Here is a 55,059-nt window from a genome sequence, read left to right on the forward strand (position 1 = left end):
TACGTCAACGGCGACAGCTGGTCCGACCTGCTGGCGGCGTACGACCTGACGAAGGGGCGGCTGTGGCTGCTCGACGTGGTGGGGATCGCCGCGGCGCCGGCGATCGCGCGCTGGTGGAACCGTCGCGCCCCGGGGCCAGCGTCCGCCGTCTCCTAGAGGCGGACCAGCATCTTCCCGGTGTTGCCGCCCCGGAGCAGGTCGAGGAACGCGTCCACCGCGTGGTCGAGCCCGTCGACGACGGTCTCGCGGGAGGTGAGCCGGCCGTCGGCCACCCACGCGCCGGCGCGCTGGTAGAACTCCGCGGCGGCGTCCGCGTGGTCGGAGACGATGAAGCCGCGCAGGGTGAGCCGCTTGCTGACGAACATCATCATGTTGCGGGGGCCGGGGGTGGGCTCGGTGTCGTTGTACTGCGCGATCGCCCCGCACGCCGCGATCCGGCCGAAGTCCGCGAGGTGGGAGATCGCCGCCTCGAGGTGGTCCCCGCCGACGTTGTCGAAGTAGACGTCGAAGGGGCCGTGCTCCTTCAGCTGTCGGGCGATCGGGGCGTCCTTGTAGTTCACCGCGGCGTCGAACCCGAGGTCGTCGGTCAGCCAGGACACCTTCTCGGCCGACCCCGCCGAGCCGACCACCCGGGAGGCGCCGAGCAGGCGCGCCATCTGACCCGCTGCCGAGCCGACCGCCCCGGCTGCGCCGGAGACCAGCACCGCGTCGCCCTCACGCAGGCCGGCGACCCGGGTGAGCCCGACGTACGCCGTGAGGCCGGGCATGCCGAGCACGCCGAGGTAGGCGGACGCCGGCACCTGCGAGACGTCGACCGGCCGGACCGACGACGCCGGGAGCAGTGCGTGCTCGCGCCAGCCGGCCTGGTGCAGCACCGTCGCGCCCACGGGCACGGACTCGTCCCCGGACGCGACCACCTCGCCGACGGCGCCGCCGTCGAGCGGCGCGTCGAGCCGGAAGGGCGGGACGTAGGACTTCACGTCGTTCATCCGCCCGCGCATGTACGGGTCGACCGACATGAACGTGTTGCGGACCAGCACCTCGCCCGGTCCGGGATCGGCCAGCTCGACCTCGACGAGCCGGAAGTCGTCGGGGGTCGGCCAGCCGGACGGGCGGGCGGCGAGCTGGATCTCACGGGTCTTCTGGGCCATGCGCTCGATCCTGCCAGCGCGTTCGGCGCGGCTCCGGCCGGGTGCGCGCACCCCGCCCCGCTGGTGGCCGACATCACGTCGCCGCCGAATCCGGGAGGCGCGCCCAGGGGCCCTACGATGTAAGAGCCGCAGAGGCGACGTAAGTCATTACACGAACGGGGCCCGTCGGACCGGGCCGAAGGGGATGAGCACACCATGACCACGCAGCTGCACCAGGCATTCGGGATCGTCGCGGCGCGGGCCCACCAGGCCCAGGACCCCGCGCTCCTGCGCGACCTGGAGCTCGCCCGGCAGGCCGACCGGCGGGCGCGTCGCGTGCTGCGCCGTCGCACCCGCTGAGTCGCGGCGCACGCGCGTCCTGACATGCAACAGACCCCCGGGCCGTCGGCCCGGGGGTCTGTTGCATGCGGGGGAGTCAGGCCTGGATGCCCAGGGCGAACTCCACCTTGCCGGCCGAGTCGACGGCGGCGTCGAGGATCTTGTCGTCGAGCATCGCCGCGGCGGTCTGGTCGAGGTAGACGGTGGCGCCGTCCTGCTCGACGGTCTGGTCGCCCGGCTCCGGGGCCTCCGCTGCGCTGACCGCGAAGGTCGGCTCGGGGGCGTCCTCGGAGGTGATGCGCAGTCCGGCGGTGTCCGCGAGACCCGGCTGGGCGGTGATGTCCTTGACGATGGTGCTGGCGTTCTCGGTCAGGGTGAGCATGACGTGCCTTCCGATCGGCGTGCAGGTCCCTTCCACCCTCACCCTGCAGATCGCGAGGACGCAAGTTCCGCGGCGAATTCCGGCGTGTTCGTCGGACTGTCAGACGATCCGGTGGGGGGCGGGTCCCTCAGGACCTCTCGACGATGTCCTCGGGGCGGTTCGGCCGGGCGACCGACACGACGGCCGGCGGCAGTCCCCACTCGTCGCGGCCGAGCCTGGAGACGGGGCGCAGGTGCTCCATCGCGGGGTGGCCGTCGACCAGCGCCTCGTCCAGCACGGTGATCGCCACCACCCGGCCGAGGACGAGCGTGGTGTCGCCGAGCTCGTGGGTGGAGTGCAGCGTGCACTCCAGGGACGCGGGGGAGTCCACGACCCGCGCGGGTGCGACGAGGCTGCTCGGTTCGAGCCCGATGCCCAGGGCCGCGGCCTCGTCGATGTCTGGACCGAACCTGGCGCTGGTGTCGTTGACCTTCTCGAGCAGCGGCTCGGTCGCCAGGTTGACGACGAACTCGCCGGTGGCCACCACGTTGGCCAGCGTGTCCTTGTCGCCGACCGAGGCGAAGGACACGATCGGGGGCCGGGCGCAGGCGACGTTGAAGAACGAGTGCGGCGCGAGGTTGCCGACCCCGTGGTCGTCCAGCGTCGAGATCCAGGCGATCGGTCGTGGCACGACCAGGGCCGTCAGGAGCCGGTAGGGGTTGACGTCGGGATCCTCGCAGCGGAAGACGGTGCGCATGTCCGGGAGGGTACGACGCGACCGCGTTCGGCGGGGGCGCAGGTCTGGCAGGCTGAGGCCCATGAGTGACGAGACGGCCGATTCCACCCTGCGCAGCATCGATCTCACGCGCATCGGTGAGCGCCGCTACAAGGCCACCAACAGCCGCGGGGGCGTGCTCCCGATCGGGTCCGGCGACGACCCCGACTTCACCCCTGTCGAGCTGCTTCTCGCCGCGCTCGCGGGGTGCGGCGCCATCGACGTGGACATCATCACGGGCAGGCGCTCCGACGCGGAGACCTTCGACGCCCGCGCCACCGGTCACAAGGTCCGGGACGAGCAGGGCAGCCACGTGGTCGGGCTCACCGTCACCTACGACGTCACCTTCCCCGAGGGCGAGGCCGGCGACCGCGCCCGCGAGGTCCTGCCCCAGACCCTGCAGCGGGTCCGTGACCGGCTCTGCACCGTCGGCCGCACGGTGGCCATCGGGGAGCCGGTCGAGTACGTCGAGGGCGACCTGTGAGTCATCGTGTCGACGTCTGCGTCGAGACGCGGATCCGCCGCCCGCTCGCGGAGGTGGCGGCGTACGCCGGCGACCCGGGCAACGCCCCCCGGTGGTACGCCAACATCAAGCAGGTCGAGTGGCGGACCCCGCCACCGGTATCGGTCGGATCACGGATGGACTTCGTCGCGACGTTCCTCGGCCGCCGGCTGTCCTACACCTACGAGGTGACCGAGCTGGTGCCGGGCGAGCGGCTGGTCATGGAGACGGCCCAGGGGCCGTTCCCGATGCGCACGACGTACACCTGGACCGCTGACGCCGACGGCACCGTGATGGCGCTGCGCAACGACGGGCGACCCGCGGGGTTCTCCCGGGCCCTGGCTCCGGTGCTCGAGATCGCGATGCGCCGGGCGATGACCAAGGACCTGGCCGCCCTGCGGCGCATCCTCGAGGGGACGTGAACAAGGCGCGCACCGGTCCCTGGACCAGGGTGCCGGAGCAGCGGGGCCGCCGCTTCGTGGTGACGGGCGCGACCAGCGGCATCGGGCTGGAGACCGCCCGGCGGCTGGCTTCGGTCGGCGCCGAGGTCGTCCTGGCCGTCCGCGACGAGGCCAAGGGAGAAGCGGTCGCCGCGACCATGGCTGGGGCCGTGGAGGTGCGCCGGCTCGACGTCGCCGACCTCTCCTCGGTGCGCGACTTCGCCGCCGGGGTCGGGCCGGTCGACGTCCTCGTGAACAACGCCGGGGTGATGGGGGTGCCCTACGCCCGCACCGTCGACGGCTTCGAGACCCAGATCGCGACCAACCACCTGGGCCACTTCGCGCTGGCCAACCTGCTGCTGCCGCGGCTGACCGACCGGGTCGTCGTGGTGGGCTCGGCGTCACACCGCTCCGGTGACCTCGACGTCGACGACCTGGGCTGGGAGCGGCGCGGCTATCGCGCGTACGCCGCGTACGCCGCCTCCAAGCTGGCGAACCTGCTCTTCCTCGCGGAGCTGCAGCGCCGGCTGACCGCCGCCGGGTCGACCCTGCGCGCGACCGGCGCCCATCCCGGCTACACCGCGACCGCCATCCAGGCCGGCACCGGCAACCGCGCCTTCACGCGGCTGTCCGGGGTCGGGAACCGGCTACTCGGGATGCCCGCCTGGCGGGGCGCGCTCCCGACGCTCTACGCCGCGACGATGGACGTCGCGGGCAACAGCTACCTCGGCCCGCACCGGGCCCGCGAGCTCAACGGCTGGCCCACGATGGTGGGCCGGTCCCGAACGGCCAGCGACCCCGACCTCGCCCGGCTGCTGTGGACACGGTCGGAGTCTCTGACGGGGGTGTCGTTCCCGCTCTGAGCCGGGACGCGCCAGCTGCAGGTCACTCCGCGGTGACGGACTCGATCTTGACCTGCTCCTTGGGCGCGCCGTCGGGGCCGCCGTCCGCGGTGCCCTTGTCGGCGATGTCCTTGACGACCTGCAGGCCGGCGTCGTCGATCTGGCCGAAGACGGTGTAGTTGGGGTCCAGCGTGCTGTCGCCGTAGACGATGAAGAACTGCGAGCCGTTGGTGTCCACCCCGGCGTTGGCCATCGCCAGGGTGCCGGCCCCGTAGGTCTCCTTGCCGGACAGCTCGTCCTCGAAGGAGTAGCCGGGACCGCCGGCGCCCGAGCCGGTCGGGTCGCCACACTGCAGGACGTAGATGCCCTGGGTCGTGAGCCGGTGGCAGGTGGTGGAGTCGAAGTAGCCCTGGTCGGCCAGCGACACGAACGAGTTGACCGTGCAGGGGGTGGTGTCCGCGTCGAGGGTCGCCTTGATGTCGCCGGCGTTGGTCTTGATCGTGACGGCCTCGTCGCCGCTGACGGCCGCGTGGTCCGGCGGGAGGTCGACGTCCTTGGCCGCCTGGCCGTCCTCGGTGTAGGTGCAGGCCGGGCCGCTCGCGTCGCGGCTGGGGGCGGCGCCCGCGGAGTCGTCGGACGAGTCGTCGCCGCATCCGGCGAGGGCGAAGAGGGCCGCCGTGGCGACCAGGGCGGTGAGGGGGCGCTTGAGCATGGGCATGATGGTAGGGGCAGGGCTCAGGAGTTCAGGCCACGGGCGGTGACCGACCAGGGCCGCAGCTCGCCGGACTCCTCGGCGTACACCGTGTCGACGAGGTTCACCGCGTTGCACACGTGGTTGGGCACCACGTCGACCCGGCTGCCCAGCGGCGGCAGGGACGCCCCGGCGAGGTCGACGACCGCGTGGTGCTCCGACAGCATCACGATCCGCGCATCGGGGTGCTCCGGCAGCCGCCCGAAACCGGAGGCGTACGCCGGCCGGTCGGCCCCGAGCACCTTGCTGCCCGCATCGAGGACCAGCCGGCCACCGGCGTGGCTCACCACGCTCGCGCTGCAGGTCAGGGCGAGGCTGTCCGGAGGCATCGCGCCCAGCTCCCACTGCTGCGCGTCGCCGAAGACGTAGACCCCCGGCCGGAGCTCGGTGAGCACCGAGGGATCGGAGTGGGCGAGGCTCGGGGTGGAACCGCCACTGACCACGTGCGGCTCCACGCCGGCCTCGCGCAGGGACGCGGCTGCCTCACGCAGCGCCGCGGCCTCGTCGGCGGCGGCGCTCGCGAGTGCCCCGGCGGCATAGCTGTGCCCCGGGAACGTGAACACGCCCCGGACCTGCAGGCCGGTGCGGACCGCGGCCAGGGCAACCTTCCCGGCATCGCGGGGGAGGACCCCGCTGCGGTGGTGGCCGCAGTCGATCTCGACGAGGGCCTCGACCGTCGTGGCGCCCAGGAGCCGGCCGGCGTTGGCGGCTCCCTCGACCGAGTCCACGCCGATGGCCACCGCCGCGTCGCCGGTCAGGTCGGTGAGCCGTCCGGCGGCGGTGTCGTCCAGCCACAGCGGATAGGCGACGAACACGTCCCCGATGCCGTTGCGGGCGAAGGTCTCGGCCTCCCCGATCGTGGCCACCGAGATGCCCACCGCGCCGGCCGCGAGCTGCAGCCGCGCGATCTCGACCGTCTTGTGCGTCTTGACGTGCGGCCGCAGGGCGAGCCCTGCGCCGTCCGCGAACTCGGCCACCCGAGCGATGTTGCGGCGCAGGCGGGCGAGGTCGACCCGCAGGTACGGCGTCGCCGGCATCACTGCTCCTCGTGGGTGTCCGGGTCACCCCCGAAGAGCCGGCCGTCCGGCCGCCCCAGACCCGTGATCGCCGCCACCTCGTCGTCGGTGAGCTCGAAGCCGAACACGTCGAGGTTCTGGCGCTGCCGCTCGGGGGTGACCGACTTGGGGATCGGGATCGCGCCCAGCTGCACCTGCCAGCGCAGGATCACCTGCCCGGGCGTGACGCCGTACCTCTCGGCCGCCGCGGCGACCGGGGTCTCGGTGAACGGCGCCTGGCGCTTGCCCAGCGGGCTCCAGGACTCGGTGCGGATGCCGAGCCGCTCGTGCACGGCGCGCATCTCGGCCTGCGGGAAGTACGGGTGCAGCTCGACCTGGTTGACCGACGGGGTGACCCCGCTGTCGTCGATGATCCGCTGCAGGTGTGCCTCGGTGAAGTTGGAGACGCCGATCGAGCGGACCAGCCCCTCCTTGCGCAGGTCGACCAGCGCACGCCAGGCCTCGGCGTACTTCCCGACGCTCGGGTTCGGCCAGTGGACCAGCTGGAGGTCGAGGTGGTCGAGCCCGAGGCGCTCCAGCGACCCGCGCACGCTGGCGACCGCGTCGTCGTACCCGTGGTGCCGGCCGGGGATCTTGCTCGCGACACGGAACTCGTCCCGCGGCAGGCCCGACCGGCGGATCGCCTCGCCGACCTCACGCTCGTTCCCGTAGTTCACCGCGGTGTCCAGCAGCCGGTAGCCGTTCTCCAGGGCACTGGTGATCGCGGTGATCCCGTCGTCCCCCCTCAGGGGATAGGTGCCGAAGCCGATCGCCGGGAGCGTTGTGCCGTCGTTGAGGGTGTACGCCGGGATGCCCATGGCGCCAACGTAGCGGCTCGGCCGAGCCCCGGAGCGGGTGGCGTCAGAGGGCGACCCGGCCGCCGTGACGCAACCACCACGCGGCCGGCTGCTGGAGCGGGTGGGTCGGGTCCGCGGCCAGCCGGGCGAGCACCGGTTGGCCCGTCATCCCGGCGTACAGCAGCGCTCGCCGGTTCAGGGGGTCCGGCAGGGCCAACAGGCGCTCGAGCCGGTCCTCGTCCAGCGGTGCCCCCGAGTGCGCCAGCGCGAAGATCGCCGACGTGACGACGACGGGGTCATCGCTGTCCAGCAGCTCCACGGCCGGGCCTCGGGACTCCTCGTCCCCCAGGAGCAGGAACAGGGTGGCGGCAGCCCGGCGGACGACGAGGTCCTGGTGGCTCCGGATGGCGGCCGCCAGCTCCAGCGCGAGCGGGCCGCGGAACGGGGAGGCCATCAGCAGCAGCGTCGAGGTGGTGCGGCGCGCGTCGCGGGAGTCGAAGGCCGCCTCGAACACCAGCCGGTCGAGCAACGGCTGGCCGCGCAGCCCCAGCACGTCGGTGGCCCGCTCGGCGACGCGGGAGCAGAAGGCGAGCTTGTCGCGGTGGGCGACGGGTGCGCCGGGGCGCATGACCCGCTCCGGGTCCGTCTGGCCGGGGAGGCGTGCGGCGATCGCGGCCCGCGTCGGTGCCGGCAGCGCCCCCCAGAGCGTCGCGAGCTGGCGGTTCCGCTGCTCGTCGTCGGCGAGCACCTCCCACGCGTGCGCGAACGGGGCCACCACCGGCCGCCACTGTGACGGGCCCAGGTCCCCGTCGGCGGCCACGTGCTCCAGGCCCACCACACCGGCCCGCAGCCGCAGGACGTCGTCGCTGCCGAGCAGCGGCGACAGCACGCGCACGGTCACGGGGTCCGGCCGCTCCGCGAGAAGGCGCGCGGCATCACCGAGCACCGCCGTGCCGGGTTCCTCGAGGAACTCGGCCACGGCGTCCTCCACGACCTCGGCGTACTTGCCGCAGCGCAGCAACGCCAGCGCCTCGTACCGTGTGGTGTAGCCGGTGAAGGCGGCACGGCTCATCTCGCTGACCAGCTGCGACACGAGCGGGCGCAGGAACGCCGTCGAGATCCCGGGACGCACGGCCAGCGCCGTCTCGCTCAGGTGCAGCCACGCCAGCCCGGTCGGCTCCGGAGTCCCGACCACGCGATCCACGGCGTCGTTGAGGTCGACCAGGGTCGGCAGGTTCCGCACCGACCGAGGTCGTCCGTCACCGAACCTGCGGCGGACCAGGTCGACGGATCCGCGCAGGGATCCGGGCTCGCAGCCCAGGACGGCTTCGTACGCCTCGACCACAGCGCCTCCGGGGGCGACTCGGCCGGTCTCCCAGCCCGAGACCGACGGCGCCGAGGCGGCGATGCCCTGCTCCTTGAGGAGGCCGGCCATCTCGGTCACCGAGACCGACGCCCCGTCGATGCCGAAGTCCCGCCAGCTGCGGAGCAGCCAGGCGATGCGGACCCGGACGTCGACGTGGGGCGCCTCGAAGGGCGTGGGGTCGTCGAGCACGTCCGGCGACCTGGCCATCGAAGCTCCCCGAGTCCTTCCCCCTTGGCGTTGCTGCACCGTTCCCCCTGATGCAGGGGCAACCATAGGGTCCCGATCCGTCAGCCGGGGCCATTTCCGCCCTGTGGGCCAGAGTCGTCGGGGACTGACGCGTGGTGCGGGGCCCCGTGCGTGCGCCGGTCCTCCTTCATCTCGGCCTCGAAGAGGTGGCGGCGGCCGCCCACGAGCTGGTCCCGCGCCAGCCTTTCCAGCGACCTGAAGGTGTCGTAGTAGGTGTCGTCGTACTCCTCGACGATCTGGAAGCTCCACCGGCCGTGGATCACGTTGCGGCCGACGAGCTCGCGCTCGATCCGGTCGGCCAGCTCCGCGTGCCCGGCGTCGCGCAGCTGGTCGACGGCCTCGCCGAGGGTCAGGTCGCCGGTGCCGCAGAGCCGGTGGAAGGCGTACAGGTGGCCCCGGGCGTGCTCGACGGCCTCGAGCGCCTCCGACAGCTTGCCGAGCGCCTCGACGGTGGCGTCGCTGACACCGTCGGGGCGGACGTGCTCCGGCCGGGGACGGTCGGTGCTGTTCGCGGGGTCGGCCATCGTTCCTCCGGTCATCGTTCCTCCAGGGCGGCGAGCAGGGCGGGCGGGTCGGCCACGGTGAAGGTGGCGCCGGGGTGCCGGATCCGGCCGGTCGGGTCGATCGCCCGGACCGGGCTGTGGAACTGCACGCAGACGGCCCGGGCGCCGTTCGTCGCGAAGGTCACCCCGCGGTCGGTGAACGAGAGGTGGGCCGGTCCGGCCGTCTTCACGAAGCTGAACCCACCGGTCTCGGTGGCCGAGGAGATGTTGCTGCGCGGTGTCCGCAGCGACCACGGTCCGAACCTGGCCCGAAGCTCCTGGTCGTCGACCTCGACCCACGCCGTCGCGGGCACGATCCCGAACACGAGCGCGGGCAACCGGTAGGTCGGGTCGAAGCGGAACGGGAACCGTGTCATCCCGGCAGGCTAGCGGCGACCGGACCCGCGGGCGTCCTCCACACGGGTGAGCCGGGGCTTGCGGCGGCCTCCTGCGGTGGCGAGTAGCAACGAGAACCTCGAAGCCGTCCAGGCCGTCGTCGAGCGGGTCTCCGCCGGCACCGTGCTCGCCCGAGGACGACCCACCCGGCCCGACCGCCCACTGGGGTGCGGCAGGCTGGGCGCGTGCACCTCACCGACGCCCTCGCCCGCATCGGCGACGAGGTGGTCGGCACCCAGCCCCGGCCCGAGCCGGCGACCGTGCTGGTGGTGGGGCTTGTCGTCCTCGCTGTCGTGGCCCTGCCGGCCACGTGGCGGGTCAGTCGCCACGTCGTGACCATCGCCCACGAGGGCGCCCACGGCGTCGCCGCGCTGCTGAGCGGCCGCCGCCTCGCGGGCATCCGGTTGCACTCGGACACCTCGGGGCTCACGTTGTCGCGGGGGAGGAGCGCCGGCCCCGGGATGGTGGCCACCGCGCTCGCCGGGTACGTCGGGCCGTCCCTGCTCGGCCTCGGCGCGGCGTACCTCCTGCGTGAGCGGCACGCGCTGGCGGTGCTGTGGCTGGCCGTGGTCCTGCTCGGTCTGCTGCTGCTCCAGATCCGCAACTTCTACGGCCTGTACGCCGTGCTGGTCGCCGGCCTCGGTGTGTTCGCCGTGTCCTGGTGGGGGAGCGAGCCGGTGCAGTCGGTGGCCGCGTACGCCGGCACCTGGTTCCTGCTGCTCGCGGCACCACGTCCGGTGCTCGAGCTCCAGCGGCAGCGTCGTCGCGGCCGGGCGCGGGACTCCGACGCCGACCTGCTGGCCCGGCTGACACCGCTCCCGGGCCTGGCCTGGGTGGGGCTCTTCCTGCTCGTCACCGTGGCCGCGCTCGGCCTGGGCGCGAGCTGGCTGCTGGGTCTCCTGTGGGGCCGCTAGGGTCGCCCCGTGAACCCGGCCCGCACGCTCGACCGCATCGCCCTCATCTCGGACGTCCACGGCAACCTGACGGCGCTCGAGGCGGTGCTCGCGGACATCGACGCGCGCGGCATCACCCGGATCTTCAACCTGGGCGACTACGTCGGCAAGGGTCCGCGCGGTCGTGAGGTCGTCGACCTGTGCCGCGAGCGGTGCGAGGTCAACATCCTCGGGAACTGGGACGACTTCCTCCCCGACCCGGACCGCGTGTTCGACACCGACGCGCTGAAGTGGTGGCTGCACCAGCTCGGCCCGGGGCAGGGGGAGTGGCTCCGGTCGCTGCCGTTCTGCCACGACTTCGTGATGAGCGGGCGCCGGATCCGGCTCTTCCACGCCTCGCAGGAGACCGTGCACCGCCGGGTGCGGTTCGACCACGACGAGGCCGAGTTCCTCGGGCTGTTCACCAACACCGCCGCGACCGGCGACGGGCCGGTGCCGTCGGTGGTGGGCTACGCCGACACCCACGACCCCTACTACGAGACCGACCGGGAACGCCGCACCGTGTTCAACACCGGCAGTGTCGGCAATTGCATGGGTGACCCCACACCCGTCTACGTCATCCTCGAGGGCGTCATGGACGGCGAGGCCGAGGCGCCGTTCTCGATCCAGTTCGTGCGGGTGCCCTACGACTGGGAGGCCGAGCTCGAGGTCGCCGCCGCGATGGGGATGCCGGAGCTGGAGGGCTACACCGTCGAGATCCGCGACGGGGTCTACCGCGGGAACCTGAAGGCGGGGGAGAGCCCCGACTACCACCGAAGCCCGGCGGTGTGAGTCCCCGGATGACGGAGCCGCAGGACGTCATCGACACCCGGACGTCGTACGCCGCCTTCGCGACCGAGTACACCGAGCACGTGCGGCACGAGCTCGACCGTTTCCCGCTCGCGAGAGCACTGCTCGCACACTTCGCCGAGCTGGTGCACGCCGACGGCGGGGGACCGGTGGCCGACCTCGGCTGCGGACCCGGGCGCGTCGCCGCACACCTGGCCGGCCTCGGGCTCGACGTCCTCGGGATCGACCTCACGCCGAGGATGGTCGAGATCGCGCGACGCGAGCACCCGTCGCTCCGGTTCGAGGTCGGCACCATGGCGGCGCTGGAGCTGCCGGACGACGGACTGGCGGGTGCCTTGGCGTGGTACTCGATCATCCACACGCCGCATGCCCGGCTTCCGGTGGTCTTCGCGGAGCTCCATCGGGTGCTGGTGCCCGGTGGACACCTGCTGCTCGCCTTCCAGGTGGGTGACGAGCCGGTGCGCCCAGCCGAGATGGCGGGGCACCCCGTGACCCTGACGTTCCACCGCCACCAGGTCGACGCCGTGGCCGAGCTGGCACGGGGCGCCGGCCTGGAGGTCGTCGTGCGCACTCGTCAGGAGCGGCAGGAGCACGAGCCCACCGCGCAGGGCTTCGTGCTGGCACGCAAGCCGGTCCGACCGGGCGTCGCCACGGTGCCGTAGCCCGTTCGCGCTATCGACAGGCGCGCCGGACCGGCGTACCACGGAAGTGAAGAGCCCCGGACGGACGGGGGAAGCTCATGCGTTCATCGGCGGTACAACGGCTCTCGGTCCTGTGTGCTCGGCACCCGTGGCGCACGCTCGCGGCCTGGCTGGTCGTGCTGTGCCTAGCGGTCGCTGCCTCGGCGGCACTGCTCGGATCCGCGCTGACCACCGAGGGCGGGATCAAGAGCGAGCCGGAGTCCTTGAAGGGGCAGAACCTGCTCGACGACCGTTTCCCGGCACGGGACGAGGTGAGCGAGCTGGTGGTCGTGCGGTCGGAGACCGGCAGCACGAACGACCCGGGCTTCCAGGAGTCGGTGGCCCGCCTGCGCGGCGACATCGCCGCCGCGGAAGGGGTCCAGGACGTGGGCAACCCCTTCGACGGGCGGGCGAAGGGCCTGGTGTCCGCGGACGGCAGCGCGGTGCTGGTGCCGGTGGTGATGAACGACGACGACGGGGCCGATCCGACGGCAGGCATCGTCGACGTGGTGGATGCGGTCGAGCGGGCCGACGACGAGGCGGGCGTCGCGGCGACGATCACGGGACAGTGGACCCTGGGCTACGACTTCACCGTGGTCTCGCAGCACGACCTGGAGAAGGGCGAGATGCAGTTCGGGCTGCCGGCCGCCCTGGTGGTGCTGCTCCTGGTGTTCGGAGCCGTGGTCGCCGCGTTCGTGCCGCTGACGATGGCGGTGGCCTCGATCATCGTGGCGGTGGGCGTCGCAGCAGTCGTCGGGCAGGCCGCCGACCTGTCCTTCTTCATCGTCAACATGGTGATCGCGATGGGGCTCGCCCTGGGCATCGACTACTCCCTGTTCATCACCTCCCGCTTCCGCGAGGAGCGCCACGCCGGCCTGACGAAGATGGAGGCGATCGCGGTCTCCGGGGCCACGGCCAGCAAGGCGGTGCTCTTCTCCGGGATGTCCTTCGTCGTGGCCCTGCTCGGGATGCTGCTCGTGCCGGACACGGTCCTGCGCAGTCTTGCCTTCGGCGCGGTCGTGGTCGGCCTCGTCACCGTGGCGGCGGCACTGACCCTGCTGCCGGCGACGCTGTCGCTGATGGGGGACCGCATCGAGCGCGGACGGATCCCGTTCCTGCCGGCGCAGCACGGCGGCGAGAGCCCCTTCTGGGGGCGCGTCGTGCGTGCCGTCACCCGGCGCCCGGCGTTGACGGTGATCGCGACCAGCAGCGTGCTGGTGGCCCTGGCGCTGCCCGTGCTCGGACTGCAGACCGGGTCCGCGGGACTCACCACGCTGCCCGACGACACGCTCACCCAGCGCGGCTTCGTCGCCCTGAACACCTACTTCCCGCAGGGGTCCCGCACCAGCCCGGCACAGGTCGTGGTCGACGGTGCGGCCACGCCGCAGGTGACCGCGGCCGTCGAGCGGCTGCGCGACCTGGTGGCCACCGACGACGCCTTCGGCCCGTCCACGGTCACCACGGCGCCCGGGGACGACCTGACGCTGGTCGAGGTGGCGCTGGCGGGGGACCCGGCCGGAGCCCGGGCGACCGCGGCGATCACGCGGCTGCGCAGCGACTACGTCCCGCGGGCCTTCGACGGGGTCGACGCCGGCGTCTACGTGACGGGGGAGACCGCGTTGAACGTGGACTACGCGCACCTGATCGACACCTGGCTGCCGATCGTGATCACGTTCGTGCTCACCCTGAGCTTCCTGCTGCTCCTGCTGGTCTTCCGCTCCATCGTCCTGCCGTTGAAGGCGGTGGTCCTGAACCTGCTCTCGGTGGGCGCCGCCTACGGGCTGATGGTGCTGGTCTTCCAGGAGGGGATCGGGGCCGACCTGCTCGGGCTGCAGCAGATCGACCGGGTGGAGCCCTGGGTGCCGGTCTTCCTGTTCTCGGTGCTGTTCGCCCTGTCGATGGACTACCACGTCTTCCTGCTGACCCGGATCAAGGAGCGGTACCTGGCCACGGGGCACACCGTGGACGCCGTCGCCCACGGCGTCGGCGCGACCGGGCGGATCATCACCGGCGCCGCGCTGATCATCGTGGTGGTGTTCGTGGGTTTCGCCTCCGGCGACCTGGTCGGCTTCCAGCAGATGGGTTTCGGGGTCGCGGTGGCGTTGCTGATCGACGCCACGGTGATCCGGACGGTGCTGGTGCCGGCGAGCATGGTGCTGCTCGGCCGGTGGAACTGGTACCTGCCCGGCTGGCTCGAGTGGTTGCCCGAGCTGCACGTCGAGGGTGGTGCCGAGGGCGAGGCGGAGCGCGAGGTGACGAGGGAACCCGCGAGGACAACCGGAGGAGGGCGTGGTGAATGACAACGATGTAGGGCCCGGGGAGGGGTGGTCCCGCCACGATCTGCACGGTAGTTGACATAATGTCGGTTATCGGCGACATTGCCAGGACTGGATCTCAGAGTGGAAAGCGGCGGCGATCCCGAATTCTGCGGTCCTGCATCACGCCCCGGTCACCAGCGTCTGCCCACCGACGCCCGAGTCGCTGGCTCGAGCCGCAGGCTCACCACGACGTCACGTTCAGCACGACGACGCACGACGACGACACACACGTCGGCGACGACGAACCATTGACGTGGCCGGGTCGACGTTTCCTTGGGCTGTACGGCGTCGTCCGGCGGCGCCTGGGCGCCAGCTGCCCACCGCAACGGGCCGCGCTCCCCGGCACATCATGGGGGTCGGCCACGTGGTGCAGACGGCAAATTCGACCTGTGAGGCCCACGGCTGCACGACCCGGGCTCCTCCGCTCTCCATGGATAACTGCTGGATACCGGCGATTATGCAGCAAATGACACCGGTGTGATTCGGGCTGGGGGTGGTCACGGTTAGCGTCCCGCCCCGTGAAGGGTGACTTGTTGGTGCGCGAAGCCGTCGACGGATGGTTCCTGGCGCGGGCGCCGCGCAAGGACTCCCCGCACACGCGGGCGGCGTACACCCGGGACCTCCAGGCGATCATCGCCGCCGCCGCGACCCACCTCGGCCGGCCCGCCGCCGAGCTGCGCCTCGGCGACCTGACCCTGTCGGTGCTGCGGCACGCCTTCGGCACCTGGTCCGAGGGCCGGGCGGCGGCCAGCGTCCGGCGGGCGCACTCCACCTGGAGCGGCTTCTTCGAGCACCTCGTCTCCGAGGAGCACCTCGACGGCTCCCCCATGCCCGGCGTCGGCAAGCCGCGTTCACCGCAACGCCTGCCCAAGCCGTTCGCCGAGGACGACGCCGCCCGCATCGTGCGGACGCTCACCGACGCAGCGGTACGCCGCCGGCAGCCGTGGCCCGAGCTCGACGCCGCGGTCGTGCTGACCGCGATGGTGACGGGTGTGCGGTCCGCCGAGCTGCTCGCGGTCGACGTCGGCGACGTCACCCGCACTCCCGGCAACGAACGGATCAAGGTGCTCGGCAAGGGTGATGCCGAGCGCGCGATCCCGATCGAGCAGGTGCTGCTCGGCATCCTGGCCACCTACCTCGACAGCCGCCGCGCCCGGTTCCCCGGCACCGCGCGGCAACGCGGCGTCACGGGCGGGGACGATCCCTGGGCATGGTGGCGGCCCACCGACCCGCTGTTCGTCGACCGGACCGGCCAGCGGATGCGCACCGGCGCGCTGCAGTACCTCGTCGAGCTCGTCTACCGCGACGCCGGGGTCAACGCTGCCCGGGCCCGCGGTGCGCTGGTGCACGCGCTGCGGCACACGGCCGCGACCCGGCTGGTCGAGCGGGGCGCGACCGCGGTCGAGCTGATGGACTTCCTGGGCCACCGGTCCCTGGCCACCTCCCAGGGCTACCTGGCGTCGACGGCCTCCGGCGTGCGCGCGGCGGCAGCGCGCTCCCCCGTCTACGGGCTCCTGGCGGCTCCCGACCACGGCAGCGAGGAGCCGGCCGCTCCTGAGCCGGGCTCCTCCTGAACGTGGGGTCTTCGGCGCACCTGGCGTGCGCCAACGCCTCCACAGTGCTCACCGGCCGGCGGCAGCTCCGGCCGCCTCGATGAGGACGTCGACCAGGCGCTGTGCGGCGTCGGGCCGCCCGTGAGCGCCGGCAGCCCGGGCCATGGCCTGACGCCGCTCCCCGCTGCCGAGCAGCGGGCCGAGTGCGGACTCCAGCTGCGCCGATGAGACCTCACCCTCCAGGACGGCTGCCGCACCGACGTCGCGGAGCCGGCGCGCGTTGTGCGCCTGCTCGTCGCCCGCCGACGAGGCGAGCGGGACCAGCACGGACGCCCTGCCGAGCGCTGTCAGCTCCGCGATCGTGCCGGCCCCGCTGCGGGACACCACGAGGTCGGCCAGCGCCAGGACGTCGGGCAACGCATCAGTGAGGAAGCCGAGGGCGCGGTACCGGGCCGCGAGGTGCGCGGGCAGGCCTGCGGCTCGCTCGGCCAGTGCGTCGACGTCGCTCGCCCCGCACTGGTGGATGACGTTCGCGCGGTCCAGCAGCCACGGCAGGGACTCGGAGACGAGGCGATTGATCTGGACGGCTCCCTGCGCCCCGCCCGTCACGTACACGACCGGTTTGCCCGGGTCGAACGCGTGCAGCCCGAGCGCGGCGATGGCCCGGGACGGCTCGCCGGCCAGCAGCTCCGGCCGGATCGGGTTGCCGGTGACCACGGTCCGCTCCCGGACCCTGGGGGGCAACAGGTCCAGGGTCGAGGACTCGGAGACCGCGACGCGTGCGGCACCGCGGACGAGGACCCGGTTCGCGAGCCCGAGGCGCACCGTCTGCTCGTGGACCACCAGGGGCAGGCGCAGCTGCCGGGCGGCGAGTCCGATCGGCACCGCGGCGTACCCGCCGGTCGACAGGACCACGTCAGGCCGGAAGTGGCGGACGACCGACCTGGCCTGGACGACCCCACGCGCGACCCGCGCCATGTCCCCGGCGTTCCGGGCGGTCAGCATGCCCCACCGGGTCCGCGCCCGACGCACCTTGCCGGTGGCGAGCGGCTGGAAGGCGATCCCCGCCGACGCCGCGACCGTGGCCTCGAGCCCGTCGGGATCCCCGGCCCAGAGGACCCGCGTGGCGACGCCGTATGCCGCGAGCCGGGCCGTGAGCGCAGGCACGATGGTCAGGGCCGGGTAGGTGTGGCCGCCGGTTCCGCCCCCGGTGACCAGGAGACGGAGCTCCGCAGGGTGCTGGCTCGACATCACGAGGACCCTAGGCCCTGTCGGGTGCCGCCGGGCGGGCGCCACGCTCGGGGGTCGCAGTCACCCCCCGACGTACGCCGCCAGGTGCTGGCCGGTGAGTGTCGAACGCGCCGCGACGAGGTCGGCGGGCGTGCCCTCGAAGACGATCCGGCCGCCGTCGTGGCCGGCGCCCGGGCCCAGGTCGATGATCCAGTCCGCGTGCGCCATGACCGCCTGGTGGTGCTCGATGACGATGACCGACTTGCCGGAGTCCACGAGCCGGTCCAGCAGGCCGAGCAGGTTCTCGACGTCGGCGAGGTGCAGGCCGGTGGTCGGCTCGTCGAGGACGTAGACACCGCCCTTCTCCCCCAGGTGCGTGGCCAGCTTGATCCGCTGCCGCTCGCCGCCGGACAGCGTGGTGAGCGGCTGGCCCAGGCTGACATAACCGAGCCCCACGTCCGCGAGCCGCTGGAGGATCCGGTGCGCGGCCGGGACGGCCGCCTCGCCGCCGGCGAAGAACTCCACGGCCTCCGCCACGGGCATCGCGAGCACCTCGCTGATGTCCTTGCCGCCAAGCCGGTGCTCGAGCACGTCGGCCTGGAACCGCTTCCCGTCGCACACCTCGCAGGGGGCAGCGACGCCGGCCATCATCGCGAGGTCGGTGTAGATGACCCCGGCCCCGTTGCAGTTGGGGCAGGCGCCCTCGGAGTTGGCGCTGAACAGCGCCGGCTTCACGCCGTTCTCCTTGGCGAACGCCTTGCGGATCGGGTCGAGCAGCCCGGTGTACGTCGCGGGGTTGCTGCGGCGCGAGCCGCGGATCGTCCCCTGGTCGACCGTCACGACCCCGTCCCGGCCCGCCACCGAGCCCTGGACCAGGGAGCTCTTGCCCGAGCCGGCCACGCCGGTCAGCACCACGAGCACGCCGAGCGGGATGTCCACGTCGACGCCCCGGAGGTTGTGCCGGTCGGCCCCGCGCACCTCCAGGACACTGCGGGAGCTCCGGGTCCCGCTCTTGAGCCGGGCCCGGTCGTCGAGGTGCCGTCCGGTGATCGTGTCGCTGGCTCGCAGGCCCTCGACCCGGCCCTCGAAGCAGATGGTGCCGCCCGCCGCGCCGGCGCCGGGGCCGAGGTCGACGACGTGGTCGGCGATCGCGATCGTCTCCGGCTTGTGCTCCACGACGAGCACGGTGTTGCCCTTGTCGCGCAGCTGCAGCAGCAGCTCGTTCATCCGCTGGATGTCGTGCGGGTGCAGCCCGATCGTCGGCTCGTCGAAGACGTAGGTGACGTCGGTGAGCGAGGACCCGAGATGGCGGATCATCTTGGTGCGCTGGGCCTCGCCGCCGGACAGGGTGCCGGCCGGCCGGTCGAGCGAGAGGTAGCCCAGGCCGATGTCGACGAACGAGTCGAGGGTCTCCCCCAGTGCCTCGAGCAGTGGCGCGACCGACGGCTCCTCGAGCGCGCGGACCCAACCGGCCAGGTCGCTGATCTGCATCGCGCAGAGGTCGGCGATGTTCCGGTCCCCGATCCTCGACGACCGGGCCTCCTTGCTCAGCCGGGTGCCCTCGCAGTCGGGGCAGGTGGTGAAGGTGATCGCCCGGTCCACGAAGGCCCGGATGTGCGGCTGCATCGACTCCCGGTCCTTGGCCAGGAACGACTTCCGGATCGCCGGGATCAGCCCGGCGTACGTCAGGTTGATCCCGTCGACCTTGATCTTGGTCGGCTCCTTGTGCAGGAGGGCGTCGAGCTCCTTCCTGGTGTACTTGCTGATCGGCTTGTCGGGGTCGAAATACCCGCAGCCCCGGTAGATGCGGCCGTACCAGCCCTCCATGCTGTAGCCGGGGATCGTGAGCGCGCCCTCGTTGAGCGACAGGCTGTCGTCGTACAGCGCCGAGAGGTCGAAGTCGGAGACCGAGCCCCGGCCCTCGCAGCGCGGGCACATGCCGCCGAGGATGCTGAAGCTTCGCCGCTCCTTCGTCGTGCGCCCACCCTTCTCGAGGGTGACCGCGCCGGCGCCACTGATCGAGGCGACGTTGAAGGAGAACGCCTGCGGCGGGCCGATGTGCGGCTGCCCGAGCCGGCTGAAGAGGATGCGCAGCATCGCGTAGGCGTCGGTGGCGGTCCCGACGGTGGAGCGCGGGTCGGTGCCCATCCGCTCCTGGTCGACGATGATCGCGGTCGTCAGGCCGTCCAGCACGTCGACCTCGGGCCGGGCCAGCGTGGGCATGAACCCCTGCACGAACGCGCTGTAGGTCTCGTTGATCAGCCGCTGCGACTCCGCTGCGATGGTGCCGAACACCAGGGAGCTCTTGCCCGAGCCCGAGACACCGGTGAACGCCGTCAGTCGCCGCTTGGGGATCTCGACGTGGACGTCCCTGAGGTTGTTGACCCGGGCGCCGTGGACGCGGATCAGGTCATGGCTGTCCGCCGCGCGAGACGCCGCCGACGTGCCGCCGCTCGTGGCCGTGCCGTTCGCGTCCCTGCCCGGGTGAGGCCGCACCTCAGCGCAGCTCCTGGATGCGGACCAGGTTCCCGGCCGGGTCGCGGAACGCGCAGTCGCGGATGCCGTAGGGCTGGTCGACCGGCTCCTGGACGACCTCGGCGTCGCCGGCCTGCACGCGCTCGAAGGTGTCGTCGAGGTCCTTGGTGGCCAGCAGGATCCAGCCGTAGGTGCCCTTGGCCATCATCTCGGCGATGGTGCGGCGCTCGTCGTCGGTGATGCCGGGGTCGACGGCCGGCGGCGCGAGCAGGAGGGACGTGTCGGGCTGGTCCGCGGGGCCGAGCGTGATCCACCGCATGGTGCCGCTGCCGACGTCGGTGCGGACCTCGAAGCCGAGGGTGTCGCGGTAGAACGCGACGGAGGCGTCCGGGTCGACGTGCGGGAGAACGGTCGTGTGAATGGTGATGTCCATGACGGCCACGCTAGGTGCGGCTCCGGCTCGTCGCTTCTCGATTCCTGACCGGTCTGGTCACCTGCTTCGCCACGCACGCCGGCACCCCTGCGGTCGCCCGTGCCGCCTCGGCGCGGTAGGTGCTCGGCGGCATGCCGACAAGCTCGGTGAAGCGGGTGCTGAAGGTGCCCAGCGAGGCACAGCCCACCGCGAAGCAGACCTCGGTGACGCTGAGGTCGCCACGACGCAGCAACGCCATCGCGCGCTCGATGCGGCGTGTCATCAGGTAGCTGTACGGCGACTCGCCGTAGGCGAGCCGGAACTGGCGGCTGAGGTGCCCGGCCGACATGTGTACGCCGCGGGCGAGCGCCTCGACGTCGAGCGGCTCGGCGTACTCCCGGTCGATCCGGTCGCGGACTCGCCGCAGCAGCGCGAGGTCCCGTAGCCGCTGCGCCGGGACAGGACTGCTGGTCACACCCGGATGGTACGTCGCGGGGTGGCCGCCGCGCCGCGTCACGGACCGCGCGGTCTGCGAGGATCACGCCCCGTGACGATCGTGGTGGTGCCGTACTCCGACGACTGGCCGCAGCAGTTCGAACGCGTCGCCGCGGACCTGAGGCGAGCCGTCGCCGGGCTGCCGGGCGCCGTCGTGGAGCACGTGGGCTCGACCTCCGTGCCCGGGCTCGCCGCCAAGCCGGTCCTCGACATCGACGTCATCGTCGCTCCCGACGACGTGCCCGCCGCCGTGCGTGCCGTCGGGGGCCTCGGGTACGCGCACCGGGGCGATCTCGGGGTGCCCGGGCGCGAAGCCTTCCGCGCGCCGGACGAGGGGCCTCCGCGCCACGTGTACGTCTGCGCCGCGGGCACGCTGCACGTGCGCAACCACCTGGCGGTGCGTGACGTGCTGCGCCGGCGGCGGGACCTCCGGGACGAGTACGCCGCGGTCAAGCTGGCCCTCGCCGCGGATCCCGGCATGGACATCGACACCTACATCGCGCGGAAGTCGGGGGTGCTGCAGGAGGTGCTCGCCGAGTCCGACCTCACCAACGCCGAGAAGCGGGAGATCCTCGAGCTCAACGAACCGCCCGTCTGAGGCAGTGGGGACTGGGTCGAACGCCCGTCCCACCATGGTCCGAACGGGTCATTCTGCTCCCCCACCTGCGGCATGTGCGGCGTGTTCGCGCCCCGGCGCCAGAGGCCGTCCCTATGGTCGAAGCGACGAGTGGGGGTCGAGGTCCGGGGCGTCGAGCAGACGCCGGAGGGCCGACTCGCCCGCGCGTCCTGGGGGACCGACGATCGCGCGAGGGCAGGTAAGAGCCATGTGGGACACCGCTGAGAGCCAGGGGCACACGAGCGTGCACCTGTCGCACGACATGCCGTGCCCGCAGTGCGGGCACGCCCTCCACACCTACCTCGCGTGTGGGGACGCCTGCGACTGCGAACCGGTCACGATGCCCGGGCTGGTCGCGATGGCGCGCGCCTGAGCGTCACACCGCGACTATCAGCCGTCGATCTCCACCGTGGCGACCCGGCGCAGCACCGGCCGGTCCTGGCGTCCGTCGACGACCTCGCCGGCCGTCCACCACATCCGGATCCCGGCCGGACGCAGCTCCAGGACCGCCAAGTTGTTGTCGTACCAGGGCCCGTGGGTGACCTCCCAGGCCAGCGGCGGCCGTGGCACCCGGCCGGCCCGCGACAGGCCCCGCCCCACGACACCCAGCGAGCGCCGGGCAGCACCGGCCGTGACCGCGTGCATGAACCGCGGCAGCGGGTTCCGGATGGGTGAGCACACCGCCTGCAGGATCCGGCTCGCCACCTGTCGACGCTCGTGCGGGTCGGGGCCGGCCTCCGCGACGTAGCTGTGGTGCACGTCGCCGGAGAGGTAGGTGATCGTCGAGGGCGCCCTGCCCCGGTTGCCGGCGGCCACGTCGAGGGTAAGCTCGGCGACCCGCCGGAACCCCTGCTCGAACGCCGCCCAGTGCTCGAGGTCCGCGGCCTGGCGCACCACCTCGCCGAACCGGGCCACGGTCTTCCCCCAGGCCCCCTGGGCGATGGCCTCGCTGAAGGCCTCGGCGTGGTGCAGCCCCGGTGCCATCAGGAACGGCAGCGAGGTGCCGATCAGCAGGTGGTCGAAGCCGCCCTGCATCTGGTCGTCGAGCCAGGACATCTCCTCCTCGTCCAGGATGGAGCGGGCGTCGGGCCTGAGCACCCGCGCGGCCCGCGAGTCGACGACGATGAGACGCGCCTGGGTGTCGAAGTCGCGGGCGAAGCTCCAGCGGTAGCTCTCGGGCTCCTGGTCGGCCCGGTCGGCCAGCTCGTCCAGGGCGTCGCTGATGTCGAGCTCGCCGTCGCCGTCGTACGACGCGATCCGCTGCCAGAGCGCGTCCTCGGCGCGTGCCCGGGGCCCGAGGTTCCCGAGGTGCTGGTAGACCCAGTACGACGCGAGGCCGCCGACGATCCGGTCGTGCCACCAGTCGGTGGCCTCCATCTTCCGGCGCCACGACCAGCTGGTGTTCCAGTCGTCGCGGACGTCGTGGTCGTCGAAGATCATCGCGCTCGGCAGCGTCGCGAGCAGCCAGCGGTTGGCCGGGTCGCTCCAGGCGAGCTTGTAGAGGTGGGCGTACTCCTCGTAGTCCTTCAGCTCCTCGCCCGGCGGCTCGTCGAGCGAGCGGCGCGCGGCGATGAACTCCTGCATCGCCTCGCTGGTCTCGTCGGCGTAGACCTGGTCGCCCAGGAACAGCACCAGGTCGGGCCAGCGCTCGTCCTCGTCGGCGGCCCTGTCGGTGAGCCCGGCCATCCGCAGCGCGTAGCTGCGCAGCGCGTCGATCCCGAAGGACTTGTTGCCCGCCTCGTCGTGGCTGACGCTGACGCGGCAGGAGCCGAAGGCCAGGCGCAGGGGCTTGCCGGGCTCCAGCGTGGCGATCACCGACGGCGGGAAGGCCGCGCCCTCCCCCTCGGTCGGCGGCCACACCCGCTGCGCCCCGACGTCCACGGTGTACGGCGTGTGGGTGCCGGGCTCGAGGCCGGTCACCTCGACGAGGGCGTAGTGGTGCCCGTGCACGCCGAAGGTGTGTGCCGTCGCGGTCCGCTCCCCCGCAGCCACCGTCACCCGGGCCGCCTCGGCGGTCTCGACCCAGATGGTGGCGGAGGTGTCGTCGACGTACCGCACGAGCGGTCCCAGGACCAGTGAGCTGCTGATGACGCCCTCCTCGCAAGATCCCGGCGCCGGGGTGTGGCGCCGCGTCCGCAACCTACTCGCTCGGCACCCACGCCGACGAGGGAACGGTCGGCCCCGGGGCCGGGAACGCGCGCGACCCCGGGGCCGGTGCCGTCAGGGCTGGATCAGCACCTTGATGGCCTCGCGCTCGTCCATGGCCCGGTAGCCCTCGGCGACCTGGTCGAGCGGCAGCGTCTTGTCGAAGACCAGGCCCGGGTTGATCGCGCCGTCCTGGACCAGCTTCAGCAGCTCCGGCAGGTACTGGCGCACCGGCGCCATGCCGCCCGCGAGACCGATGTTCTTCTGGAACATGCGGCGGATCGGCAGCTCGACGCCGTGCGGGACCCCGACGAAGCCGACCGTGGAACCGGGGCGCGCGACCGCGAACGCCTGCTGCATCGCGGCGTCGTTCCCGACGCACTCCAGGACCGCGTCGCCGCCCACTCCCCCGGTGATCTCCTTGACCAGCTCGGCGCCCTCCTTGCCACGCTCGGCGACGACGTGGGTCGCGCCGAACTGCCTGGCGATCGCCTGGCGGGGCTCGTGGCGGGACATCGCGATGACCTTCTCGGCGCCCATGGTGGCCGCGGCGAGGACACCGCACAGCCCGACGGCGCCGTCGCCCACGACCACGGCGGTGCCGCCCTCACGCACGCCGGCGGCGACCGCCGCGTGCCAGCCGGTGGCCATCACGTCGGACAGCGTCAGCAGCGACGGGACCAGCGACGCGTCGGGCACCCCGTCGGTCTTGACGAGGCTGCCCTCGGCCTGGGTGACCAGGGCGTACTCGGCCTGACCGCTGACGGTGAAGCCGAGGTTCTCGCAGGCCGCCTGCATGCCGGCACGGCAGTGGGCGCAGGTGTTGTCGCAGTGGTCGAACGGCACGATGACGAAGTCGCCGGGCTTGAACGAGGTCACCTCGGAGCCGACCTCCTCGACCACGCCGACGCACTCGTGCCCGATCGTCGCGCCCGCGTCGATGTCGTTCTCGCCGCGGTACGGCCACAGGTCCGAGCCGCAGATGCAGCCGGCCGTCACCTTGATGACGGCGTCGGTGGGGGCGGTGATCGTGGGTTCGGGGACGTCGGAGACGCGGATGTCACGGGGGGCATGGATGGTCGTTGCACGCATGGGCCCGATCCTTGCACCAGACCGGTGACGTGCTGCATGGTGGTGGATCGACGCGTTCGCGGCCCCCGGCATGGCGATGTTGCGGTATCTCATATATGAGTTACCTTGTTTGGCATGACTGAGGGCTACAAGGGCCGGATCGGCAATCTCATCCGCGACGCACGCAAGCACCGCGGCCTGACCCAGCACCAGCTGGCCGAGCTGCTGGCCACCAGCCAGAGCGCGATCAACCGGATCGAGAAGGGGCACCAGAACCTCTCGCTCGAGATGCTGGCGCGGATCGGTGCCGCGCTCGACTCCGAGATCGTGGCGCTCGGCGCGGGACCCACGCACCTGCGGGTGTCCGGCCCCACGACGCTCTCCGGGAGCATCGACGTCAAGACGTCGAAGAACGCCGGAGTCGCGCTGCTGTGCGCCTCGCTGCTCAACCGCGGACGCACCACGCTGCGCAAGGTCGCGCGCATCGAGGAGGTCAACCGCCTGCTCGAGGTGCTCGGCAGCCTGGGCGTCCACACCAAGTGGCTCAACGACGACAACGACCTGGAGATCATCCCGCCCAAGGACCTCGACCTGGGCAACATCGACGAGGCCGCGGCCCGTCGTACCCGCTCGGTGATCATGTTCCTCGGCCCGCTGCTGCACCGCGCCGACACCTTCGAGCTCCCCTACGCCGGTGGCTGCAACCTCGGCACCCGCACCGTCGAGCCGCACATGTCCGCGCTGAGGCCCTTCGGCCTCGAGGTCAAGGCGACCGACGGCAGCTACCACGCCAACGTCAACCGGGCCATCGAGCCCGGGCGGCCGATCGTGCTGACCGAGCGCGGCGACTCCGTCACCGAGAACGCGCTGATGGCCGCGGCGCTGCACCCGGGCACCACCGTGATCCGCAACGCGTCCTCGAACTACATGGTCCAGGACCTGTGCTTCTTCCTGCGCAAGCTCGGCGTCGAGGTCGAGGGCGTCGGGACGACCACGCTGACGGTCACCGGCCGGTCCACGATCGACGTGGACGTCGACTACGCCCCCAGCGAGGACCCGATCGAGGCGATGTCGCTGCTGGCCGCCGCGATCGTGACCAAGTCCGAGATCACCATCCGCCGGGCGCCCATCGAGTTCCTCGAGCTCGAGCTGGCGCTGCTGGAGGAGATGGGCTTCCAGTACCACCGCTCCGAGGAGTACGCCGCCCGCAACGGCTGCACCCGCCTCGTCGACCTCACCACGAAGCCTTCGGAGCTGCACGCTCCGCTGGACAAGATCCACCCGATGCCCTTCCCGGGGCTCAACATCGACAACCTGCCGTTCTTCGCGGTCATCGCGGCGGTGGCCGAAGGTCAGACCCTGCTGCACGACTGGGTCTACGAGAACCGCGCGATCTACTTCACCGACCTCAACAAGCTCGGCGCCCAGGTCAAGCTGCTGGACCCGCACCGGGTGATGATCGAGGGCCCGACCTCCTTCACCGGCACCGAGATCGTCTGCCCGCCGGCGCTGCGGCCGGCCGTGGTCATCCTGCTGGCCATGCTTGCTGCAAAGGGCACCTCGGTGCTGCGCTCGACGTACGTCATCCACCGTGGCTACGAGGACCTGGCCGAGCGCCTCAACCTGCTCGGCGCCAACATCGAGCCCTTCCGGGACATCTGACCCCGGGAGCGTGGCCAGCGGCCTCGGTGGTCGAGCTTGTCGAGACCACGGGTTGGTCGGTGGTCGAGCTTGTCGAGACCACGGGTTGGTCGGTGGTCGAGCTTGTCGAGACCACGGGGGTTGTCCACAGGTCGGCCCAGGGCCGGTTGTCGAGGGGCTCGCCGTAGATCACGCTGCAGGCATGGCCTTCACCTACATCCTCGAGTGTGCTGACGGCACGCTCTATGTGGGCAGCACCCGGAGCCTCGAGCTTCGGGTGGCACAGCATGTCGCTGGGCAGGGATCGGCGTACACGCGATGCCGTCTTCCCGTCCGCCTTGTCTGGAGTCATCAATTCGAGAACATCGGCGAGGCCTTCTGGTTCGAGAAGAAAGTCCAGAACTGGAGCCGCGCCAAGTGCAGGGCCCTGATCGAAGGCCGTTATGAGGACCTGCCTGCACTGGCACGCGGACGGACCGGCCGGCCCGCATCGGGGTGAGTGGTCTCGACAGGCTCGACCACCGGGGCGTGAGCTCGACCACCGGGGTGTGGTCTCGACAAGCTCGACCACCGAGTTCGACCAGCGAGGGACGTGTCAGCCGAAGAGGGTCTCCACCCACGCGCGCGCAGGCGTGCGGGAGGCCGGCGGCGCGGTCATGTCGGCGGTGATGCGCGGCAGCGGTGCGGTGTGCTGGCTGGCGTTGCGGTGCCAGTCGGTCTCCGCCTCGATCAGGCTGCCGAGGTCGGCGCGGGCCAGGAACACGCCGTGGCCCTCGGGGCACTGGCTGACCTCGCCGTCGCCGGCGGAGCCGCCCAGGGTCCGCGTGACCATCTCGGTGCCGCATCGCGGGCAGTTCAGGGTCTCCATGGTCGCGACGGTACCCCTCTCCCCCGGTGACCGGCGGGGACCCGCGCCGAGGTCGGCGAAGGTCGTGGGCCGGGAGCCGCAATACTTCAGCAGGTGAGCTCTCCCCCGACCGGCTACCCCTACCTCGACGAGGCGCTGCGCCGCCCCGACGGGGTGCTGGCCTTCGCCCACCGCGGCGGCGCCTACCACCCCGACATCGAGGGGCTGGAGAACACGATGGCCGCCTTCCAGCACGCGGTCGACCTCGGGTTCGAGTACCTCGAGACCGACGTGCACGTGACGCAGGACGGGGTGCTGCTGGCCTTCCACGACCAGGTGCTCGACCGGGTCAGCGACCGTCGGGGCGCGATCGTCGAGCTGACCCACGCCGAGGTGGCCGAGGCGCTCATCGGAGGGCAGGAGCGGGTGCCGACGATGCGCGAGCTGCTCGACGCCTTCCCGCGGTCCCGCTTCAACATCGACCTGAAGTCCGACGGCGCCGTGGCGCCGCTGGCCGAGCTGGTCGCCGCACGTGGCCTCTGGGACCGGGTCCTCGTCGGGAGCTTCTCGCCGCGCCGGCTGAACGCCTTCCGCACCCTGACCCGGGGCCGGGTCCCCACGTCCGCGCACCCGCTGGAGGTGCTCGCGTTCCGCGTGCTGCCGAGCGGGCCCCTGGCCGACCGGCTCACCCGGCGCCGGGTCGCGGCGCTGCAGGTCCCCCACCGGCGCGGGCGGTGGACGGTGGTCACGCCCGGGCTGGTACGACGCGCGCACGCCGCCGGCAAGCCGGTGCACGTGTGGACCATCGACGATCCCGATGAGATGCACGAGCTCCTCGACCGTGGTGTCGACGGCCTGTTCACCGATCGCACCGACATACTCAGGGACGTGCTGACCGAGCGTGGCCAGTGGAGGGAGGAGCCGTGACGGCACCGTCGGGCTTCGCCGACCTGACCCCGCTCGCGCGGGCCCGGGAGCAGAAGGCGTGGTACTGGTACGACTGGGCCAACAGCGCCTACGTGACCACCATCGCCACGGTGCTGTTCGCGCCGTACCTCACCTCGGTGGCCGAGCAGGCGGCCTGCGGCTTCGTCACCGACGAGGACAAGGGTCTCAAGTGCGAGGCGAACCTCCACGTCCTCGGGCTGGCCGTCTCCCCCGGCTCGCTGGTCTTCTACGTGATCACGCTGGCGACGATCGTGTCTGCGCTGCTGCTCCCGGTGGTGGGTGCGGCCGCCGACCGCTCGGCGCGCAAGAAGGCCATCATGGCCGGGTTCGCCTGGGCCGGGAGCATCGCCGCGGGACTGATGTTCTTCGTCACCGGCTCCGACTGGCAGCTCGGTGTGGTGCTGCTGCTCGTCGCCAACATCTGCCTCGGCTCCTCGCTGGTGGTGTACGACGCGATCCTGTGCGAGATCGCGCTCCCCGACGAGCGGGACCGGGTCTCCTCGCGGGGCTGGGCGCTGGGCTACCTCGGCGGCGGGCTGCTGCTCGCGGTCAACCTGGCGGTGGTGACGCTGCACGACTCGCTGGGCATCGACACGGGCCTGGCCGTGCGGCTCAGCATGCTCTCCGCGGCCGTGTGGTGGGCGGCGTTCACGGTCATCCCCTACCGCGGCATCCGCAACCGGCAGCCGACCGCGGTCGAGCGGGAGCCCGGAGGACTGGTCCGCCAGAGCTTCGGCCAGCTCGCCGCCACGCTCCGGGACATGCGCAACTACCCGATGACGCTGACCTTCCTGCTCGCCTACCTGTTCTACAACGACGGCATCCAGACCGTGATCGCGTCCGCCTCGGTCTACGGCGACAAGCAGCTCGGCTTCGACACCTCGGTGCTGATCGCCACGATTCTGCTGGTCCAGTTCGTGGCGTTCTTCGGGGCACTGCTGTTCGGCAGGCTGGCCGCCTCCCGTGGCAGTCGCCGGGTGATCCTGGGCGGGCTGGTGATGTGGATGCTGGTGGTCACGGTCGGCTACTTCATCCCCGAGAAGAACCTGCCCCTCTTCCTCGCCCTCGCCGTGGGGATCGGCCTCGTGCTGGGCGGCACCCAGGCGCTGTCCCGGTCGTTCTTCAGCCAGCTGATCCCGCGCGGCCGGGAGGCGGAGTACTTCTCGCTCTACCAGGCGTGCGAGCGCGGGACGAGCTGGTTGGGGACCCTGGTCTTCGGCCTGGTGCACCAGTGGACGGACTCCTACCGTCCGGCGATCTTCGCGCTGGTCGTGTTCTTCGTCGTGGGTGGCCTGCTGCTCCATCGGGTCGACCCTCGTCGCGGCATCGCCGAGGCCGGCAACGAGGTGCCGCGCGTGGTCTGAGTGACGGGTGGGACGGTGTGAGTGCGGCCATACCGCGCGATTGTCGGAATCATCTCACTCCCACTACCGTTGAACGGATTGAGGCACCACACCTCGGGTACGTGTCCGTAGGGCGTCACGGCTCGGGCTGAGGACCGTCTCAGTCATGTCAACGGGGGTTACAAGGATTTGGGAGGTGGCTCAATGGCAGAGCGCACACTTCGTGGGGCGCGTCTGGGGGGCCAGAGCTTCGAGGACGAGCGCGGCATCGAGTTCGCGGCTCGTCAGCAGGTTGGCTACCGCTGTCCGCAAGCACACGAGTTCGAGATCACGATGTCGGTCGAGGCCGAGATCCCGGCAGTCTGGGAGTGCCCGCGCTGCGGCGCCGAGGCGCTGAGCGTCGCCGGCATCCAGCCGGAGGCCAAGAACGAGAAGCCGGCGCGCACGCACTGGGACATGCTCCTGGAGCGGCGTTCCGAGAAGGAGCTTGAGGACATCCTCAAGGAGCGCCTCGAGCTGCTGCGCGGCGGCGAGATCGGCCCCGCGCACCTGCACCGGGCCAACGCCAAGAAGCGCAAGGCGTCCGCCTAGAACGTCCGGGCGGGTGACGCCCGGTCACTCGTCGACGACTTCGCCCCGGACCACGGATCCCCCGGATCCAGGTCCGGGGCGTCGTGCGTTCGGGGCCAGGAGCCGGTGGGTGACGATCCGGGTCAGCAGCCGTCGTGCGGCCGGCCGGGTGAACGGCAGGATGAGCAGGATCCCGAAGACGTCGGTCACGAAGCCCGGGCTGAGCATCAGGGTCCCGCCGACGAGGATGAGCGCCGCGTCGGCCAGCTCCCGGGCCGGCATCCGGCCGCTCTCGAGCGCGGTGCGGAGGCCCTGCCAGGCGCGGCCGCCCTCGCGCTTGATCAGCCAGCTGCCGAAGATGCTGTCGAGGACCAGCAGCAGGATCGTCCACCACGGGCCGATGACCTGCCCCACCTGGATGAGGACGTAGATCTCGGCGATGGGCACGATCACGAAGGCGACGAACAGCACCCAGGTGAGGGTGCTGCGCCGCCGGGTCACGGTCGCCTCCGCCGCAGCGCCCGGCGCGCCTGCGCCGTACGCTCGCTCAGCCCCCACACCGTGATCCGCTTCAGCGACTCGGCGGCCACGGCGCCGCTCATCTTCGAGTCGCCCCGGACCCGCTCCACGAACTCGATGGGCACCTCGCGGACCGTGAGGCCGGCGGCGAGCGTCCGGGCCACCAGGTCGGTCTGGAATACGTACCCGGTCGACCGCACCGAGGCGAGGTCGATCTTCTCCAGCGTCGTGCGGCGGAACAGCCGGAACCCGGCCGTGGCGTCGCGGACGCTGATGCCGAGCAGGAGCCGCACGTAGAGGTTGCCGCCCCGCGAGAGCAGCTCCCGCGAGGCCGGCCAGTTGACCACCGAGCCGCCGGGGACCCAGCGCGAGCCGATGACCAGGTCGGCGTGGAGCAGCGCCTCGAGCAGCCGGACCAGCTGCTCGGGCTGGTGGGAGCCGTCGGCGTCCATCTCGCCGATCACGTCGTAGCCGGCGTCCAGCGCGTGCGCGAAGCCGTGCAGGTACGCCGCGCCGAGACCGCCCTTGGCGGTGCGGTGCAGCACGTCGACCTGGGGGTCGGCGGCCGCCAGCTCGTCGGCGATCCGGCCGGTGCCGTCCGGCGAGTCGTCGTCGACCACCAGCACGTCGATCCCCGGCTGCGCACGCCGGAGCCGGTCCACGATCCAGGCCAGGTTCGACGCCTCGTCGTAGGTCGGGATGACCACGACGACGCGTCCGAGACCCTCGATGCTCACGGGCTTTGCCTCATTCATTCCGGGGACATGGCACGCAGCGGACGCCGCGGCGCCCGCTCGGAGCGGACAGAGTGCCGGTTACGACGATACGGCAGCAGGCCCAGCGCGAGACCCAGAATCGTCACCCCGACGAACACCCGACCCGGCCACGCGCCGAGCCGCACCGCCGGGGTGGTGCCGGTGCCCAGGCCGACGCTGTGCACCAGCACGTCCTGGGTGCGGACACCCGCGCGGTCGGTCACGCTGCCGTCGGGGGCGATGATCCCGGAGATGCCGTTGGTGGCCGCCACCACCACCCAGCGGCCGGTCTCGATGGCGCGGAGCCGGCTGATCGCGAACTGCTGGTCGATCTGGGAGGTGTGGATGAAGGTGGCGTTGCTGGTCTGCACCGTGAGCAGCTGGGCGTCGTTGCCGACCTGGGCGTAGAGGCCGTCGTCGTAGGCGACGTCGAAGCAGATCGCGTCGGCGACGCGGATCCCGGCGATGCGCAGCGGGTCGGTGCGGGTGCCGCTGAGCATGTCCCGCGGGATCAGCGCGAGCCGCCCGAAGTTCTTGCCGTCGAAGAAGCGGCGGAACGGGATGTACTCGCCGTAGGGCACCGGGTGCCACTTGGTGTAGCGGTCGGCGGCGCCGGTTCCCGGGTCCCAGACGATGCCCTGGTTGAGCACGTTGCGCGGCCCGGCGTCGACGATGGCGCCGACCAGGATCGGCACCCCGATGGCGCTGGAGGCGGTGCGGATGCCCGCGTCGGTCTGTGCGTCGGTGAACGGGTCGACGGCCGTGGAGTTCTCCGGCCAGACCACGAAGTCGGGCCGCGGCACCCGGCCGGCGGCCACGTCGGCGGCGAGGTCGACGGTGGCGTCCACGTGGTTCTGGGTGACCTGGCGGAAGTCGAGCAGGATGTCGTCGCCGTTCCCGGGCACGTCACCCTGGACCGCGGCCACGGTCGTCCGGCCGTCCATCTGCGGCTCGTACGGCGCCAGCGCCGGGACCACCGCCACCAGGCAGGTCGCGGCGAGCACGGCCGCCGCGACCCAGCGGTTCCTCCCCCGGACCAGCACCAGCTGGGCCAGCAGGGCGCCGAGCAGCGCGAGCAGGAAGCTGACGCCGGTCGACCCGACGTACGCCAGCGCGTCGGCGACCGGGGTGTCCACGGTGGCGAAGGCCAGCCGCCCCCAGGGCATGCCGCTGAACGGCCAGGAGCTGCGGATCACCTCCATCGACACCCAGGCTGCGGCGAACCACAGCGGCCAGGCGCGCCGACGGGTCAGCACGGCGGTCGCGGAGCCCAGCAGGCCGTAGAACAGCGCCTCGATCCCGGCCAGGGCGATCCACGCGTCGGTGCCGACGGCGCGCATCCAGAAGATCAGCACGAAGTAGAAGCCGACCCCGAACGCGAGCCCCGGGATCCACGCCCGTCCCGCCGGGAGGCCGCGGGTCGTGAGCACGAAGCCGGCGACCGCGACCGGGACGAGGAAGGCGGCAGCGACCGGCTCGAAGGCCAGCGCCAGCACGACGCCCGCCACCAGCGCGAGGGACGTCCGGAGGAGCACGGTGGCAAAGGTACCTGCAGATCTGCGGAGGGGGCCCGGACCCTTCGGACCAACCCGAGACCGACAGGCTGCCGGGGTCGGGCTGTTGTCTAGGGGGTCCGGATCCCCTCCGTGTCCACCCTCGTGGAGCGGACCGTCCTCCGCGAACCAGGTCGGAAGGGTGATTGGCACCCCACCCTCCGACTCGGCCACTCGGACGACGGTCCACCGGCCACGATCTGCACGAGCGGACGGGACACAGTGGATCGTCAGACGGGTGGCTGTCAACCACCCGTTGACCAGCGGAAACACTAGAAGGCGCAGGTCAGCGGCGGGGGCGGAATCCAAGGATTTTGCCAAGTTTTCCGGTGTTGCTCCGGCGTGTCGCGCGCAACGCGCCGACGGGGTGTGGTCATCCCGGGACGACGACGGTGCCGGTCGCGCTCGTGGCCAGGATCGGCTCCTCCAGCAGGTCCGCCGCCCCGGGCCGCGCGTCCGTGGCGGCGCCGCGTGCGACGACGTGGACCGCGAACTCCATCACCCGGGACCGGGTGCCGACCTTGACGAGCGTGGCCGTGATCTCGAGGACGTCGCCGGCCCGGACGGGCGCGCGGAACTGCACGTCGGAGTACGACGCGAACAGGCCCTCGTCGCCGTCGGTGCGGATGCACATCTCCGTGGCCACGTCACCGAACAGGCCGAGGCTGTAGGCCCCGTCGACGAGGTTGCCGGCGTAGTGGGCGTGGGAGTAGGGCACGTAGCGACGGTGCACCACGCGCGCGCCGACGGTTGCTCCGGACATCAGGACGCCTTCCGCTCTGGCTGCTGGTCCGGCCGGGGGGTGAGCCGGTGCACCAGGTAGCTGGCCACCTCGCCGGGCGTCGTACCCCGCCCGAAGACGCGGTCGACGCCGAGCTCGGCGGCCATCGTCTCGTCGAAGCGCGGGCCGCCCACGATCAGCAGCGGTCGCTTGTCCGCCGGGTAGGCCTCGCGGAAGGCGGCCGACATCTCGCGGGTGTTCAGCAGGTGCGCGTCGCGCTGGGTCACCACCTGGGAGACCAGGACCGCGTCGGCCTTCTCGGCGCGGGCCCGCTCGACGAGCTGGGGCACGGACACCTGCGCGCCGAGGTTCACGACCTTGAGCTCGCGGTAGTACTCCAGGCCCTTCTCCCCCGCGAACCCCTTGATGTTGAGGATCGCGTCGATGCCGACGGTGTGCGCGTCGGTGCCGATGCAGGCCCCCACGATCGTCAGCCGTCGCCGCATCGAGCGCTTGACGGCCGCGTTGGCCTCCTTGGGGGTCAGCAGCGGGTAGTCGCGCTCGACCACCTCCACCTTGCCGGTGTCGACGAGGTGGTGGACGCGGCCGTAGACCACGAAGAACGTGAAGTCGGGGCCCATCGGCCTGGCGTGCACCACCAGCGCCGGGTCCATGCCCATCTTGTTGGCCAGCTGGGCCGCGGCCCCCTCGGCGACCTTCTTGTCCGCCCCGAGCGAGCTGAGTGGGAGCGTGAAGCTCAGCTGCACCATGCCGTCGCCGGTGGTGTCGCCGTACGGCCTGACGATGCGGCCCTCGGCGGTCGAGCCTGTCGAGACCATCACTTCTCCTCCAGCATCTCGGTGGCGGGGTTGTAGTAGGCGCCGGACTTCCGCGCGACGCCGTCGAGCCCGCGTCCGCCGTCGGCGGGACGCTTCATCAGGCCGAAGGTGCCGTCGGCGATCGCGGCCAGCAGCGGCGGGTCGCCGGCGGCGTCGGAGTCGGAGACGATCCGGTCCAGCAGGTCGATCGTCTCGGCCAGCACCTGCCGGGCCCGGTTGGCGATGTAGCCGTCGGGGGCGGGCCGGAAGTCCTCGTGCAGGTTGCCGGCCGCGTTCATCACGTAGCGGACGTTCTGCAGTGCCAGGTCCCGGTCGGAGAGCCAGGGCGTGACCACGGCCTCCGTCATCATCCCGACGAGCAGGATCCCCTGCCCGGTCAGCGCACCGGCCAGGTTGAAGAAGCCGTCCAGCAGGTTGCCGCGGAACACGTCGCCGGTCATGTGCCGGGTGGGCGGCATCCACTTGAGCGGCGCATCCGGGAACAGCTCGCGGGCGAGCAGCGCGTGCGCGAGCTCCATGCGGAACGAGTCGGGGATGTCCGGGTCGATCTCGAAGGCGTGGCCCAGTCCGAGCTGCCCGTCCTCGAGACCGGCCTCCTTGCCGAAGTACTCGTTGAGCAGCTGGCTGGTGGTGACCGTGTGCGCGGCCTCGACGGCGTCGGCGGTGGTGAGGTAGTTGTCCTCACCGGTGTTGATGATGATCCCCGCCCGGGCGTGGACCTGGCGACTGAAACGCTGGTCGACGAAGGTGCGGACCGGGTTGATGTCGCGGAAGAGGATGCCGTACATCGAGTCGTTGAGCATCATGTCGAGGCGCTCCATGCCGGCCAGCGCCGCGATCTCCGGCATGCACAGCCCGGAGGCGTAGTTGGTCAGCCGCACGTAGCGGCCGAGCTCCTTGCTCGACTCGTCCAGCGCCGCCCGCATCAGGCGGAAGTTCTCCTGGGTGGCGTAGGTGCCGGCGAAGCCCTCACGGGTCGCGCCCTCGGGCACGTAGTCGAGGAGGCTCTGCCCGGTCGAGCGGATCACCGCGATGATGTCGGCGCCCTCGCGGGCGGCCTGCTGGGCCTGCGGGATGTCCTCGTAGATGTCGCCGGTCGCGACGATGAGGTAGATCCACGGCTTGCGGGGCGCGTCGCCCCACTTCCGGATCAGCCGGTCCCGTTCCTTGCGGCGCGCGTCGATCCGCCGGATGCCGACGCCGACCTGCTTGCGGCTGGCCGTGGTCGCGCGGGTGGCGTCCCGGCCCTCCGGGAGCCGGAAGGTCACCGAGCCCGCGGAGGCCTTCTGCGCGAGCGTCGCCAGGTCGTCCGCCTCGCCGCGCAGCAACGCGTCCCACACCGGCAGCGCGACGCCGTGCTCGAGGCCGACGTCGGCGCGGACGACGTCGAGGAGCCGGTTGACCCAGGGGGTCCCCTCGGGGTCGGCTCCCTCGAGCCCGGCCAGGCGCAGCGTGGCGCGCTCGACGGCGACGGTGGTGTGCTTCTTGGCCATCGTCACGATCGGCCGCCCCGCCTTGCGGGCCAGCGACCGGGCCTGCTTGACGGTGGTGGGGTCGAGATCGAGCTTGCCCTGCTTGTTGCGACTCATGCGGCGTCCTCGTCGAGGTGGATGGTCCGGCCCGCGGAGACCGTGCGCCGCAGCCGTGGCAGCTCGGTCCCGGGGTCCAGGTGGGGAAGGTGGTCGTCGCCCAGGCCGCCGGGGACGTCCCAGACCGCCAGGTCGGCGCGTGCGCCGAGGTGCAGCGAGCCGCCCTCGTCGTCGTGGGCGGCGAACGCGCCGCCCCGGGTGTGGGCGCGGAAGGCGAGGCCGACGGGCAGGCGCTGCTGGTCGTGGCGGTGGTACGCCGCCGCCTGCACCGCCGCCCACGGGCCCAGCGGCGTGACCGGCGAGTCGGAGCCGAAGGCCAGCCGGACCGACGCCGACTCCAGGGTCAGGAACGGGTTGGTGGCCCGCCAGCGCTCGCCCAGCCGCGCGGCGTACATGCCGTCCGGTCCGCCCCACAGGCCGTCGAACATCGGCTGGACGCTCGCGACGACCCCGAGGCGCGACATCGCCTGCACCATCGCGGGGGCGGGCATCTCGACGTGCTCCAGCCGGTGGCGGGCGCGGGCGATCCGCTCGGTGCCGAGCAGCCGCTCCGCGGCCTCGAAGCCCTCCCGGATCGCCTCGAGGGCGGCGTCGCCGATGCAGTGGAAGCCGGCCTGGATCCCCGCCTCGGTGCAGGCGACCACGTGGTCGCGGACCTGCTCGGCGTCCACGTAGGCGTGCCCGCAGCTTTCCGGGCGGTCGGCGTACGGCGCGGACAGTGCGGCGGTGCGGGAGCCGAAGGCGCCGTCGGCGATCAGGTCCCCGGCCAGGCCGGCGACCCCGAGCCGCTTGGCGGTGTCGACGGCGAGCAGCTCTCCCCAGTAGACGGTGGCGCGCAGGCCCACCTCCGCCGCGGCCCGGCGGACCATCTCGATCTCGTGCTCGGGCCCGATGTGCGGCGCGGCGTTCTCGTGGAAGCCAACGATGCCCCGGGCGGCCATCCGTCGGCACGCGGCGCGGGCGGCGTCGAGGCGCTCCTCCGGTCCGATCAGGCTCTCCAGCGTCGCCCGGACCGCGTGGTGGGCGTCCCGCTCGACCCGACCGTCGGGGGTCCAGCCGTCGAGCTGGTCCAGGCCCGGGACCAGCGTCGCCAGCGCCGGGGAGACCACCGAGGAGTGGCCGTCGACGCGGGTGAGGTAGGTCCGTCGCCCCGGGGCGGCCCGCTCGAGCTCGTCGCCGGTGGGCGGCCGTCGCTCGGGCCAGTCGGTCTCGTCCCAGCCCTGGCCGACCAGCACGCCGGCGTCGTCGTTCCCGACGGCGTGGGTGGCGAGCGCGTCCAGCGTGCCGGTCAGGCTGCTCGTCCCCGCCAGGTCGAGGCCGGTCAGCGCGAAGCCGGTGCGGACGGTGTGCACGTGCGAGTCCACGAACGCCGGGGTGACCAGGGCGCCGGCGAGGTCGACGACCTCGTCGGCGCCCTCGTAGGCGTTCGCCGCGGCGTCGTCACCGGTGAACACGATCCGGCCGTCCTCGACAGCCAGGGCCGTGGCGCGGCGGCCCGGCCGGCCGTCGTGGACGATCCCGTTGCGCAGCAGCAGGCGGGTCACGCCGGCGCCTCGTGCGCCAGGCGCGCCTCGAAGAGCCGGCGCACCCCGGCGTTGTCGCGGAGCAGCTCCAGCGCGTGCGCCGCGTGGCCGGGCGTGTAGCCGGTGCCGACGAGCATGGTGACGTCGGCGGCCAGGCCCTCGGCGCCGAGCGCGGCGGCCGAGAACGAGGTGGCCATCGAGAAGAAGATGACGGTGCCGCGGTCGGCGGTGGCGAGGATCGCGCCGCCCTCGCAGCCAGGGACGTCGACGCACACGACCGTGACGTCGGCGGGGCCGCCGGCGGCCGTGACCGCGTCGCGGAGGCCGATCGGGTTGCGGGCGTCGGCGATGACGACCTCGTCGGCGAGGCCGGCCTCGCGCAGCCGCGCGGCCTCGCGCTCGTGCGGCACGACGCCGATGGTCCGGCCCGCGCCGGCGCGACGGGCGGCGGCCAGGCTGAGGGAGCCCGACTTCCCTCCCCCGCCGATCACCGCGACCGTGGGCGCGTCGTACCCCTCGACCACGCGGGCGGTGAGCGCGGGCGCGCCGCAGACGTCCATCACCGAGAGGGACAGGTCGGCCGGCAGGTCGTCGGGGAGGACCGCGGCGATCGAGCGGCCGAACAGCACGGCGTACCCCTCGCAGGGCACCTGCTCGCCGCGACCGTCCCAGTCGCGGAGGCCGTCCTCGATGACCAGCGGGGTCAGCGTCAGGGAGACGAGCGTGGCCACGCGGTCGCCGGGCCGCAGCCCGAGCGGCGAGTCGGGGCCGACCTCCTCGACGGTGCCGACGAGCATGCCGCCCGAGCCCGTCTCCGGGTTCTGCATCTTCCCCCGGGTGGCGACGATGTCGAGGACCTCGGCCCGGATGGCGCCGTGGTCGACGGAGCCGTCGCCGGCGGTGTGCTTGCGCTCGAGTTGGCGGTAGGACGCGGCGTCGAGGTTGAGCTTCTCCACCCGGATCCGGACCTCGTCGGGCCAGAGCTCGTGGCGGGTGTCGAGCCGCCGTGCCGCCTGAGGCAGCACCACGGTCTCGTCCAGGACCCGGTGCAGGCCGGTGGGATCGCTGTTTCGGGCCGTCATGACCGTGAGTCCTCCGTCTTCAAGGGCCGCTGGCAGGAAGTCTTGCGGCGCGCTATTGGACGTGCCGCACATTCTCCTCGTACTCTGGCAGAGGAGGCGTGGCTCACACAAACACGCCCGCAACTGACACGCCGCACCACACGACGTACCCCCTCATCGGAGGAGCCTCATGAGCATCGAGACCAGCATCGGCCTGGAGACCGGCCAGCCCTACCCCTACCAGCGGGTCGAGCTCGTCGAGCCCGACTGGACCCGGTTCCCGGGGTGGAAGGACGTCACCGCTGAGGAGTGGGAGTCGGTGCAGTGGCAGCGCGCCCACTGCGTCAAGAACGTGCGCCAGCTGCGGGAGCTGCTCGGCGACCTCCTCGACGAGAGGTTCTACGCCGACCTCGAGCGCGACCAGGCCGAGCGGGCCACGATGTCGATGCTGGTGCCGCCGCAGATGATGAACACGATGGTGCCGCACGAGGTGCCGGCCGGGCCCGGGTCGCTGACCGAGGCGTTCTACGCCGACCCGATCCGGCACTACATGATCCCGGTGTTCTCGGACCGGCGCACGGACTGGTCCTCGCACCCGCACGCCACCCGCGACTCCCTGCACGAGCACGACATGTGGGTGGCCGAGGGCCTCACCCACCGCTACCCCACCAAGGTGCTGGCCGAGCTGCTGCCGACCTGTCCGCAGTACTGCGGCCACTGCACCCGCATGGACCTCGTGGGCAACTCCACGCCGGTGATCGACAAGCTGAAGTTCGCCGGCAAGCCCAACGACCGGCTCGGCGAGATGATGGACTACCTGCGGCGTACGCCGTCCGTGCGCGACGTGGTGGTCTCCGGCGGCGACGTCGCGAACATGCCGTGGCCGCGGCTCGAGGACTTCCTGACCAACCTGCTCGAGATCGAGAACATCCGCGACATCCGGCTCGCCACCAAGGCCCTGATCGGCCTGCCCCAGCACTGGCTGCAGGACGACGTGGTGCGCGGCATGGAGCGGGTGGCCACGGTGGCCCGCGCGCGGGGCGTGTCGATCGCGATCCACACCCACACCAACCACGCCAACTCGGTGACACCGCTCGTGGCGAGGGCGACCCGGACGATGCTGGACACCGGCATCCGCGACGTGCGCAACCAGGGCGTGCTGCTCAACGGCGTGAACGCCGACCCGGACGCGTTGCTCGACCTGTGCTTCCGGCTGCTCGATGGCGCGCAGATCATGCCGTACTACTTCTACATGTGCGACATGATCCCGTTCTCGGAGCACTGGCGGGTCTCGGTGGCCGACGCGCAGCGGCTGCAGCACCACATCATGGGCTACCTGCCCGGCTTCGCCACCCCGCGGATCGTCTGCGACGTGCCGTTCGTCGGCAAGCGCTGGGTGCACCAGCTGGCCGACTACGACACCGAGCGCGGCATCTCCTACTGGACCAAGAACTACCGCACCTCCATCGAGGCCGCCGACTCCGAGGCCCTGAACCGGACCTTCGAGTACTACGACCCGATCCACACCCTCCCCGAGTCCGGCCAGCAGTGGTGGGCCCAGCACGCCGACCTCGACGCCTCCGCACTCAAGGCGGCCGAGGTCGCCGAGGCCTCGCGGCGTACCGCCGCGCTGCAGGCGTACTGAGGTAGTGGGCGGCACTTTCACCGGGCGGGTCCGGTGAAAGTGGCGGGCCCTACACCACCGAGCGGTTCTCGTACGGCGTGGAGAGCACGATGGTGGTACGGGTGGCGACGTTGGCGGCGGAGCGGATCCGGGCGAGCAGGTCCTCGAGGTCGGCGGGGGTGGGGACCCGGATCTTGAGGATGTAGGACTCCTCCCCCGCGACCGACCAGCAGGACTCGATCTCGCGGATGCCCTGGAGCCGCTCCGGGGAGTCGTCGGGCTGGGAGGGGTCGATCGGGCGGATCGAGATGAACGCCGCGAGCGGCAGGCCGAGCTGCTCGTGGTCGATCGTGGCGCCGTACCCGCGGATCATCCCGCGCGACTCGAGCCGCTTGACGCGCTGGTGCACGGCCGAGGTCGACAGGCCGGTGGCCTTGCCGAGGTCGGTGAAGGACATCCGCCCGTCGGCTGCCAGCAGCTCGAGGATCCTGCGGTCGGTGCTCTCCACCTCGGACTGGGTCACGCGCCACAGCGTAGCGGCAGCGACGTGACAGGATGCCGCTCGTGACGAGGGATGAACAGGGCCGCCTGATGCTGCTCGACACGGCATCGATGTACTTCCGCGCCTTCTACGGCGTGCCGGAGATCAAGGGGCCGGACGGTACGCCGGTCAACGCCGTGCGCGGGCTCCTCGACTTCATCGCCCGCCTGGTGGCCGACTACCGGCCCACGCACCTCGTCTGCTGCTGGGACAACGACTGGCGGCCGCAGTGGCGCGTCGACCTGCTCCCGTCGTACAAGGCGCACCGCGTCGAGCAGGAGGTCGAGTCGGCCCCCGACATCGAGGAGGTCCCCGATCCCCTCGAGGCGCAGATCCCGATCATGCTCGAGGTGCTGGAGGCGTTCGGGATCTGCGTGCTCGGCGCCGACGGCTACGAGGCCGACGACGTGATCGGCACCCTCGCCACCGGGGCCGGCCGGCCGGTCGACATCGTCACCGGCGATCGCGACCTCTTCCAGCTCGTCGACGACGAGGCGGACGTGCGGGTCCTCTACATCGCCCGCGGCGTCGGCAGGCACGAGCGCGTCACCAACGACTGGGTCCGCGCCAAGTACGACATCGACGCCCGCCAGTACGCCGACTTCGCGACCTTGCGCGGCGACGCCTCCGACGGACTCCCCGGTGTGGCCGGTGTCGGCGAGAAGACCGCCGCCACCCTTCTGAACCGGTTCGGCGACATGGACGGCATCGTCGCCGCCGCCCTCGACCCGGACTCCGACATGGGCCCCGGCCCGCGCGGCAAGCTCAAGCAGGCCGCCGACTACCTCGAGGTCGCCCCGACCGTGGTGGCCGTGGCCCGCGACCTCGATCTCGGGGCCGCCGACACCCGGCTCCCGGGCACGCCGCGGGACCCCGACGCGGTGCTGGACCTCGCCCAGCGGTTCGGCCTGGAGAGCCCCGTCCAGCGCCTGGTCGAGGCCCTCAGCCGCGCCTGAGCCGCCCGGCTCGACCCGGCAGCGGCGCCCACCGGCCTCGTACCGTGGGGCGCATGAGTCGAATCGCGATCGTCGGCGGCCACGGCCAGGTGGCCCTCCATCTCCATCCTGAGCTGGTCCGGGCCGGGCACCAGCCCGGGGCCCTGGTCCGGCGCGAGGAGTACCGCGACGAGCTGGAGGGGCTGGGCGCCGAGGTCCGGATCCTCGACCTCGAGGGGCAGGACGCGGACGCCTTTGCGGCGGCGTTCGACGGATGCGACGCGGTCGTCTTCGCCGCGGGTGGCGGCCCGGACGGCAACATCGAGCGCAAGCGCACCGTGGACCTCGAGGGCAGCCTGAAGTCGATCGAGGGCGCGCGGAAGGCCGGGATCTCCCGGTTCGTGCAGGTCTCGGCGATCGGCGTGGACGACGCGCTGCCCGCGGACACCGGCGACGTGTGGCGCGCGTACGTCGAGGCGAAGCGCGACGCCGACGCCGCCCTGCGGGACAGTGACCTCGCGTGGACGATCCTCCGGCCGGGCCGCCTCACCGACGACCCGGGCACCGGCCGGGTGGCGCTGGGAGACGACGTCGCGCGCGGCGACGTACCCCGTGCGGACGTGGCGGCGACGGTGGCGGCGGTCCTCGACGACGAGGCCTCGGTCGGCGGCCAGTGGAACCTGGTCGGCGGCGACGTCCCGGTCGCCGACGCCGTGCGCGGAGCCGGCCGGTAACGACCGCAAATGGCGGCCGGTGGCCGCCTACGGGGGTGAGGCGGCCACCGGCCTGACCGGAAACCGATGACAGGGGATCACCGGTTTCCTGGACGGCCCCAGCGTAGGAGCGGCGATGCCGCCGGACCAGACGGTTGAGCGAGTCCTGAGGGTTTCTTGCGGGAACGCACAGGGTCAGTCGGTCAGCCCCGAGTAGGCGACGACGCCGCGCCGGATCCGGTCGACCACGTCGCGGGCGGTGCTGCGCAGCGGCAGGTCCCCGGCCGCGTCTGCGACCTGTCCGGCGAGGTCGAGCAGCTGCTTCATCCAGCGCACGAAGTCGCCGGCCGCGAGGTCGGTGGAGCCCAGCACGTCGTCGAGCTCGTCGCCCTCGGCCCACCGGTAGGCCGCCCACGCGAAGCCCATGTCGGGCGGGCGCAGGAAGTCGAGCCGGTGCTCGCGCTCGAGCGCGTCCAGCTCCCCCCACAGCCGCGCCATCTCGCCGACCGCCTCGCGCACTGCCCCACCGGGGATCCGCGGCGAGGTGGCGTCGTCGGGGCGGCGCGCCTCGAACACCAGCACCGAGAGCGCGGCGGCCAGCTCCGAGGCCATCAGGTCGTCCCACAGCCCGTGGCGAAGGCACTCCGCGGCGAGCAGGTCCACGTCGGAGTAGATCCGGCGCAGGTAGCGCCCGCGCGGGGTCACCGTGTCACCCTCGAGGTAGTCGAGCGCGGTGAGCACTTCGCACACCCGGTCGAACTGGCGGGCGACCGTGTTGGTGCGCTGCTCGACCCGTCGTTTGAGCGTCTTGGCGTCCCGGTCGAGCTTGAACCACCGCTCCGCCCAGCGGGCGTGGTCCTCGCGCTCGGGGCAGCCGTGGCACGGGTGCGCCTTGAGCTCGCTGCGCAGCCGGTTGACCTCGCGCTCGGTCCCGGAGTCCAGGGGCGCCTTGGTGCCGCCGCGCCCGCCGCCCTTGCCCGGGTACGGCGGGGCCAGGTCGTGGGTGCGCGAGCGCAGCGCCGAGGCGAGGTCGCGCCGCATCTGCGGGTTGCGCCCGTTGAAGTTCTTCGGCACCCGCAGCCGCGTCATCGCCTCCACGGGCGTCGGGAAGTCCATCAACGCGAGCCGGCGCGCCTGGCGGTCGGCGGTCACGACGTACGGACGCGGCCCCTCCGCGGACATGCCGGGATCCACGACGACGGCGTACCCGGCGAACTTGCCCGCGGGCACATCGATCACGTCACCGGGCTTGAGCCGCGCCAGGGAGTCCAGCACCTCCTCGCGCCGGTCCGCCTTGCGGGCCCGGGCCGCGTTCTTCTCGACGTCGCTGATCCGACGCCGGAGCGCGGCGTACTCCATGAAGTCGCCGAGGTGGCAGGTCGCGGCCTCGCGGTACCCCTCGAGGGCGTCCTCGCTCTTGCGCAGCTGCCGGGCCAGCCCGACGACGGCCTTGTCGGCCTGGAACTGGGCGAAGGACTGCTCGAGCAGCTCGCGGGAGCGCTCGCGGCCGAACTGGTGCACGAGGTTGACGGCCATGTTGTACGACGGCCGGAACGACGAGCGCAGCGGGTAGGTGCGCGTGGAGGCCAGGCCGGCCACCTCGCGCGGGTTCATGCCCGGCTGCCAGAGCACGACACCGTGCCCCTCCACGTCGAGACCCCGGCGCCCGGCCCGGCCGGTCAGCTGGGTGTACTCCCCCGGCGTGATGTCGGCGTGCGTCTCGCCGTTCCACTTCGACAGCTTCTCGATCACGACCGTGCGCGCCGGCATGTTGATGCCCAGGGCGAGGGTCTCGGTGGCGAACACCACCTTGCACAGGCCCCGGACGTAGAGCTCCTCCACGCACTGCTTGAACGCCGGGAGCATGCCGGCGTGGTGGGCGGCCACGCCACGGGTGAGGCCGTCGAGGAAGTCGTGGTAGCCGAGGACGTGCAGGTCCTCGTCGGGGAGCTTGCGGCAGCTGGCCTCGACGAACTCGTAGATCTCGTCGCGCTCCTCCGGGGAGGTGAGCCGGATCCCGGCGTTGACGCACTGGGTCACGGCGGCGTCGCAGCCGACCCGGCTGAAGATGAACACGATGGCGGGCAGCAGCCCCTCCCGGTCGAGCCGGTCGATGACGTCGAAGCGGCTCGGGATCCACACCCGTCGGCCGTTGCCGACCTGCTTGGCCCCGCTCCCCCGGCCACCGGCCTGCGAGCGGCCACGCGGCGACCGACGGTCCTTCATGCGGGAGCTGGCCCAGTCGTCCCGGGCGATCCGGAGCAGCTCGGTGTTGACCGGGGCGCCCTCCTTGACGAAGCCCGCGGCCGCGTCGACGTCGGAGTCGGCGAACAGGTCCAGCAGGCGCTTGCCGACCATGACGTGCTGGTAGAGCGGGACCGGCCGCTTCTCCTCCACGATCGTGGTGGTGTCGCCGCGGACGGTCTCGAGCCACTCGCCGAACTCCTCGGCGTTGGAGACGGTGGCGGACAGCGACACCAGCGCCACCGACTCGGGCAGGTGGATGATGACCTCCTCCCACACCGCCCCGCGGGCCCGGTCGGCGAGGTAGTGCACCTCGTCCATGACCACGAAGCCGAGGCCCAGCAGCGTGCGGGACCCGGCGTACAGCATGTTGCGCAGCACCTCGGTGGTCATCACGACGATCGGGGCCTCGCCGTTCACGGTGTTGTCACCGGTGAGCAGACCGACCTGGTCGGGGCCGTACCTCGCGACGAGGTCGTTGTACTTCTGGTTCGACAGCGCCTTGATCGGGGTCGTGTAGAAGCACTTGCGGCCGGTCGCCAGCGCCAGGTGGATCGCGAACTCGCCGACGATCGTCTTGCCCGACCCGGTCGGCGCGGCCACCAGGACGCCGCGTCCCTCCTCGATCTCCTTGCAGGCTTGGACCTGGAAGTCGTCAAGGGGGAAGGTGTAGAGGCTCTCGAAGTCGCGGAACACCGGGTGCTCCCGCCCGCGGCGGTAGCCGGCGTAGCGCTCGGCCGGGGAAAGGTCGTCCGCCGTGCTCATGGCCCCCAGCCTAGGGGGCAGGCCTACGCCAGCACGGTCAGCGCCCCGGCGACACACTCCACGGTCAGCGGCAGCGGCCCGAACCGCTCCCCGTCGGCGTACGACACGATGCCCGGCGCCGCCACGGTCACGCAGCGGACCCGGTGGTGCTCGTACTGCGGGTGGTGGACGTGCGTGCCCTTGAACAGCTTGGGGTAGGTCCGCACCAGGTCGGGCTTGCTCATCGTCTTGATGATGACCACGTCGAGCAGGCCGTCGTCGAGCACCGCGCCCTCGGTGATGCGCAGCCCGCCGCCGAAGGACGGCCCGTTGCCGACGGCCACCAGCATCGCGTCCAGCCGGAGCGTCCTGCCGTCGAGGTCCAGCGTGTACGGCAGCGGCTTGAAGGTGCGCAGCTCCGCCACCGTGGCGAGGTTGTAGCGCATCTGGCCCCGTGGCCAGGTCATCCGGTTCGCGCGTTCGTTGACGATCGCGTCGAAGCCCGCGGCCATGACCGTCGCGAAGTACTTCGACCCGCTCCGGGCGAGGTCGATGGTGCGCGTGCGACCCGCCACGACCAGGTCGGCGGCGGCCACCGGGTCCTTGCGGGGGATGTCGAAGTAGCGGGCGACGTCGTTGCCGGTGCCCGCCGGGATGATGCCCAGCCTGGTGCCCGTCGTGGCCACCGCCTGGACGCCGAGGTGGACCATGCCGTCGCCCCCGCACACCACCAGCGAGTGCACGCCGTCGGCGACGCACTGCCGCGCCAGGTCGAGCGCCTCGTCGGGGTCCCGACCCTCGAGGTTGCGGACCACGAGGCCGGCGTCGCGCAGCCGGGGCAGCGCCGCGTCGCGAGCCCGCGCGCCCTTGCCCTTGCCGGACGTGGGGTTCGTCAGGAGCGCGATCTCGCGTGATTTTCCGGCCACGAGGCCGAGACTAGCGGCCGGCGGATCAGCGGGTGCGCCGCGACTCGGAGCCGATCCGCAGCCGTGCGGCGTAGCGGTCGGGCGAGGCGCCGACCGCCTTGGCGAGCCTGCTCAGCGCGTCCAGGACCAGGTCGGCGGTGAACGAGGTGCCGGGCACCGCCAGCGTCAGGCGCGAGTCGTGCTCCAGCAGCAGGATCTGCCCGTGTCGCCACGCCTGGTGTGCGCGCTTGCGGACGTCGTCACTGGCCACCGGCATCGGGTAGGCCTCGTCGATGGCGAGCAGGTCGCAGGCGACCTCCTCGAGTGCTCCGGCGACGTCGGCCTGCAGCCGCCCGGCCACGTGGTGGCCGGACCGGACCCCGGTCTCGGAGGTCCAGGTGACGTCACAGGTGCCGAGCCAGTCGGGAAGGTCGAACGGGTCGAGGTCGACCAGGGTCTCCTGCGTCGGCACGGTCACAGCGGCGAGAGCTCGTCGTCCGACCACTGGTCGGTGCGGTTCCCGCCGCGGCCGCGTGCCCGGTCCACCGAGCGGGCGATCGCCTCGGCGATGAAGAACAGGATCAGCATCGGCAGCGCCAGCATCAGCATCGAGAACGGGTCGGTCGAGGGCGTGGCCACGGCGGCGAAGATGAACGTGCCGAGCACGATCCACGGCCGGTAGCGGCCCAGCGCCTTCCCGGAGACCACGCCGGCGAGGTTCAGCATGATCACGAACAGCGGGATCTCGAAGGCGATGCCGAAGACCAGCAGCATCCGGGTGAGGAAGCTGAAGTACTCACCGAACTCGACGAGGTTCTGCAGGCCCGCCGGGGTGAACCCGATCAGCACCTCCAGCCCCTTGGGCAGCACGTAGTAGCCGGTCAGCACGCCGAGGATGAACAGCGGCCCCGCGACGGCCGCGAAGATCCGTGACCACTTCTTCTCGTGCGCGTGCAGCCCGGGCACGATGAACGCCCAGATCTGGTAGAGCCAGTACGGGCTCGACACGACGATCGCCGCGACGCCGCACAGCTTCAGCTGCAGCATCAGCGGCCCGGTCGCCCCGGCGACGTACGCCGTGGTCTCGGTCTTCTGGCCGAGCTGGACCCGGGCGTCGTTGTAGGGGTTCAGCACCAGGTCGAGGAGCTGGTCGTAGAAGAACAGCGCGACCGAGAAGGCGATGACCAGGAAGATCGCCGACCGGATCAGCCGGGCGCGCAGCTCCCGGAGGTGGTCGGCGAGCGCCATCCGGCCGTCCGACCCGACCGGGTGGTGCGGACGACCGCGCAGCAGGTCGACGACACCGGCAATGGACAAACCAGGACCCGGTCAGGCGTTGTCGTTGCGACGCATGCGCTCGCGCTCGGCGTCGAGCTCGGCCTGCCGCGCGTCGAGCTCGGCCTGCTGTCGGGCCTCGATCTCGCGCTGCTCCGGCGTGGCGCCGGCGGTGTTGTCGTCGTCGTCCATCAGGCCCTTGGTCTCGGCCTTGAAGATGCGCAGCGCGCGACCACTGCCGCGGGCGAGCTCGGGGAGCTTGGCCGCGCCGAAGAGCAGGATGATCACCGCCAGGATGATGAGCAGCTCGGGCGTGCCGAGGCCGGCGATGGCGAGCGGGGTCATGTGCGTCCTCACATCAGGTTGGTTGACGTCTCCATGCTACGCCGCCTCATGAGTAGAGGCTGAGCGTTGCACGGGCGGCGGTCAGGAAAGACTCGGTGAACACTTGGGGCGAGACGACCCGCGCGTGCGGGGCGAGGCGGAGCAGCAGCCGCTGCAGCCAGCGCTCGTCGGCGACGAGCAGGTCGACCTCGAGGCTGCCGTCGCCCTGGGGCCTGACCTCCTCGACAGGGTAGTACTCCACCACCCACCGGGCGGCCGGGGCCAGGCGCAGGGTCACCGTCGTGGTGTCCGCGGACCGGCTGAACAGGCCGTCCCCGAGGTCGCGCGGAGCCTCGGGCGCGGTCTCGATCGGGGCGTCCAGCACCTCGGCCCCGTGGATCCGGTCGAGGCGGAACAGGCGCGGGGCCTCGGCGCTGTGGCACCAGGCGTCCAGGTAGGCGAACCCGTGGGCCGTCACGACCCCGCGGGGGTCGACGGTGCGTTCGGACTGCTCGTCGCGCGAGGGGACGTAGTAGCTCAGCCGCACCTGGCGGCGCTGCTCGGCCGCCTCACGGAGCCGGGCCTCCAGCCGCGCCAGGTCCGGGGCGGGCGGCTCGTCGCCCGGATCGATCTGCGCGGCCGCGGAACCCTCGGCGGCGGCGGCCTCGAGCTTGGCCAGGGCGCGGTCCACGACCTCCCGGGTGTCGTCCCCGGCCCCGTTGCGCAGCGCGCGCAGGGCCACGATGATCGCGGTGGCCTCCGTGGGAGAGAGCCGCAGCGGACGGGCGAGGTACTCGGCGTTCGACACCCGGATCACGCCGTCGCCCTCCTCGCCCTCCAGGGCATCGAGGTCCACGTCGATCAGGTCGTCGGGGTAGCCGCCGGGCAGCCCGCACATGAGCAGCACCTTGAGGTCGCGGACCAGCTGCTCGGGGTCGACGCCGAGGGCCCGGGCGGCGTCCTCGAGCCGCACCTGTCCGCGGGCGTGCAGGAACGGGACCAGCGCGAGCAGCCGGGCCACCTGCTCCTTGGCGGCCGCCTGGACCGGGGGTCTCGCGCTCATCCCTGCTCCTCCCCCGCCGCGGCTCCCGCGGCAGCCCCCTCGACGGCCCCCTCGACGGCCGAGAGCCGGGCGACGATCCGGGACCGCAGCTCGGTGGGCTCCTCCACGACGACGTCGGCGCCGTAGCCGAGCAGCTCGTCGGCAAGCCCGGGGCCACTGCGGGAGACGGTCACCCGGTCCCAGCCTGTCCTGTCGTCGGGGCCGCTGACCCCCGTCTCGACGGCGTCGGCGTTGCGGCGCAGCGGCAGACCGGCGCCGGAGCGCACCAGGACCACGGCGCTCTCGGTGACGGGTGCCGGGGCGAGCCGGCGCGCGGTGGCGCGCACGTCGGTGCCGGGCGGCACGTCGTACGACCCCGGCTTGCCGGCCCGGCGGGCCGTGCCCTGGACCCGCGAGAGCCGGAAGACGCGCTCCTCGCCGCGGTCGGTGTCGAGGCCGACGGCGTACCAGCGGCCGGAGTAGCGGACCACGCCCCAGGGCTGCAGGTGCCGGGTGGCGGCGGCGGTCTGGCCGGCACGCCGGTACTCGAACTCGACCGGGCAGCGCTCCTGGGTGGCCTCCCAGAACACGTCGAAGGACGGCTCGTCGGCGCTGAGCCGTGGCTCGGCGATGTCGAGCGCCGACACGTCGAGGGGTACGCCGAGCGCCGTCAGCTTGCGGACCGCCTCGGTGGTGGCCTCGGCCAGGCGCGCGTGCTCCCACACCCGGGTGGCCAGGCCGATGACCGCGGCCTCGTCGGCCTCCAGGCTGACGTCGGGCAGCGCGAACCGGTCCGGGGGGATCCGGTAGCCGGGCTCGTCGTCGAAGAGGGGGTCCATGTTGCCCACCTCGATCGGGACACCAAGGCTGCGCAGCTCCTCCTTGTCGCGCTCGAACATCTTCTCGAAGCCCTCGTGGGAGGAGTCCGGGTAGAGGATCGCCCGGATGCGCTCCTTGCTGACGTAGTGGCGCTGGACGAGCAGCATGATGAGCAGGTTGAGCAGACGTTCGCTCTTGCGCGCCGCCATCCCGCTCATGCCGCTCCCCTGTCCGTGCGCTGGATCAGCCGGCCGACAGGATGTCGACGACGAAGTACAGCGTGTCCGTGCCCTTGATGCCGGCCGCGGTGTTGCCCTTGGAGCCGTAGCCCTCCTTGGGCGGGATCGCCAGCAGCACCCGGCTGCCGACCTTGGTGCCGACCAGCGTCTTGTCCCAGCCGGGGATGACCTGACCGGTGCCGATGCCGAACGACGCCGGCTCCTTGCTGTAGCTCTCGTCGAAGGGCTGCTTCCCGCCGTACACCTGGCCGAGGTAGTCGACGGTGATGGTCTGGCCCTTCTGCACCGTCGCGCCGGTGCCCTTGACCAGGGTCGCCTCACGGAGCTTGCCGTTCGGCTTCGGAGCCTTGGCGAAGTCGAGGGAGGTGACCGCGTCACCCTTCTCGACGAGCTTCGGGGCCCAGGAGGGTGCCTTCTGGGCGGCGCCCTGCGGCCCGTCGAGGGGCTTCGCGGCCTTGCTGACCAGGTCGACGATGACCAGCACGGCGTCCTTGTTGCCGATGCCGAGCTGCGGGTTGCCCTGGGCCCCGAACGCCTTGTCGGCGGGGGCCGTCACCACGATGCGCGAGCCGATGGCCTTGCCGGCCGCGACGGCGTCCGCGAACAGCGGGCTGACCTGGTCGCTGCCCACGGTGACCGACTCCGGGGTGTCGGAGTCGTAGGTGCTGTAGGCCTTCTTCTCCGTGTAGCCGTTGCCGATCCAGATCTGGGCGTTGACCTTGTCGCCGTCCTGGAGCTCGGCCCCGTCGCCGGTCTCGAGGGTCTTCGTCTCCAGGCCGTCGACCTGCATCTGGTCCTTCCAGGTGACCTGGGGCTCCTTGCCGACGTCGCCCTCGATGCTCACCGCGTCGAGCGGTTGGCCGGCGGAGGCGTCGTCGTCGCTGCCGCACGCGGTCAGGCCCGCGAGCAGGAGCACGGGCAGCAGGACGGTCGGGAGGCGACGGAGTCGTCGGGACACGGGATTCACCTTTGCGGAGAGTGCAGGAACGGCGCGGGTCACCCTATCCGGACGGGCTGAGAAGTTCCGGCAGCCGGTCCCGTCATCCACAGGGCGTGTTCAGGGCCCTTGGTCACATGCCATCGATGAGGCGCTGCACGCGCTCGTCCTGGGCGCGGAAGGGGTCCTTGCAGAGCACGGTGCGCTGGGCCTGGTCGTTGAGCTTGAGGTGCACCCAGTCGACGGTGAAGTCGCGGCGGCGTTCCTGGGCCTTGCGGATGAACTCCCCACGCAGCCGGGCGCGCGTCGTCTGCGGGGGCACCGACTTGGCCTCGAAGATCTTGAGGTCGGTGGTGACCCGGGCGACCGCACCTCGCTTCTCCAGCAGGTAGTAGAGGCCGCGGCCGCGGTGGATGTCGTGGTAGGCGAGGTCGAGCTGCGCGATCCGCGGGTGGCCGAGCGGCAGGCCGTGCTTGGCGCGGTAGCGGTCGATCAGCTTCCACTTGATGACCCAGTCGATCTCGCGGTCCACGAGGCTGAGGTCGTCGGACTCGACCGCCTTCAGCCCGCGCTCCCACAGGTCCAGGGCTCGCTCAATGACCGGCGTGCTGATCCCCCGGCGGTCCACGAAGTCGCGGGCCTTGGTGAGGTACTCCTGCTGGATGTCCAGCGCGCTCGCCTCGCGGCCGTTGGCCAGGCGCACCTTGCGGCGGCCGGTCACGTCGTGGGAGATCTCGCGGATGGCCCGGATCGGGTTCTCCATCGTGAGGTCGCGCATCACCACGCCCTCCTCGATCATCCGCAGGACCAGGTCGCAGCTCGCGACCTTGAGCATCGTCGTGGTCTCGCTCATGTTGGAGTCGCCGACGATCACGTGCAGGCGGCGGTACTTCTCCGCGTCCGCGTGCGGCTCGTCGCGGGTGTTGATGATCGGACGGCTCCGGGTGGTCGCGCTGGAGACGCCCTCCCAGATGTGCTCGGCGCGCTGGCTCACGGAGTACGACGCGCCCCGCGGCGTCTGCGTGATCTTGCCGGCGCCGACGATGATCTGGCGGGTCACCAGGAACGGGATCAGGACGTCGGCGAGCCGGGAGAACTCCCCCGCCCGCCCGACCAGGTAGTTCTCGTGGCAGCCGTAGGAGTTGCCGGCGGAGTCGGTGTTGTTCTTGAACAGGTAGATCTCGCCCGCGATCCCCTCGTCGTGGAGCCGCTGCTCGGCGTCGAGGAGCAGCCCCTCCAGCACCCGCTCCCCGGCCTTGTCGTGGGTGACCAGCTCGACCACGTCGTCGCACTCGGGCGTGGCGTACTCCGGATGGCTGCCGACGTCGAGGTAGAGGCGGGCGCCGTTGCGCAGGAACACGTTGCTGCTGCGGCCCCAGCTCACCACCTTGCGGAACAGGTAGCGCGCCACCTCGTCCGGGCTCAGGCGGCGCTGACCCTTGAACGTGCACGTCACGCCGTACTCGTTCTCGATCCCGAAGATGCGCCGGTCCATGATGGTCAGAGTAGGCGCAGGCTGGTGGCCGGGGTGGGAACCGCGTGATTTGGCCCGCGATTCGGTCAGCCGGGCGGCGCGATGGGCGGCTCGTCGCCGACGGGCGCGGGAGCCTCGGCGGGCTCACCGAGCTGCTCGGGCTGGGCGGCGTGCGTGGCGGGCCCCCGGTCGCCGAGGAGCGCGTCGAGGCGGGTCGGGCGGAGCCGGGCGAACTTCCGCGGCTGGGTGCGGGTCCGGTCGAGCACGGCCACCTCGAGGTCCTCGGTGGGGATGACCCGGTCCTCGCTGCCGCCGTTGTCGGCAGAGGTGTGCCCCAGGGCCGCCACCGCGACCGTGAGGGCGTCGTCGAGCGAGGCCCCCTCGGTGTAGTGCTCGCGGAGGTACTCCCCGACCGTGTCCGCCTGGCCGCCCATCACGGCGTACCCGTGCTCGTCGGCGACCTGGCCGTCGTAGGTGAGCCGGTAGATCTGGTCGTCCGCGGGCGCGTCGCCGATCTCGGCGACGAAGATCTCGACCTCGTAGGGCTTCTCCCCGCCGCTGGAGAAGATCGTGCCGAGCGTCTGGGCGTAGGCGTTCGCGAGGCCCCGGCCGGTGACGTCGCGGCGGTCGTAGGCGTAGCCGCGCATGTCGGCGAGCCGGACCCCGGCGATCCGGAGGTTCTCGAACTCGTTGTAGCGGCCGACCGCGGCGAACGCGATCCGGTCGTAGATCTCCGAGACCTTGTGCAGGGCCTGGGAGGGGTTCTCGGAGACGAACAGCACGCCGTCGGCGTACTGCACCGCGACGACCGAGCGGCCGCGACCGATGCCCTTGCGGGCGAAGTCCGCCCGGTCCTTCATCAGCTGCTCGGGCGAGACGTAGAACGGCATGCTCATCTCAGCGTGCTCCCTGCTCGAGCGGGGCGGTCGGACCGTCGGGACGGGTCATCCGGCCCGCGATCACCCGGTCCGCGATCGTGGCGACCTCGTCGTCGGCGAGGCGACGGCCGCCGTCGGCGGTCATCACCTGCACCACCGGGAAGATCCGGCGGGTGATGTCGGGGCCACCGGTGGCCGAGTCGTCGTCGGCGGCGTCGTAGAGCGCCTCCACGACGGCCTGGACCGTCTGGTCGGCGCTGAAGTCGTCGCGGTAGAGCTTCTTGAGGGAGCCCCGGGCGAAGAGGGAGCCCGAACCGACCGAGTGGAACGCGGTCTCCTCGTAGCGGCCGCCGGTGACGTCGTAGCTGAAGATCCGGCCCTGCCCGTGGTTGAGGTCGTAGCCCGCGAACAGCGGGACGACGGCCAGGCCCTGCATGGCCATCCCGAGGTTGGAGCGGATCAGCGCGGCCAACCTGTTGGACTTGCCGTCCATCGAGAGTGTGCTGCCCTCGATCTTCTCGTAGTGCTCGAGCTCGGTCTGGAACAGCCGGACCATCTCGACGGCGAGGCCGGCGGTGCCGGCGATGCCGACCGCGGAGAACTCGTCGGCGGGGAAGACCTTCTCGATGTCGCGCTGGGCGATGATGTTGCCCATCGTGGCGCGCCGGTCGCCGGCCATCACGACGCCGCCGGGGAACGTGGCGGCGACGATCGTGGTGCCGTGCGGCGCCAGGTCGCCGGCGTGCCCCTGGGGCACGGCGCGGCGCGAGGGCAGCAGGTCGGGGGCCTGGGCGGCCAGGAAGTCACTGAAGGACGACGTGCCCGGCTGCAGGAAGGCGGCCGGGAGGCGGGGATCCGTCATCGCGGGGTCCCCGCGGAATCCGAGCGCAGCGAGCGATTTCGTGGGGTGCTCACTGGCCACCCTTCTGGATGAACGACTTCACGAAGTCCTCGGCGTTGGTCTCCAGGACGTCGTCGATCTCGTCGAGGATCGCGTCCACGTCGTCGTCGAGGGCCTCCTTGCGCTCGGCGACGTCGCTCTCCGGAGCGACCTCGGTCGACTCCTCGGTCTCCGAGGACTTGCGGGGCTGCTTCTGCTCCTGTGCCATGTCTCTCCTTCGGCTCGGTCCGACCCTATCCACTCAGCGGGCCCGATCCACCTATCTGGTCAGAGCGGCGAACAATGCCTCGGCCGTCGCGCAGCGGTCCAGCAGCTCTCCCACGTGCGCGCGGCTGCCCCGGAGCGGGTCGATCGTCGGGACCCGCTGCAGCGACTCGCGGCCGGGCAGGTCGAAGATGACCGAGTCCCACGACGCGGCCGCGACGTGGTCGGCGTACTTCTCCAGGCACCGCCCGCGGAAGTAGGCGCGGGTGTCCTCCGGCGGGTCGTGCATCGCCTTCTCGATCGAGACGTCGTCGAGGAGCCGCTCGATCCGGCCGAGCCCCACCAGACGGTGGTAGAGCCCCTTCTCGGGACGGATGTCGGAGTACTGGTAGTCGATGAGCTGGAGCTTCGCGTCGTCCCAGTCCAGCCCGTCGCGCTGGCGGTACTGCTCCAGCAGCTTCAGCTTGGCCACCCAGTCCAGCTCGCCCGCGCACAGCATCGGGTCGCGCTCGAGCCGGTCGAGCACCGACTCCCAGCGGGCCAGCACGTCGACGGTCTGCGGGTCGGCGTCCGCGCCGAGCCGGTCCTCGACGTACTTCCTGGCCAGGTCGAGGTACTCCAGCTGGAGCTGCAGCGCGGTCATCGTGCGCCCGTCCTGCAGGGTGACCGTCTGCTTGAGGGTGGGGTCGTGGGAGACCGCACGGAGCGCGGCCACCGGCCCGTCGAGCGCGAGGTCCGCGGAGATGAACCGCTCCTCGATCATCGCCAGCACCAGGGCGGTGGTGCCGACCTTGAGGTACGTCGACACCTCGGCGAGGTTCGCGTCGCCGATGATGACGTGCAGGCGGCGGTACTTCTCCGGGTCGGCGTGCGGCTCGTCGCGGGTGTTGATGATCGGCCGCTTGAGGGTCGTCTCCAGGCCGACCTCGACCTCGAAGTAGTCGGCCCGCTGGCTGATCTGGAAGCCGTGCTCGCGGCCGTCCTGGCCGATCCCCACGCGCCCGGCGCCGCAGACCACCTGGCGGCTCACGAAGAACGGCGTCAGGTGGCGCACGATGTCGCCGAACGGCGT

At 72.0% G+C, this 55,059-nt stretch carries 58 protein-coding genes (2 of these 58 only partly in view); 20 read left to right on the forward strand and 38 right to left on the reverse strand.

The window, feature by feature from the left end; translation table 11 throughout:
- On the forward strand, positions 1-156 hold the 3' end of the coding sequence (locus ABD268_RS15940) for a hypothetical protein (protein WP_344154310.1). Its footprint begins 318 nt before the window's first position; the window shows 156 of its 474 coding nt (coding positions 319-474); its start codon lies beyond the left edge, outside the window; its stop codon occupies positions 154-156.
- Here the strand turns inward: ABD268_RS15940 and ABD268_RS15945 are convergent.
- Entirely contained in the window at positions 153-1,151 is a 999-nt protein-coding gene (locus ABD268_RS15945; RefSeq protein WP_344154312.1) for an NADP-dependent oxidoreductase, read from the reverse strand. The genes ABD268_RS15940 and ABD268_RS15945 overlap by 4 nt on opposite strands.
- Before the next feature lie 195 nt (positions 1,152-1,346).
- On the opposite strand from ABD268_RS15945, the gene ABD268_RS15950 reads away from it, so the two are divergent.
- On the forward strand, positions 1,347-1,490 hold the full coding sequence (locus tag ABD268_RS15950; RefSeq protein ID WP_344154315.1) for a hypothetical protein: 144 nt from the start codon (positions 1,347-1,349) through the stop codon (positions 1,488-1,490).
- Positions 1,491-1,566: 76 nt separating this feature from the next.
- Here the strand turns inward: ABD268_RS15950 and ABD268_RS15955 are convergent, their stop codons facing one another.
- Both ABD268_RS15955 and ABD268_RS15960 read right to left on the reverse strand, forming a co-directional pair.
- The gene (locus ABD268_RS15955; protein ID WP_344154318.1) at positions 1,567-1,851 is read right to left on the reverse strand and encodes a Fe-S cluster assembly protein HesB; all 285 of its coding nucleotides are present in this window, start codon (positions 1,849-1,851) and stop codon (positions 1,567-1,569) included.
- Positions 1,852-1,978: 127 nt separating this feature from the next.
- Complete coding sequence (locus ABD268_RS15960) at positions 1,979-2,587, reverse strand: flavin reductase family protein (protein ID WP_344154321.1); 609 nt, start codon at positions 2,585-2,587, stop codon at positions 1,979-1,981.
- A gap of 61 nt (positions 2,588-2,648) precedes the next feature.
- Between ABD268_RS15960 and ABD268_RS15965 the strand changes: the two genes are divergently transcribed.
- From ABD268_RS15965 to ABD268_RS15975, 3 genes are read left to right on the forward strand one after another with little or no spacing between them, the layout of a single operon-like run.
- Positions 2,649-3,089, forward strand: coding sequence for an OsmC family protein (locus ABD268_RS15965; protein ID WP_344154324.1), 441 nt, complete (start codon positions 2,649-2,651; stop codon positions 3,087-3,089).
- A complete protein-coding gene (locus ABD268_RS15970; protein WP_344154327.1) occupies positions 3,086-3,529 on the forward strand; it encodes an SRPBCC family protein in 444 nt (147 codons plus the stop codon). The genes ABD268_RS15965 and ABD268_RS15970 overlap by 4 nt, the downstream gene beginning before the upstream one ends.
- On the forward strand, positions 3,526-4,410 hold the full coding sequence (locus ABD268_RS15975) for an oxidoreductase (protein WP_344154330.1): 885 nt from the start codon (positions 3,526-3,528) through the stop codon (positions 4,408-4,410). The genes ABD268_RS15970 and ABD268_RS15975 overlap by 4 nt, the downstream gene beginning before the upstream one ends.
- Before the next feature lie 22 nt (positions 4,411-4,432).
- Here ABD268_RS15975 and ABD268_RS15980 read toward each other — a convergent pair whose 3' ends face one another.
- The 6 genes from ABD268_RS15980 to ABD268_RS16005 all read right to left on the reverse strand — a co-directional run bounded on the left by ABD268_RS15980 (position 4,433) and on the right by ABD268_RS16005 (position 9,523).
- Entirely contained in the window at positions 4,433-5,101 is a 669-nt protein-coding gene (locus ABD268_RS15980; protein WP_344154332.1) for a peptidylprolyl isomerase, read from the reverse strand.
- Positions 5,102-5,124: 23 nt separating this feature from the next.
- On the reverse strand, positions 5,125-6,177 hold the full coding sequence (locus tag ABD268_RS15985) for an alanine racemase (protein ID WP_344154334.1): 1,053 nt from the start codon (positions 6,175-6,177) through the stop codon (positions 5,125-5,127).
- Positions 6,177-7,013 carry an aldo/keto reductase gene (locus ABD268_RS15990; RefSeq protein WP_344154336.1) on the reverse strand — a complete coding sequence of 279 codons (837 nt, stop codon included), beginning with the start codon at positions 7,011-7,013 and terminating at the stop codon, positions 6,177-6,179. Before ABD268_RS15990 ends, ABD268_RS15985 begins: the two co-directional genes overlap by 1 nt.
- 43 nt (positions 7,014-7,056) lie before the next feature.
- Entirely contained in the window at positions 7,057-8,565 is a 1,509-nt protein-coding gene (locus ABD268_RS15995) for a HEAT repeat domain-containing protein (RefSeq protein WP_344154339.1), read from the reverse strand.
- A gap of 80 nt (positions 8,566-8,645) precedes the next feature.
- On the reverse strand, positions 8,646-9,143 hold the full coding sequence (locus tag ABD268_RS16000; RefSeq protein ID WP_344154342.1) for a hypothetical protein: 498 nt from the start codon (positions 9,141-9,143) through the stop codon (positions 8,646-8,648).
- Complete coding sequence (locus ABD268_RS16005) at positions 9,140-9,523, reverse strand: hypothetical protein (RefSeq protein ID WP_344154345.1); 384 nt, start codon at positions 9,521-9,523, stop codon at positions 9,140-9,142. The genes ABD268_RS16000 and ABD268_RS16005 overlap by 4 nt, the downstream gene beginning before the upstream one ends.
- A gap of 204 nt (positions 9,524-9,727) precedes the next feature.
- Here ABD268_RS16005 and ABD268_RS16010 point away from each other — a divergent pair, with 204 nt between their 5' ends.
- From ABD268_RS16010 to ABD268_RS16030, 5 genes are all read left to right on the forward strand, one after another.
- Complete coding sequence (locus ABD268_RS16010) at positions 9,728-10,456, forward strand: M50 family metallopeptidase (RefSeq protein ID WP_344154348.1); 729 nt, start codon at positions 9,728-9,730, stop codon at positions 10,454-10,456.
- 9 nt (positions 10,457-10,465) lie between these two features.
- Positions 10,466-11,266, forward strand: a complete 801-nt coding sequence (locus ABD268_RS16015; RefSeq protein WP_344154351.1) for a metallophosphoesterase family protein — start codon at positions 10,466-10,468, stop codon at positions 11,264-11,266.
- Between the two features lie 8 nt (positions 11,267-11,274).
- Positions 11,275-11,946, forward strand: a complete 672-nt coding sequence (locus ABD268_RS16020) for a class I SAM-dependent DNA methyltransferase (RefSeq protein WP_344154354.1) — start codon at positions 11,275-11,277, stop codon at positions 11,944-11,946.
- A gap of 77 nt (positions 11,947-12,023) precedes the next feature.
- Positions 12,024-14,264: an MMPL family transporter gene (locus ABD268_RS16025; RefSeq protein WP_344154357.1), complete on the forward strand. Its 2,241-nt coding sequence runs from the start codon at positions 12,024-12,026 to the stop codon at positions 14,262-14,264.
- Positions 14,265-14,818: 554 nt separating this feature from the next.
- Positions 14,819-15,856 carry a tyrosine-type recombinase/integrase gene (locus ABD268_RS16030; RefSeq protein WP_344154360.1) on the forward strand — a complete coding sequence of 346 codons (1,038 nt, stop codon included), beginning with the start codon at positions 14,819-14,821 and terminating at the stop codon, positions 15,854-15,856.
- A gap of 48 nt (positions 15,857-15,904) precedes the next feature.
- Here the strand turns inward: ABD268_RS16030 and ABD268_RS16035 are convergent, their stop codons facing one another.
- The 4 genes from ABD268_RS16035 to ABD268_RS16050 all read right to left on the reverse strand — a co-directional run bounded on the left by ABD268_RS16035 (position 15,905) and on the right by ABD268_RS16050 (position 20,427).
- Positions 15,905-17,086, reverse strand: coding sequence for a UDP-N-acetylglucosamine--N-acetylmuramyl-(pentapeptide) pyrophosphoryl-undecaprenol N-acetylglucosamine transferase (locus tag ABD268_RS16035; RefSeq protein WP_344154363.1), 1,182 nt, complete (start codon positions 17,084-17,086; stop codon positions 15,905-15,907).
- Positions 17,087-17,146: 60 nt separating this feature from the next.
- Positions 17,147-19,474, reverse strand: coding sequence for an ATP-binding cassette domain-containing protein (locus ABD268_RS16040; RefSeq protein ID WP_344154533.1), 2,328 nt, complete (start codon positions 19,472-19,474; stop codon positions 17,147-17,149).
- A gap of 88 nt (positions 19,475-19,562) precedes the next feature.
- Positions 19,563-19,973 (reverse strand): VOC family protein, encoded by a 411-nt coding sequence (locus ABD268_RS16045; RefSeq protein WP_344154366.1) that lies wholly within the window; start codon positions 19,971-19,973, stop codon positions 19,563-19,565.
- 10 nt (positions 19,974-19,983) lie between these two features.
- Entirely contained in the window at positions 19,984-20,427 is a 444-nt protein-coding gene (locus ABD268_RS16050; protein WP_344154369.1) for a helix-turn-helix transcriptional regulator, read from the reverse strand.
- 72 nt (positions 20,428-20,499) lie between these two features.
- On the opposite strand from ABD268_RS16050, the gene ABD268_RS16055 reads away from it, so the two are divergent.
- A complete protein-coding gene (locus ABD268_RS16055; protein ID WP_344154372.1) occupies positions 20,500-21,045 on the forward strand; it encodes a GrpB family protein in 546 nt (181 codons plus the stop codon).
- A 226-nt stretch (positions 21,046-21,271) separates the two neighbouring features.
- Positions 21,272-21,436: a hypothetical protein gene (locus tag ABD268_RS16060; RefSeq protein ID WP_344154375.1), complete on the forward strand. Its 165-nt coding sequence runs from the start codon at positions 21,272-21,274 to the stop codon at positions 21,434-21,436.
- 17 nt (positions 21,437-21,453) lie between these two features.
- Here the strand turns inward: ABD268_RS16060 and ABD268_RS16065 are convergent, their stop codons facing one another.
- Together ABD268_RS16065 and ABD268_RS16070 are read right to left on the reverse strand one after the other, a co-directional pair.
- Positions 21,454-23,202, reverse strand: a complete 1,749-nt coding sequence (locus tag ABD268_RS16065; RefSeq protein WP_486348106.1) for an alkaline phosphatase D family protein — start codon at positions 23,200-23,202, stop codon at positions 21,454-21,456.
- Between the two features lie 81 nt (positions 23,203-23,283).
- On the reverse strand, positions 23,284-24,300 hold the full coding sequence (locus tag ABD268_RS16070; protein WP_344154381.1) for a zinc-dependent alcohol dehydrogenase family protein: 1,017 nt from the start codon (positions 24,298-24,300) through the stop codon (positions 23,284-23,286).
- Between the two features lie 114 nt (positions 24,301-24,414).
- On the opposite strand from ABD268_RS16070, the gene ABD268_RS16075 reads away from it, so the two are divergent.
- Positions 24,415-25,941 carry a helix-turn-helix domain-containing protein gene (locus ABD268_RS16075; RefSeq protein ID WP_344154383.1) on the forward strand — a complete coding sequence of 509 codons (1,527 nt, stop codon included), beginning with the start codon at positions 24,415-24,417 and terminating at the stop codon, positions 25,939-25,941.
- Positions 25,942-26,122: 181 nt separating this feature from the next.
- A complete protein-coding gene (locus ABD268_RS16080) occupies positions 26,123-26,419 on the forward strand; it encodes a GIY-YIG nuclease family protein (RefSeq protein ID WP_344154386.1) in 297 nt (98 codons plus the stop codon).
- A 96-nt stretch (positions 26,420-26,515) separates the two neighbouring features.
- On the opposite strand, the gene ABD268_RS16085 is transcribed toward ABD268_RS16080, so the two are convergent.
- Entirely contained in the window at positions 26,516-26,788 is a 273-nt protein-coding gene (locus ABD268_RS16085; protein WP_344154389.1) for a TFIIB-type zinc ribbon-containing protein, read from the reverse strand.
- Between the two features lie 93 nt (positions 26,789-26,881).
- Here ABD268_RS16085 and ABD268_RS16090 point away from each other — a divergent pair, with 93 nt between their 5' ends.
- The 3 genes from ABD268_RS16090 to ABD268_RS16100 all read left to right on the forward strand — a co-directional run bounded on the left by ABD268_RS16090 (position 26,882) and on the right by ABD268_RS16100 (position 29,649).
- The gene (locus ABD268_RS16090; protein WP_344154392.1) at positions 26,882-27,694 is read left to right on the forward strand and encodes a glycerophosphodiester phosphodiesterase family protein; all 813 of its coding nucleotides are present in this window, start codon (positions 26,882-26,884) and stop codon (positions 27,692-27,694) included.
- Positions 27,691-29,079 (forward strand): MFS transporter, encoded by a 1,389-nt coding sequence (locus ABD268_RS16095; protein ID WP_344154394.1) that lies wholly within the window; start codon positions 27,691-27,693, stop codon positions 29,077-29,079. Before ABD268_RS16090 ends, ABD268_RS16095 begins: the two co-directional genes overlap by 4 nt.
- Before the next feature lie 183 nt (positions 29,080-29,262).
- Complete coding sequence (locus ABD268_RS16100; RefSeq protein WP_344154397.1) at positions 29,263-29,649, forward strand: RNA polymerase-binding protein RbpA; 387 nt, start codon at positions 29,263-29,265, stop codon at positions 29,647-29,649.
- Positions 29,650-29,673: 24 nt separating this feature from the next.
- On the opposite strand, the gene ABD268_RS16105 is transcribed toward ABD268_RS16100, so the two are convergent.
- From ABD268_RS16105 to kdd, 8 genes are all read right to left on the reverse strand, one after another.
- On the reverse strand, positions 29,674-30,129 hold the full coding sequence (locus ABD268_RS16105) for an FxsA family protein (protein ID WP_344154401.1): 456 nt from the start codon (positions 30,127-30,129) through the stop codon (positions 29,674-29,676).
- Positions 30,126-30,902 carry a polyprenol monophosphomannose synthase gene (locus ABD268_RS16110; RefSeq protein WP_425573739.1) on the reverse strand — a complete coding sequence of 259 codons (777 nt, stop codon included), beginning with the start codon at positions 30,900-30,902 and terminating at the stop codon, positions 30,126-30,128. Before ABD268_RS16110 ends, ABD268_RS16105 begins: the two co-directional genes overlap by 4 nt.
- Positions 30,899-32,437 (reverse strand): apolipoprotein N-acyltransferase, encoded by a 1,539-nt coding sequence (gene lnt / locus ABD268_RS16115; RefSeq protein ID WP_344154407.1) that lies wholly within the window; start codon positions 32,435-32,437, stop codon positions 30,899-30,901. The genes ABD268_RS16110 and lnt overlap by 4 nt, the downstream gene beginning before the upstream one ends.
- A 391-nt stretch (positions 32,438-32,828) precedes the next feature.
- The gene (gene kal / locus ABD268_RS16120) at positions 32,829-33,218 is read right to left on the reverse strand and encodes a 3-aminobutyryl-CoA ammonia lyase (RefSeq protein ID WP_344154410.1); all 390 of its coding nucleotides are present in this window, start codon (positions 33,216-33,218) and stop codon (positions 32,829-32,831) included.
- Entirely contained in the window at positions 33,218-34,015 is a 798-nt protein-coding gene (kamE, locus tag ABD268_RS16125) for a lysine 5,6-aminomutase subunit beta (protein WP_344154413.1), read from the reverse strand. Before kamE ends, kal begins: the two co-directional genes overlap by 1 nt.
- Positions 34,015-35,604, reverse strand: coding sequence for a lysine 5,6-aminomutase subunit alpha (gene kamD / locus ABD268_RS16130; RefSeq protein WP_344154416.1), 1,590 nt, complete (start codon positions 35,602-35,604; stop codon positions 34,015-34,017). The genes kamE and kamD overlap by 1 nt, the downstream gene beginning before the upstream one ends.
- Positions 35,601-37,148, reverse strand: coding sequence for an amidohydrolase (locus ABD268_RS16135; RefSeq protein ID WP_344154419.1), 1,548 nt, complete (start codon positions 37,146-37,148; stop codon positions 35,601-35,603). The genes kamD and ABD268_RS16135 overlap by 4 nt, the downstream gene beginning before the upstream one ends.
- A complete protein-coding gene (gene kdd, locus ABD268_RS16140) occupies positions 37,145-38,209 on the reverse strand; it encodes an L-erythro-3,5-diaminohexanoate dehydrogenase (protein WP_344154422.1) in 1,065 nt (354 codons plus the stop codon). Before kdd ends, ABD268_RS16135 begins: the two co-directional genes overlap by 4 nt.
- A gap of 169 nt (positions 38,210-38,378) precedes the next feature.
- On the opposite strand from kdd, the gene ABD268_RS16145 reads away from it, so the two are divergent.
- Positions 38,379-39,833 carry a KamA family radical SAM protein gene (locus tag ABD268_RS16145; protein WP_344154425.1) on the forward strand — a complete coding sequence of 485 codons (1,455 nt, stop codon included), beginning with the start codon at positions 38,379-38,381 and terminating at the stop codon, positions 39,831-39,833.
- Positions 39,834-39,882: 49 nt separating this feature from the next.
- Here the strand turns inward: ABD268_RS16145 and ABD268_RS16150 are convergent, their stop codons facing one another.
- A complete protein-coding gene (locus tag ABD268_RS16150) occupies positions 39,883-40,335 on the reverse strand; it encodes an Lrp/AsnC family transcriptional regulator (RefSeq protein ID WP_425573740.1) in 453 nt (150 codons plus the stop codon).
- Positions 40,336-40,403: 68 nt separating this feature from the next.
- Between ABD268_RS16150 and ABD268_RS16155 the strand changes: the two genes are divergently transcribed.
- On the forward strand, positions 40,404-41,309 hold the full coding sequence (locus tag ABD268_RS16155; RefSeq protein WP_425573744.1) for a 5'-3' exonuclease: 906 nt from the start codon (positions 40,404-40,406) through the stop codon (positions 41,307-41,309).
- A 53-nt stretch (positions 41,310-41,362) separates the two neighbouring features.
- Positions 41,363-42,022, forward strand: a complete 660-nt coding sequence (locus ABD268_RS16160; protein ID WP_344154431.1) for an SDR family oxidoreductase — start codon at positions 41,363-41,365, stop codon at positions 42,020-42,022.
- A gap of 174 nt (positions 42,023-42,196) precedes the next feature.
- Here the strand turns inward: ABD268_RS16160 and ABD268_RS16165 are convergent, their stop codons facing one another.
- The 13 genes from ABD268_RS16165 to dop form a co-directional block, all read right to left on the reverse strand.
- Positions 42,197-45,010 carry a DEAD/DEAH box helicase gene (locus ABD268_RS16165; RefSeq protein WP_344154434.1) on the reverse strand — a complete coding sequence of 938 codons (2,814 nt, stop codon included), beginning with the start codon at positions 45,008-45,010 and terminating at the stop codon, positions 42,197-42,199.
- Between the two features lie 23 nt (positions 45,011-45,033).
- Positions 45,034-45,915 (reverse strand): diacylglycerol kinase, encoded by an 882-nt coding sequence (locus ABD268_RS16170; RefSeq protein ID WP_344154437.1) that lies wholly within the window; start codon positions 45,913-45,915, stop codon positions 45,034-45,036.
- A gap of 25 nt (positions 45,916-45,940) precedes the next feature.
- Positions 45,941-46,372 (reverse strand): hypothetical protein, encoded by a 432-nt coding sequence (locus tag ABD268_RS16175; protein WP_344154439.1) that lies wholly within the window; start codon positions 46,370-46,372, stop codon positions 45,941-45,943.
- Positions 46,369-47,211, reverse strand: coding sequence for a twin-arginine translocase subunit TatC (gene tatC, locus ABD268_RS16180; RefSeq protein WP_344154441.1), 843 nt, complete (start codon positions 47,209-47,211; stop codon positions 46,369-46,371). Before tatC ends, ABD268_RS16175 begins: the two co-directional genes overlap by 4 nt.
- A 12-nt stretch (positions 47,212-47,223) precedes the next feature.
- Positions 47,224-47,514: a Sec-independent protein translocase subunit TatA gene (gene tatA, locus ABD268_RS16185; RefSeq protein ID WP_344154443.1), complete on the reverse strand. Its 291-nt coding sequence runs from the start codon at positions 47,512-47,514 to the stop codon at positions 47,224-47,226.
- A 46-nt stretch (positions 47,515-47,560) separates the two neighbouring features.
- A complete protein-coding gene (locus ABD268_RS16190; protein WP_344154445.1) occupies positions 47,561-48,556 on the reverse strand; it encodes a helix-turn-helix transcriptional regulator in 996 nt (331 codons plus the stop codon).
- Positions 48,553-49,572, reverse strand: a complete 1,020-nt coding sequence (locus tag ABD268_RS16195; RefSeq protein WP_344154447.1) for a helix-turn-helix transcriptional regulator — start codon at positions 49,570-49,572, stop codon at positions 48,553-48,555. Before ABD268_RS16195 ends, ABD268_RS16190 begins: the two co-directional genes overlap by 4 nt.
- Positions 49,573-49,597: 25 nt before the next feature.
- Positions 49,598-50,551 (reverse strand): FKBP-type peptidyl-prolyl cis-trans isomerase, encoded by a 954-nt coding sequence (locus tag ABD268_RS16200; protein WP_344154450.1) that lies wholly within the window; start codon positions 50,549-50,551, stop codon positions 49,598-49,600.
- Between the two features lie 112 nt (positions 50,552-50,663).
- Positions 50,664-52,025 carry a Pup--protein ligase gene (pafA, locus tag ABD268_RS16205; protein ID WP_344154453.1) on the reverse strand — a complete coding sequence of 454 codons (1,362 nt, stop codon included), beginning with the start codon at positions 52,023-52,025 and terminating at the stop codon, positions 50,664-50,666.
- A 65-nt stretch (positions 52,026-52,090) separates the two neighbouring features.
- The gene (gene prcA, locus ABD268_RS16210; RefSeq protein ID WP_344154456.1) at positions 52,091-52,900 is read right to left on the reverse strand and encodes a proteasome subunit alpha; all 810 of its coding nucleotides are present in this window, start codon (positions 52,898-52,900) and stop codon (positions 52,091-52,093) included.
- Position 52,901: 1 nt separating this feature from the next.
- Positions 52,902-53,744: a proteasome subunit beta gene (gene prcB / locus ABD268_RS16215; RefSeq protein ID WP_344154459.1), complete on the reverse strand. Its 843-nt coding sequence runs from the start codon at positions 53,742-53,744 to the stop codon at positions 52,902-52,904.
- A gap of 49 nt (positions 53,745-53,793) precedes the next feature.
- Positions 53,794-53,991, reverse strand: coding sequence for a ubiquitin-like protein Pup (locus tag ABD268_RS16220; RefSeq protein WP_344154461.1), 198 nt, complete (start codon positions 53,989-53,991; stop codon positions 53,794-53,796).
- A gap of 51 nt (positions 53,992-54,042) precedes the next feature.
- Positions 54,043-55,059: the 3' portion of a depupylase/deamidase Dop gene (dop, locus tag ABD268_RS16225; RefSeq protein ID WP_344154463.1), read on the reverse strand. The gene runs 492 nt beyond the window's last position; 1,017 of the gene's 1,509 nt are visible here — the last part of the coding sequence; its start codon lies off the right edge, out of view; the stop codon is at positions 54,043-54,045.

The organism is Nocardioides koreensis (assembly GCF_039531775.1).
Taxonomy (GTDB): Bacteria; Actinomycetota; Actinomycetes; order Propionibacteriales; family Nocardioidaceae; genus Nocardioides; species Nocardioides koreensis.

Bases quoted from the DNA above. Each gene is read 5' to 3' on its own strand.
- kamE (WP_344154413.1), bottom strand. From the start codon at position 34,015: ATGGTCTCGACAGGCTCGACCGCCGAGGGCCGCATCGTCAGGCCGTAC.
- kal (WP_344154410.1), bottom strand. From the start codon at position 33,218: ATGTCCGGAGCAACCGTCGGCGCGCGCGTGGTGCACCGTCGCTACGTG.
- ABD268_RS16195 (WP_344154447.1), bottom strand. From the start codon at position 49,572: ATGAGCGGGATGGCGGCGCGCAAGAGCGAACGTCTGCTCAACCTGCTC.
- ABD268_RS15955 (WP_344154318.1), bottom strand. From the start codon at position 1,851: ATGCTCACCCTGACCGAGAACGCCAGCACCATCGTCAAGGACATCACC.
- ABD268_RS15945 (WP_344154312.1), bottom strand. From the start codon at position 1,151: ATGGCCCAGAAGACCCGTGAGATCCAGCTCGCCGCCCGCCCGTCCGGC.
- ABD268_RS16070 (WP_344154381.1), bottom strand. From the start codon at position 24,300: ATGCGTGCAACGACCATCCATGCCCCCCGTGACATCCGCGTCTCCGAC.
- ABD268_RS16045 (WP_344154366.1), bottom strand. From the start codon at position 19,973: ATGGACATCACCATTCACACGACCGTTCTCCCGCACGTCGACCCGGAC.
- ABD268_RS16165 (WP_344154434.1), bottom strand. From the start codon at position 45,010: ATGAGCACGGCGGACGACCTTTCCCCGGCCGAGCGCTACGCCGGCTAC.
- ABD268_RS16080 (WP_344154386.1), top strand. From the start codon at position 26,123: ATGGCCTTCACCTACATCCTCGAGTGTGCTGACGGCACGCTCTATGTG.
- ABD268_RS16100 (WP_344154397.1), top strand. From the start codon at position 29,263: ATGGCAGAGCGCACACTTCGTGGGGCGCGTCTGGGGGGCCAGAGCTTC.
- prcA (WP_344154456.1), bottom strand. From the start codon at position 52,900: ATGAGCATGCCGTTCTACGTCTCGCCCGAGCAGCTGATGAAGGACCGG.
- ABD268_RS15950 (WP_344154315.1), top strand. From the start codon at position 1,347: ATGACCACGCAGCTGCACCAGGCATTCGGGATCGTCGCGGCGCGGGCC.
- kamD (WP_344154416.1), bottom strand. From the start codon at position 35,604: ATGAGTCGCAACAAGCAGGGCAAGCTCGATCTCGACCCCACCACCGTC.
- ABD268_RS16000 (WP_344154342.1), bottom strand. From the start codon at position 9,143: ATGACCGGAGGAACGATGGCCGACCCCGCGAACAGCACCGACCGTCCC.
- ABD268_RS15995 (WP_344154339.1), bottom strand. From the start codon at position 8,565: ATGGCCAGGTCGCCGGACGTGCTCGACGACCCCACGCCCTTCGAGGCG.
- ABD268_RS15980 (WP_344154332.1), bottom strand. From the start codon at position 5,101: ATGCTCAAGCGCCCCCTCACCGCCCTGGTCGCCACGGCGGCCCTCTTC.
- ABD268_RS16145 (WP_344154425.1), top strand. From the start codon at position 38,379: ATGAGCATCGAGACCAGCATCGGCCTGGAGACCGGCCAGCCCTACCCC.
- kdd (WP_344154422.1), bottom strand. From the start codon at position 38,209: ATGACGGCCCGAAACAGCGATCCCACCGGCCTGCACCGGGTCCTGGAC.
- ABD268_RS16060 (WP_344154375.1), top strand. From the start codon at position 21,272: ATGTGGGACACCGCTGAGAGCCAGGGGCACACGAGCGTGCACCTGTCG.
- ABD268_RS16035 (WP_344154363.1), bottom strand. From the start codon at position 17,086: ATGTCGAGCCAGCACCCTGCGGAGCTCCGTCTCCTGGTCACCGGGGGC.
- ABD268_RS16075 (WP_344154383.1), top strand. From the start codon at position 24,415: ATGACTGAGGGCTACAAGGGCCGGATCGGCAATCTCATCCGCGACGCA.
- ABD268_RS16085 (WP_344154389.1), bottom strand. From the start codon at position 26,788: ATGGAGACCCTGAACTGCCCGCGATGCGGCACCGAGATGGTCACGCGG.
- ABD268_RS15990 (WP_344154336.1), bottom strand. From the start codon at position 7,013: ATGGGCATCCCGGCGTACACCCTCAACGACGGCACAACGCTCCCGGCG.
- ABD268_RS16160 (WP_344154431.1), top strand. From the start codon at position 41,363: ATGAGTCGAATCGCGATCGTCGGCGGCCACGGCCAGGTGGCCCTCCAT.
- prcB (WP_344154459.1), bottom strand. From the start codon at position 53,744: ATGACGGATCCCCGCCTCCCGGCCGCCTTCCTGCAGCCGGGCACGTCG.
- ABD268_RS16005 (WP_344154345.1), bottom strand. From the start codon at position 9,523: ATGACACGGTTCCCGTTCCGCTTCGACCCGACCTACCGGTTGCCCGCG.
- pafA (WP_344154453.1), bottom strand. From the start codon at position 52,025: ATGGACCGGCGCATCTTCGGGATCGAGAACGAGTACGGCGTGACGTGC.
- ABD268_RS16190 (WP_344154445.1), bottom strand. From the start codon at position 48,556: ATGAGCGCGAGACCCCCGGTCCAGGCGGCCGCCAAGGAGCAGGTGGCC.
- ABD268_RS16110 (WP_425573739.1), bottom strand. From the start codon at position 30,902: ATGAATGAGGCAAAGCCCGTGAGCATCGAGGGTCTCGGACGCGTCGTC.
- ABD268_RS15985 (WP_344154334.1), bottom strand. From the start codon at position 6,177: ATGCCGGCGACGCCGTACCTGCGGGTCGACCTCGCCCGCCTGCGCCGC.
- ABD268_RS16155 (WP_425573744.1), top strand. From the start codon at position 40,404: ATGCTGCTCGACACGGCATCGATGTACTTCCGCGCCTTCTACGGCGTG.
- tatA (WP_344154443.1), bottom strand. From the start codon at position 47,514: ATGACCCCGCTCGCCATCGCCGGCCTCGGCACGCCCGAGCTGCTCATC.
- ABD268_RS16025 (WP_344154357.1), top strand. From the start codon at position 12,024: ATGCGTTCATCGGCGGTACAACGGCTCTCGGTCCTGTGTGCTCGGCAC.
- ABD268_RS15965 (WP_344154324.1), top strand. From the start codon at position 2,649: ATGAGTGACGAGACGGCCGATTCCACCCTGCGCAGCATCGATCTCACG.
- ABD268_RS16020 (WP_344154354.1), top strand. From the start codon at position 11,275: ATGACGGAGCCGCAGGACGTCATCGACACCCGGACGTCGTACGCCGCC.
- ABD268_RS16220 (WP_344154461.1), bottom strand. From the start codon at position 53,991: ATGGCACAGGAGCAGAAGCAGCCCCGCAAGTCCTCGGAGACCGAGGAG.
- ABD268_RS15960 (WP_344154321.1), bottom strand. From the start codon at position 2,587: ATGCGCACCGTCTTCCGCTGCGAGGATCCCGACGTCAACCCCTACCGG.